This is a genomic window from Microcoleus sp. BROC3, assembly GCF_036702515.1.
Lineage (GTDB): Bacteria > Cyanobacteriota > Cyanobacteriia > Cyanobacteriales > Microcoleaceae > Microcoleus.
The window spans coordinates 1-41,267 of the sequence record NZ_JAUBTQ010000057.1 but is presented as its reverse complement, the minus strand read 5'-3'; the positions used below and the strand labels follow the sequence as shown (position 1 = coordinate 41,267).

Sequence of the window (41,267 nt, the reverse complement as noted above, 5' to 3'; positions counted from 1 at the left end):
AGGCAGCGAGCGCCCGGAGGTCGTTCCGGCTGAAGCCGGAGCGCCTTTGTTAAGAAAGATGTGAGTAAGGCATAGCTCTTAAGAAGGGGGGGACAAGAGTATTCAAAGTCCCCCTTGTTAAGGGGAATTTAGGGGGATCGAAACTTCATGTTGTCAAACAGATGCAATCCGACGCTCGATCGCATTATAGAATCGATCGCCCATATCACCCATCGAAACCTCAATTAACGCTTGATTGTCAGCACTCACAACCCGCAAAGGTGATTCAGCACAGCAAACTAAACCAATTTTCTGCCACATTTTGGTCAAATGTTCTTGCAGGTAAGACTCCCAAATTTCTTGATTTTTTGGGGCGACTGAAACTACAATGCAGTTGCCCATTTCACCAAACAAAATTTCATCCCAGCGCCCGACTTTTTCCGAATTGAAACTGAGATGGATTTCGGCACCCATTTTAGCAGAGATACAGCATTCCGCGAGGGCGATCGCAATTCCACCTTCCGCACAATCATGGGCAGAACCTACCCAACCTTGCCGAATTCCATCGCGACAAACCGATTGCACTTTTCTTTCTAGCTCAAAATCTATCCTTGGCGGTTTCCCAGCTACAATCCCGTGAATTGCCGCTAAATATTCCGAACCTCCGAGAGTAGGAGAAGTTTCGATTTTTGAGCTTTCAGATAAAAGTTCTGAGTTTTGGGATGATTCCCCCATTCCCAGCAGATAAATTAAATCACCTTTCTTTAGCCACGCTTGGCCGCAAATCTTCTTCAAATCGGGAATTAACCCCACCATTCCGATTACCGGAGTCGGATAAATTGGTTGAGGATTTCCCTCAGCATCAACAGTTTCATTGTAAAGAGAAACATTGCCGCCAGTCACAGGCGTTCCCAACTCCCGACAAGCATCAGCAATCCCGCGACAAGCTGAGGCTAACTGCCAATATCCGATAGGCTTTTCAGGACTGCCAAAATTCAAATTATCAGTAACTGCCAGAGGTTCAGCACCCACACAACTTAAATTTCTCGCTGCTTCCGCTACGACTGCTTTTGCACCTTCATAAGGATCGAGATAAACATAACGAGAATTGCAATCAACCGTTGCAGCAACTCCAGGAATCATCCCCAGGGGCGCTTCCTCCTTGCTAAGGGGGGGAGAAACTTTTGGAGTTTCCCTACCTTGTGCCTTTGTAAATAGAGGAATTACTTCTTCTTCCTGTTTGCTTTCGGAAGCTAGAGAAACAGCATTTTCTCTCTGTAGATCCCCCTTAGCAAGGGGGTGTACTTCTAGCCCGTTACCGAGAGAAGATTGGCAAGGTTCTAGCGGACGCAATCTGACAACCGCAGCATCAGCGCCGCCGGGTAAAACAACAGTATTGTTTTGCACTTGATGGTCGTATTGGCGATAAACCCAGCGTTTAGAAGCGATGGTGGGAGTATCTAAAAGCGTCAGCAAAATCTGATTCCAAGTTTGGAAATTGCCGTTAATTTCGATACCTGTAACTGTGGATTGTGGCAGGGAATCCGCCGTCCATTCCCATGCTTTTTTAGCATATTCGGGCGGTTCTGTCAACAGTTCTCGGTGATAAATTGGCGTGTTATCTGCCAAAGCAGTGGCGGTAATTTCGGCAGCGATTTCGCCTTTAAATAGAATTCGGACGATCGGCTTTTCGATAACTGTCCCCGCTACTACCGCGTGCAATCCCCAGCGGTGGAAAATATCGATTAATTCCTGTTCCCGTCCTTTTTGGGCCACAAACAACATCCGTTCTTGGGATTCCGAAAGCAGGTATTCGTAGGGAATCATGCCGCTTTCTCGAACGGGAACTTTGTCTAAATCAAACTCAATGCCGACGCCGCCTTTGGCTGCCATTTCTGATGTCGAACAGGTAATTCCGGCTGCACCCATATCTTGGGCGGCGACGACTGCACCAGTTTTGAATGCTTCTAAACAAGCTTCAATTAAGGATTTTTCTAAAAATGGATCTCCTACTTGGACTGCGGGGCGATCGTCCATTGATTTGTCGGTCAATTCTGCACTGGCAAAACTTGCTCCTCCCATGCCATCTCGCCCGGTAGTTGAACCGACGTACAGCACGGGATTTCCGATGCCCGATGCCCCGGATTTTACGATTTCTTGAGTTTCCATTAAACCCAAGGCCATAACGTTAACTAGCGGGTTGCCGGAATAGGCAGGATCGAAGTAAACTTCGCCGCCAACTGTGGGTACTCCGATGCAATTTCCATAATGAGAAATTCCCGATACTACGCCTTTGAACAATCTCTGAGTTTTAGCGTCGTCTAAGTTGCCGAAACGCAGGGAATTCAAAAGTGCGATCGGGCGTGCACCCATTGTGAAGATATCGCGGAGAATGCCGCCGACACCGGTTGCTGCACCTTGGAAAGGTTCGACTGCTGAGGGGTGGTTGTGGGATTCAATTTTGAAGGCGAGTTGCAAGCCGTCTCCCAAGTCTACGACGCCGGCATTTTCTCCAGGCCCGACGAGAATTCGATCGCCCTCTGTGGGAAACTGTTTTAATAGCGGCCGCGAATTTTTGTAACAGCAGTGTTCGCTCCACATAACGCCGAACATTCCCAATTCAGCTTTATTAGGATGGCGACCGAGACGCTGAACGATTTCTTCATATTCTTCAGGTGTGAGTCTTTCACCGGCAATTTGTTCGGGGGAAAATGGAGATTCGGAGATGGGAGACATGGAAACTCGTTATAAACCACAGGCTTTATTCTAAATGCCCTGTGCTTGGTTAATCTAAAATCTATAATCTAAAATCTATAATCCTAGGTCTTTGGGTTGCTAACCTAAAATCTAAAATCTAAAATCTAAAATCTAAAATCGAATGACTTTACCTCGAAATCTCAATTTTGCTAACCAAAACTTGCGGAACCGTTCTTTTAAAGGGCTTGACTTGTCAGGGGCGAATTTCAGCGGTTGCGACATTCGAGGCTGCAATTTCACCGGGGCGATTTTGAGGGGGGCAAATTTTCAGGGTGTCAGAACCGGACAAAGCCGCAGGCGGGTGAGAAATTTGATTGCTAGGGCTGGGGTGACAGCGGTGACAGTGACGGCGGCTGGGGCTTTGACTGGACTGATAGCCGGGGCGGATGCGGGGGCTGTGGCTGTGGCTGGAACCGCTGCGACGGCGATTGCTGCGACTCGGTGCGAGGCTGGGATTGTGGCGGGGGCTGTGGCTGGGGCTGCTGCTGCGATCGGGGCTAGCGGTATTGTGACATTTTTGGGCGGAGATACTATCAGGGGAATTGTCTTATTTTTGGTTTCTGGGGTAATTCTTGGGTTAACGGCGATCGGCTTTTTTATTGCTGTTGAAGAAATAGAAAAATTGTCGGTAACGTCGTTTAGAAAAGCTGATTTAACTGATGCTGTATTCGATCCGGGGGCGGTTCTAGATGCAGATTTTTCCGATGCGCGAGGAGTGCCCTGGTAGACAACCTGCTTCTAAAATCTAAAATCTAAAATCAGATGACTAAGTTTCCCCACGATCAGTTTGCAAAAGAATACCTGCAAGAGTTATTGTCGCCTCTTGGAGAAGTAGAAACGAGCAAAAATGTCACTGCTGAAGTTAGAGAAATTGATGTTTGGTTTCAACCAACTTCTTTTGAGGGCGAATATGTCCAAAGTTTGGGTTTGTTAGGTAAAATGGCTGCAACGGTGGCGATAATTGAACCGTTTCGCAATCCTGTGACTGCTGAGGGAATTTTTAGCTGTGTCGTTAAGTTATTAAATAGTAGGGCAGAACTGGGGCGGCGCGCTAATCGACAAGATCAACGTTTTGACGAAAGACAATTACCGATGTTGTGGATTCTCACTCCTACTGCTTCGGAAGCTTTATTAAATAGTTTTGGTTTTCGGACTCCTGAAGAGTCTGAGGGCTGGGGGAGAGGAGTTTATTTTTTATCTGAGGTTTGGAGAGTTGGCTTAATCGCTATTCACCAGCTAGCGAGGACTCCAGAGACTATGTGGTTGCGGATGTTGGGTAGGGGCCGGGTGCAGCAAGGGGCGATCGCAGAATTAACAGCATTTCCCGTCAACGATCCGCTCCGAGCTAATGCGCTACAATTACTTTACACCTTGCAAGCAAATTTGCAAGCGAATACACCAACTAATCCCACAATGGATGATGAAGATCAGGAGTTAGTTATGGCGATCGTACCCCTTTTTCAACAACATTTACAAGAAGCACGACTACAAGGTCTTGAACAAGGTCTTGAACGAGGCCTTGAACGAGGTCTTGAACGAGGAAGAGAAGAAGGAAGAGAAGAAGGAAGAGAAGAAGGAAGAGAAGAAGGACAGCGATTGATTTTAGAGAGTTTCTTGCAGGTCAGATTTGGGGAGTTAGACCCGCTAACTGTCACCTTTTTGCGCCCGGTATCGGCTCTACCTACTGCCGAGTTTACTATGTTGTTAGTCCAATTATCTATGCTGCCGATCGCACAAATCGATCGCCAACAAGTCCACAATTTGCTAGCGGAAAGTGTTTTGAACAACCGCTTCAGCGAATCAGGACAAGAAGGACGCCCGGTTAATCTCATCCCCAATTTGCTCGGCTTATCCCCAGAAAATTTATCATTACTGCTGTCAGAATTGCCTCAATTATCGCTGGAAAATCTGATAGCTAGATTACCCAATACACTTGAAAACTAACAAGGTGGCGAGAAGCCCGACTTCTTAAACAAGTCCGGGTTCTGGGTGTATAATCAGAGACTGTGGTAATTTGTCATTTGCCGATGAAATTGCGATCGTTCTTTTCTTTCCTCATTGCTGGCGTCTTGGCACTCTTAGGCTTGAGTGCCGGTGGTTTTTACTGGCTGACAACTCAAACTCCCCTGAATTTGCTCGCCGGCGGGCCGACAACTACTCCGGCTGCGGCTGTGTTTGTCTCGAAACAAGCACCTTTGTTAGCATCTATGCTGGTAAATCCCGATCGCCTCGAAGCATTGCGACAAGTTTTTGCCACTCCCGAAGAAAGAAGTCGATCGCACGCGGAATTTGAGCAAATCAAAAAGAGTTTCCTCGCCAGTACAGACCTCGATTACAGTAAAGATATCCAACCTTGGATAGGTGACGAAATTACTCTCGCCGTCACAAAGCCAGATTTCGATGGCGACAGCAGCAACGGCCAACAAGCCGGGTTTTTGCTGGCCGTTTCCTCCCAAAATGTCGATCGCAGCCAACAATTTCTCGACTCCTACTGGCGAAAACAAGCTCGTGCCGATAAAACAGTTCATTCGGAACTATATAAAGGGGTTAGAATTAATTATAAACAAGCACTAACAGCAAAGAAAAAATCTGCTTCGCTTTCGCTTTTTAACCCGTTTTCTCTGCCGAATTCAAAGTTGCCAGCCAGCTTCGCAACAGCCGCAATCGGCGGTAATTTAAATTCAGGGACTAACCAAAATTTTGTTTTATTTTCCAATAGCCCCAGTGTGATTCGAGATGCAATTAATAACGTTGAATCAGCTAACCTAAATCTCAACAATACCCCGGAATATCAAAAAGCTTTGCAGCAGCTAACTCAAGGCAGAATCGCTTTAGCATTTGTCAATCTCCCGCAATCAGCAACCGAGCAAAATCCCCAAGTTTCTCTTAATTCCCTCGCAGTTGCTGTCGGAGTCAACCGACGGGGATTGCTGGCTCAAACTGCTTTAGTGACATCGCGAGAAAACACAGCTTCTCCAACACTCTCCGAACCTGTGCAAGCCTTGCAATACATTCCCTCAGCCAGTCCTTTCGCCGTCGCCAGCACCGATTTAAGGAATTTTTGGGCTGATTTGTCATCGGCGGTTTCCACTAATGCAGAAGTCTCAAATTTAGTCGATCGCACTCTCGCAGATATTCAGCAAGTTTGGGGCGTCAACCTGCCCCAGGATATATTTGACTGGGTACAAGGAGAATACGCCTTAGCAGTGCTTCCGAATTCGTCAAATAGTGCTGACTGGATTTTCGCCGCCGAAAACTCTGCTGATTCCCAAAAGGCGATCGGCAAACTCGATGAAATTGCCCGCAGCAAAGAATACAGCATCGGCAGCTTCACTCTCAGAAACCAGAAAATTACCGCTTGGACGCAGTTGACAACGAACCCAAATTATGGAATTGAAAATAATAGAAAAAGTGCGATCGAAACTGAGGCAAAAGGAGTCCGAGCCACCGTCGGCAAATACGAAATTTTCACCACCTCAGTAGAAGCAATGGACGCAGCACTAGAAGCAGCCGCAACAGGTTCTTTAGTTGCCAATCAAGATTTTCAAACCAGCATTGAACCTCTGCCGCCATCTAACGACGGCTATTTTTATTTAGACTGGCCATCCAGCAGGGGAATTTGGGAAAAACAAATCCCGCTGTTGAGGTTAATTGAACTTTCGGCAAGACCATTGTTCGACCACTTGCGATCGCTCACCGTCACCAGTACGGGAGAAATAACAGGAATTCGCAAAGCTACAATATTTATGCGGCTGAATTAGTCATTAGGAAGAAGGAAGAAGGAAGAAGGAAGAAGGAAGAAGGAAAAACAAGAAACTATGCCCAATTCCCAATTCCCAATAACTAAGGACTAATCACTACTGACTCCTTTACCTTTTTCTGTTTCCCAAAATAAGTTTGAAACACGTCTTTGGCGATCGGGGCCGCCGCCATAGAACCATAACCGCCATTTTCCACAACCACGGCGATCGCAATTTCCGGTTTCTCAGCGGGCCCGAAGGCCACATAGAGTGAGTGATCGTTCTGTCCGATCACCTCCGAAGTCCCAGTTTTGCCCGCCGTCAGCGGAATCGTACCGTCATTCATCCCCTGTCCAGTACCCTCGGCAACCACCGCGATCAGTCCTTCCTTAATCACCTTAATCGTCGAAGGCTTCATCCCCGTATGTACCGATTTAGTCTCCGCTGTACCGGTCATAGAAGTCAAAAGATGAGGCTTCACTCGATAGCCCCCATTAGCGATCGAACTCACCATCACTGCCGCCTCCAAAGGAGTCACCAACACCAACCCCTGACCGATCGACATCGTTACCGTATCACCCGCATACCAAGGTTCTTTATAGATTTTCTCCTTCTCGGCCGGCGTCGGGATTTGACCGTGATCTCCGCCGCCGAGCCCCAAAAGCTTCAAATCCGTCTCCTTGCCAATTCCCAAGCGCCGTCCCCACTTAGCAATTTGCTCCGGCCCCACACTCATCCCCACTTGATAAAAAAACGTATTGCTGCTGAAAGCCAAAGCCTCCCGAAAACCTATGTCGCCGTAACCGCCGCTGTGTTCGTTAAAATCAATTCCCCCCACAGTAATGTAAGACGAAGTACCGAGAATTGAGTCCGGCGAAAACTTGCCCGACTCCATGCCCGCGACGGAAGTCACAATTTTAAAAGTGCTACCGGGGGGATAGCCTTGCATGGCCCGATTCAAAAATGGATTTTCCGGATCTTGAAGAGTTTCCCACTCATCCTTAGTGATTTTTCGGGTAAACAGATTGGGGTCAAAAGTCGGGTGGCTAGCCAGAACTAATACCGCGCCGGTTTTGACATCCAGGGCCACTACTGCTCCCCGCCGGTACCCCAGGGCTTTTTCGGCTGCTTTTTGCATTTCCAAGTCTATGGTTAGCTGCACCGATTCACCGGGCTTGGGCGGTGTCTCTCCCATCAGCCGCAATTCTTGATTTTGGGCATTTACCTCGATCAGCCGATCGCCCCAAACTCCCGCAATCTGCTTGTTAGAACTCGCTTCTATGCCCATCTGACCGACAATCATCCCCATCGGATATTCCGGGTGAGCTTCTAAGTCTGCTGCGGTAGCTTCGCCAATATATCCGAGAACGTGAGCCGCTAAACTGCCTTCGGGATAGTAGCGGTTCGCTTCTGGCCGCACTTCCACTCCCCGCATTTGTCCCACCTGTTCTGCTAGCGGCACAAACACCTCTGGCGGCATCGCTTGCTTGATCCGCACCGGTCTGTAGGATAGAGGATCGACCTGTTTTAATTTTTGTAAAATTTCTTTGGTCGGAATTTTAACCAGCGGACTCAATTTTTCTGCTGTCGCTTTCCACTCTTCCGGCGTTTGTTCTTTCGGCCACAAATATACCGATCGAGCTAAATTGTTTGCTGCTAGCAGCTTGCCTTTGCGATCGATAATGTGTCCGCGATTTGCCGGCATTGGCACTAGGCGAACGCGATTGTTTTCGGCTCGTTCCCGGTTTTGCTTCCCTTGTACCAGTTGCAATTCCACCAGCCGACTAGCGTGCAGGCCCAGCAAACCGGTTGCCAGCAGCATGAACACGATCGCCCGGTGTATCGGACGATCCTGTTTTTTAGGAGTTTCCCCCAGGGTTTTGTCAGAAGAGTGAAATCCTGATATCGAATAAATTTGTCGTTGCATCATTCTATAGGTAGATGTCAAATCCTAGAGTTTAGATTCCTGATTGTCAATTGTGAAGTATACATCATCAGACCGGGGGCAATCGGACATTAACCGTTGGGGGAAGGGGAATGATTGACAATTAACTTTTGACTGATAACTAATAACTCCTGACTGCTGAGTGCTGACTAATCCCCCAAGCACCAAGAAATCGCCAGCAAAATCAAGGTCAGGCTCAGCCAATTAGGGAGGTGGAACCAGCCTAATAGACCCATAGGTAACAATACCAAAACCTGTGTCAATAGAGAACAGATCCCCACCAGCAAGGCAAGCAGTATCAAATCGATCATCTTAACAGCGTATAATTTCGGATGTGAGCCGATCGCGTGTGGCAGAACTCGGAGTGGCACTCGGAGCGCGATCGTACAGGTGATTGTCCTGATAGAAATAAGGAGCAAGAGCCATGAGGTTTTGAACTAATTAAAAAAAAATTGTTCTTCCTCCAGAGTTCGGATTCTAGGGGCTGCGATGGGTAAATTCTGAGTTGTGATTTTAAGTTGTGACCGAGGAGTATTGCCATGTTGTTTAATCCGCGAGCCCATTTCAAAAACGGTGCGATCTTGGCGGCGATCGCCGCTGGCGTCGCCCTACCAGTTTTAGCAGAAACAGCCAATTTCGGCACCTTAACTTTATCGCGAGGTTTTGGCTCCCCAACAGCAGTTTTGAGAGGTTCCACAGGCGGCTCGTACTCTTTATCTGCCATTGCTAACGCCGATCGCCACAAAAACAAATGTTTGGGTTTTGCCACTCCAACTCCCGACCACATCATAGTCTTGCAGCAAGACTTTTCAAAACTCACAATCCAAGTCAACAGCGGGGGAAAAGACACAACCTTACTAATACAAGGACCCAACGGTAACACGGTGCGCTGCGGAGACGATACAGGTCAAAATAAAGATGCTGGCATTGTGGATACGGGCTGGGGAGCAGGCTCTTACAGGATTTGGGTCGGTTCTTTAGAACCCGGAGTAAAGTCAAATTATACCGTTTCAGTACAAGAGTTAGACTAAATTGCCAAATAGTTTGCTAAACTTGTCTATAATTGACCAAACAAAAAACCCTGGGTAAGCTTAATTATGTTTGCCGTCAAACGAGGGCTAAAATTGAATAACAACGAAGCGACTTTGATGGCCAAAAACGCAGAATTTCGGCGCGCGGTATTTAATAATTTCGGGTTTAGCTTGCGAACCAAAATGTAGATTGAGGGTAAACTTTCAGACTCGAAGGTGATTGATTAGGTGAAAAAAGTTCTCACCAACCACGTCAAGAAGCAACCTAAATTCGCTTGGATGGATCAGTTGTCGGGACGAGTTTACCAGAACGCCTTAATTGATCTCAAAGATGCGTTTAGTCGATATCGTTCTGGGAAAGCAGGTCATCCGACATTCGCTAGCAGTCGCCATGCTCAATCTTTTACAGTCGATTCATCCAATGGGAAATTTCTCCTAAGCGTTGGCAACACAATTAAGATTCCTACCTTGGGAACGTTTCGGCTTTACGAAGCCCGCTTAATGCGGTTTCGTGTCTCAAACTTTCACGCTCTCAAAATAAGGCAGTCGCTGGTGGGTCTCGTTTTGTGTTGATGCAGAACGCTTGCCAGTTCAGCAATCTCAATCAACTGTAGGAATTGACGCGGGCGTTAAATATGCGGCCACACTTTCAAACCAGCAAGTCTTTAATGCACCAAAACCGTTGAAGCAAAGGTTCAAAGAACCAGCGTAAAACTTACAAGCAAATCAGCCGAATTCACGCGCAAATAGCTTGTATTCGTAAAGATTTCCTCCACAAGTTAACAACTTACTTAGCCAAGACTTTAAATTTAATCAAGATTGTAGACTTGAATGTCTTGGGGATGATGGCTAATCACAAGCTGAGGGGGGCGATATCCGATCAGGGCTTTTACGAGTTCAAGCGTCCACTCGATTACAAATGCAAAATGTATGGATCAACTTTAGTGCTAGTAGACCAATGGTTGCCTAATTCTAAAACCTGTTCTAACTCTGGAAGCAAAAAAGATATGCCACGCTCGTCTTCGGACTTATGATTGTCCTGCTTCTGGTAGATATATCGATCGCGAACTCAACGCCAGTATGAATATTTTGAACTGGGAACCCTCGGCGGTCGGGGGATAGCCTGCGGATCTTGGGATTAGCCGTCTACCCAACAGCGTAGGAAGTAAACTCGGACGATCTAAAGATGGCTTTAGATAAGTTTAGATAAGTTTTACAAAGCAGAAAGAAGAAGTTATTCGTTAGTTGCCACCAATTCCCCATGGCCCATGGCCCATGCCCAATTCCCCACTCAGAAACTCTCCCCCTCTCCCACTCTCCCCCCATCCGGTAAAATTGAAAGTGGCGTGTTTAACCAAAATTGGTAACTCTGAAAGTGCTAAAGACCCTTAGAGCTGACTTCAGTATAATTTTCGATCGCGACCCTGCCGCTCGCAACTGGCTGGAAGTTTTGTTTTGCTACCCCGGTCTTCAGGCCCTAGTGCTGCACCGCCTCGCACACTGGCTTTACGTGCTGGGACTTCCCTTCATTCCCCGCTTGATTTCGCACATTGCTCGTTTTTTGACCGGAATTGAAATTCACCCGGGGGCAACGATCGGCAAAAGCGTCTTCATCGACCACGGTATGGGGGTTGTGATCGGCGAAACAGCGATTATCGGCGATTTTGCCCTAATTTACCAAGGTGTCACCCTTGGCGGAACAGGCAAGGAAAGCGGCAAGCGTCACCCTACCGTCGGCGAAAATGTAGTTGTCGGTGCCGGCGCCAAGGTACTCGGCAATCTCCTAATTGGCAACAACGTTCGCATCGGCGCAGGTTCCGTCGTGCTCCGGGACGTACCATCTGACTGTACGGTTGTAGGGATTCCCGGCCGCATCGTCTATCGGTCGGGAGTGCGGGTCAATCCCCTAGAACACGGCAGTTTGCCGGATTCGGAAGCTGTGGTAATTCGCTCTTTGCTCGATCGCATCGAGTCCCTCGAACAGCAAGTAAAAAGTTTGCTTCCTCAAGCATCTGTCTCCTTAAATTCTGTTCCCAATTCGCCTTCAGCATTCCCAACTTTAAATCAAACCAGCAATGTAGCTGTAGCTGAAAAAACCAAATTAGCAGTTGCCACCACTTGTCAGTTAAAAGATAAAGCAATTCAAGAGTTTTTTGACGGCACCGGCATCTGAGGAGTGAAAAATTAAAAGTTAAAAATCCCAATCTCTGTTTTTAATTTTTAATTTTTAATTTTTCACGGATTAACCGATCGCACAGACCAATTTCCCTCCGCGTCGCGCCGATAAAGCGACCGATTCTGCGGTTCCCCCCGCAATTCCAACAAATCGACAGTTTCCGGTTCTAACAACAGCAAGCAAAAATTAGGCAGCGGTTCGATCGCATTTGGGGAAGCAGAATCAAAAGCACCAGCCTCCGCTTTGTCTTCCCCCGGATGCGGCCAAGCAAACTGAGATCTAGCCGCCTCTGAAAGCTCCTGCCAAGCTGTGCGGCGCGACGAGCACAACTCTGCCTCTGGATAATCTGCCCCTACCAAAATCAGTTGTCCAGCAATCCGAAATTGTTCGCGAGTTTTGGGGAAATACCAGCAAATTTCCCCCCAAGGATAGAGGTTAATTTCCTCAGCCTTTTCACTGCGAATATCTGTAATAAATTTCAACTGATTAGTATCTCCTAAAAAGCCTCGAAACACCACAGTGCGGTTAGCCGGACGGCCGGTGGCGCGAACAGTTGCTAGTTGCAAGTAGCGGGCAAAAGCAAGACTGCGGTTGCGGTGGAGGGCGCGAGCTAAGGGCGATCGCCAAAGTGCTAAAGACATAATTAATAACCTATCATATGGGTAATGGGTAATTGGTAATGGGTAATTGGTAATGGGTAATTAGTGCCTTTTCCCTTCTGCCTCCTGCTTCTGTCCCCTAAACTCACAATTTACAACTCTTAAAATCTTGCTATTGGTAATTTTATGTCAAATTCACTTTCAAAACTCAAAACTATTGAAACTCCCCACAGCGGCTACCACTGGGACGGCAGTTCCAGGCGTTTTTTTGAAGGTTGGTACTATCGAATAACATTACCGATTCACGGACAATCCTTTGCATTCATGTATTCCATCGAAGACCCCAGAGGCGGTCAACCTTACAGCGGCGGTGCAACTCAAATTCTCGGTCCGAAAGATAGCTATTTGTGCCGCACCTTCCCCGATGTAAATAAGTTTTGGGCGCACCGAGAAAGCTTGGGTTTTGGACATTGGGGCAAAACAGATTTACAAATTAAACCGCAATATTTAGCTCCGCAAATATTCGACAGTCGCGTCGAAGAAGGGTATCAAGCTACTGCTACTTTGAATCAAGGTTATCTGCACGATCCGGGAAGCGGCAGCCGCTGTTTTTGGCAGTACGAAATTCAACCTATTTACGGCTGGGGTAACTCAGATGATATCCAGAAGTCTACGGCGGGAATGCTATCTTTTCTGCCCGTATTTGAACCGGGCTGGCAAATTTTAATGGCTCACGGTTTAGCCACGGGCTGGATTGATTGGAACGGCGAACGCTACCAATTTAAAGATGCTCCCGCTTACAGCGAAAAAAACTGGGGCGGTGCTTTTCCGCAAAAGTGGTTTTGGATTAATTGCAATTGTTTTCAAGGCGAAAAGGATTTAGCTTTAACCGCAGGCGGCGGGAAGCGGGGCGTGCTGTGGTGGATGGAATCGGTAGCAATGATTTGTCTGCATTACCGAGGAAAATTTTACGAATTTGTGCCGTGGAATTCGCAAGTTAGTTGGAATATTGAACCTTGGGGAAGCTGGAAAATGCAGGCTAGAAACAGCCAGTTTGAAGTTGAGTTAAGTGGCACTACAAAGAGTTCTGGTACTTATGTGCGAACTCCTACTGAAAAAGGCATGGCTTTTTGCTGCCGGGATACGACGCACGGCGAATTGCGCTTGCAACTGCGAGAATTGTTGGGGGGAAATGTTGAAAAAAATGGCAAGCAGCGTTCTAGAATTATCTTAGAGGCTCAAAGTTATTTATCTGGTTTGGAGGTTGGGGGCGGGCCTTGGGATGAAGTTTGGCGATCGAATTAAGTCATTAGTCATTAGTCAGCAATCAGTTAATAGTTAACAGTTAACAGTAGTCTGAACAGCCATGAGCAATTTACTCGGTTTGCAATTAGGTGAATTTTACCGCAGCCAGCGGTTACAACAAGCTCTCAAGGTGATTTTGGGACTAATTTTATGTTTTGGTACAATCTTGGTGCCGGCGGCAATTGCTAGTGCTGGCGGTGATTTGTCTCGCCAACCAGTCACCGAAATTACTGTTAGTTTAGGTAACGAAGCTGGGGAACTTAAGTTTTTTCCCAATCTGCTAGAATTTGAATCGGGCAAGCGCTATAAATTAGTGCTGACAAATCCCAGTTCGCAGAAACATTATTTCACTGCCAAAAACTTTGCTGATGCGAGTTGGACTCAAAAAGTTGAAGCTGGTAATGTGGAAATTAAAGGAAGTATTCACGAACTGGAACTTAAACCGGGCGCTATGGCAGAATGGGTGTTTGTTCCCATGAAATCGGGAAGTTACAACCTGCGGTGTACGGTAGCCGGACATACAGAGGCGGGGATGATTGGGAAAATTACGATCGCCTCTTAACGCCAGTCTCCCTCGCCTCACCGGACATCCTATTAAATTCCCATTAATTACCGACAAACAATCGATCGAACTTTCGGGCCTTCTACACGCTTTTCAAGTAGACTCTAGCGGAGCCATTGTCAGTCCAGCACGGCTCAATTGCATATGATAAAGTTCTGCTTGCTCTTGCGGGCCAACCCAGACGGTTGCCTGGCCTTCGTGGTGGATTTGGTTGGCGAGTTTCCAAGCTCGATCGCTCGTCATCCCTGGAATGTATTTCGTCAAACATTCCACAACGTGCTGAAATGTGTTGAAATCGTCGTTGAGGACTATTACCCGATAGTTGGGATAAGGTTTGCGGGTAACTTGACTCGATCGAACGGGTGCTATGGTTGGTGAAGAGGTCATCGCGCGAACAGCCACTAAAACTACAAAATTCGTAAAACAGTTACCGACGACACTATAACACAATTTCAGAATTTTTTAACTACTACGAAGTAGTTCGATCGGCTTCGGCGTTTATTTTCACTGCTGCGCCCTGCGTTGCACCGCGCCCGTCAAACTCAAGTTAATACTTATCTCAAAAAAGACTAAAGTCCTCACTACGAACCTATGAAGTTTGTAGTGAGGACTTTAGTCCTCAAACTCAGATGCTACTAAGCCGCAGCCAAATTTGCTGCTGCGAAATCCCAGTTAGCCAAATTATCCAAGAAATTAGTAATGTAGTCGGGACGGCGGTTTTGGAAATCCAAATAATAAGCGTGTTCCCACACATCCAAAGTCAGCAACGGAGTTTGGCCGTGTGCTACCGGGGTGTCAGCGTTAGCAGTTTTGGTAACTTTCAAAGTGCCGTTGTCTAAAACTAGCCAAGCCCAGCCGCTACCGAACTGAGTTGTCGCAGCAGTCTTGAATTCTTCTTTGAATTTGTCGAAGCTGCCGAAGTCAGCGTTAATTTTGTCAGCTAAAGCTCCTGTCGGAGTGCCGCCACCGCCCGGTGCGAGGGAATTCCAGAAAAAATTGTGGTTCCAAACTTGACCTGCATTGTTGAAAATGCCGGCTTTGGATGGGTCTTTAGCAGATTCCTTGACAATTTCTTCAAGGGATTTGCTCGCCATTTCCGTCCCTTCAATCAGTTTGTTGAGGTTGGTCACGTAAGCAGCGTGGTGCTTGTCGTGATGGAACGAAAACGTTTCGGCAGACATATGATCTGACTCTAGGGCGTCAGGGGCAAAGGGTAATGGTGCGAGTTCAAATGCCATTGTGTTCAATCCTCTCTGGATTACTTTTGGTTTTTCGGTTGACTTTCCGGCTTTTGTATGATTAAAGCCGAGAGTCGCTAGCTTGAGTTTATCAAGCTGTGGTCAATAATTCTTTACAATTTTCCTATTTTATAGCAGTTGCAGCATTTCAGCATTGAGACTTCTATTTTTTAGATATCAAAGCTACTTATTGCCGACTTCAGCTAGCATAAAGTCTCACTAAATGTCAAGCCACCTGAGATGCAAATAAAAGTGTGTGTGAAATTGTCAGCCGAGCGAAATTTTATGAGACTGATAAAGAGATTAAACCTGTAAATTGTCAAAGATTAACCTAAGTTCAATTAAGCTGTAAGAAAGTCAAACAACTTGCAGGATATGTCAATGGAAAAGCGTTTAAACAACTCGTCCAGTCACCCTCCTCAATGGTTGAATTAGCAATTACTCGTCACCGCTCTGGAAACATTCCAAGACTTAATTGTAATTTCTCTATGTATTAGTTTGTTTTGTTTCATGGTGCTAGAACTGCGAGAAATGTTCTTCTCGCTGCTACCTCATTTGAATTTCCAGGAAGTCACGGCAGGCAGATATTTTATTTCTATTAGTTTTAGTGGAATTATTTCGGTTGTTAATTATTTATTTCCCACAACAAAGAGTTTCTATCGGCGTAGCTGTGGAATTTTGTATTGTATCAGTTTTGGGAGAAGTGCTCGTGCGGGAAGTGCTGGAAACTCCCTGGGTTCAAACATTATCAACAGGTGCCTTTTTGCGGATTTTGGGACTGTTGTTGGTAGTCCGAGTTTGGTGGCCACCAACCTTCGAGGGAATTGACCCGGAACGTCGCATGGCTAGCAGAAAGATAAATTTTTCAGACCATGAATCTTCTGCCGCATCTGTTGCAGTCAATAGCAAGTTTAACTCTCATTGAATATGGCATGACAGGCGATTTTAGATTTTAAATTTACTCTGATATTGCTTGTCACATTACCAGCCATAATTTCCCGTAAAACTGAGATGTTGCACCATTGTCAAGAACGGGCTCTCCGGCCCGTTCCACAAAGAGTAGATTTTCTGGTAGCGTGGGCAGGAGAACCCACCCAAAAAAGGATTATTGAGAAGGATGCAAGATGTGAGATCAAATCAACCTGCAAACACAAGCTTCATCAGTCATTCCCAATTATTCTAATCTAAAATCTAAAATCTAAAATGGTATTACCCGTTCACCTGCAATTCCCCCAAACGAGCCAACACTTCTTTCGAGTGAATAGCCGGATTTATCTTCACAAAAGTTTCCCGCAAAACGCCTTCAGGGTCAATAATAAAACTGTGTCGCGCCGAGATAAAACTCATCCAAGAACCGTAAGCTTTACTCACTTTGCCGTCGGTATCAGCTAACAGGGGAAATTTTAAACCTTCCGAATCGCAAAATTCCGCGTGAGAGTTGACATCATCAGCGCTAATGCCGATAATTTGAGTATTCTTTGCCAAGTATTTCGGCAAGTCTTGCTGAAATCTCCGGGCTTCGATCGTACAACCCGATGTAAAGTCTTTCGGATAGAAATAGACTACCAGCCACTTACCGCGATAATCGGAGAGGGAGACTTGTCCGTCTCCGCTGTTTGTCGGCAAAGAAAACTCCGGCGCTGGTTGATTTAGCGGAGGAAGCTTGCCGCCGAGGGCAAAGGCGGGGGAGGGAAAATTAAAACTTAGAAAGGCTAGACAAACTGCCAATAAAGTGATAAAAAACTTGCGGCGAGACATCATAAATTTAGAAGTAGAACTGTACTTAACACAAGTTAACAGTTTTCTGATTAAATGGGTAAGGGCAATTCGCGGATTGCTTCTAAAACCCCAATATCACTCACTCAAATAGCAATTTACCCATGAGCGCTGCACTCCCGTTAACAGGCAAAGCTATAGTAGTCCAGATAATTAACGGTCAACCCGTTGCGATCGAAGTAGACGGCACTAATGCCCCGATTACTGGGGGAAATTTTGTTGACTTAGTTGAACGCGGCATTTACGACGGGGTGATGTTTCACCGAGTTGAGCGTCAGCCAGATCCTTTTGTGGTGCAAGGAGGCGATCCGCGCAGCAGGGATACGAGAATTCCGGCAAGTCAATTGGGAGCGGGTGATTTTATTGACCCGGATACCAATCAGGCGCGTTTTATTCCTTTGGAAATCAAGCCGCAAGGGGCCGCGCAACCTGTTTACAACCAAGTTGTCACCCAGACGCCACAGTTGCCGCACACTCGCGGGGCAGTGGCAATGGCTCGTTCTAATGCTTTGAATTCGGCTTCTTCGCAATTTTATTTTGCTTTGGATGCTTTGCCGTTTTTGGATGGTAAATATGCTGTTTTTGGCAACGTTGTTCAAGGTTTTGAAACGGTGAATGCGGTGCAGCAGGGCGATCGCATTTCGACTGCAAAAGTCGTTCAAGGAATCGTCCCCAGTCGGGTTTCTAGCATCATTACCGATGTTGAGTTCCTCAACGATTTCATTAACAGTACCAATTTGGTAAATCTGCCTTTGCGAGCCCTCAGATTGGCCAACACCCCGAACAACTATCAAGTCACTTCCCAAGACTCTCAGCAAAATCCCGGCGGTGTAGTGGGAGGTAGCGCAAACGATCGCATCCTCGGTGCACCCACGGATGAAGCAATTAACGGCAGCCAAGGTAACGATACCATCACTGGTGAAGTGGGTAACGACTTTTTGCGAGGTGGCAAAGGTAACGACTCCATTAGCGGCGGTGTTGGCAACGAGATTATCAACGGAAATCTCGGCGACGATAATCTCAATGGTGATGCTGGTGACGACTTTTTGCGGGGTGGCAGAGGAAACGATGTTTTAATCGGCGGCGATGGTAACGATGTTTTAATCGGCGATGTTGGCAGCGATACTCTCACCGGCGGTGGCGGTACTGATACGTTTGTTCTGGTTACGGGTGAAAATCTGGAGTTGGATGGGACGAGCGATATAATTCTTGATTTTAGGCCGGGAGATGGCGATCGTATTGGCTTAACCAGCGGTTTATCCAACACCTCATTCACCCAATCAGGCAGCAACACACTCATTCAATTTGGAGGAGTGACTTTGGGTGTCGTTCAAAATGCCACCCCCGCAGCCGTTCAAAATGCTGCTTTTGCAATTAACTTTTCTAATGCTGTCGTTGCCGATAACTTGCCTTCCAGAGACGCCGCCTTGAGTATTGGCTAACTTTAACAAGACTGACGCAATAATTATAGCTGTAAGGTGCGCGGTGCGCACCTTACCAATTCCCAATTCCCAATTCAACTAATACCATAGCTTTGTAATTTTAGAAACTGCATCTTGATAATAATCCATTCTCCCCTGCAGCTTAAAAAGCCCTGCTGCTTTCTGAAAATCCTCAAATGCTCCCTGAACCTCTCTCAATTTATATCTAGTCACTCCTCGGTTGAAGTAAGCTTTAGCAAAATCGCGATCGAGGCGAATTGCTGACTCAAAGTCAGCTAGTGCTGCCAGGGAATTTTGCATTTGCAGGCGGATAGCACCTCGGTTAAAATAAGCTTGGGTGAAATTGGGGTTGAGCCGCAGTGCCGAGTTGTAATCGGCGATCGCCGCAGTATAATCTTTTAAACGAGTCAGCATAAACCCTCGATTGCTGTAATACTTGGCTCGGCAAGGATTGAGTTCGATGGCGGTAGTTACATCTTCTACGGCAAACTGTTTTTCGCCTAATTTATAGCGGGCCATACCTCGATCGTTGTAAGCTGACGCGAATTGCGGATTAATGTTAATTGTGGCAGTAAAATTTTTAATCGCACCGTGCAAGTCTTGTTGTTTGAGCTTTTTTAAACCCTGAGTGTAAAACTTTCTGGTGCTAGCTTTTAAAATTGCCTCTTGTCGAGATTCAGCTTGCTCGGCCGAAAATACTTTGCCTGCAATATTAGGGAATCGCAAAGATTCGATCGAATGGAAAATAGTTGTGACAACTAATTGGCTCGGGAGAATGGGGATTGTAGGCATGAGAGGGGAAATGTTCAACTGTATGCTCTCATTTTCCTCGATATTTTACATATTGGCAGTGATATCCATACTCTCAGGAACGTGATATGTTTGATGAGATTCGGTGATGCTGGGGCTTGAGTTGTGTGAGGAGAGTTCGGCTTAGTTAGTGATGCCGATCGCAATTAAGAAAAATTAAGCCTACAACCGTTTAAATATAAGCTTTTTAGGCTAGCTGAACGGTTTCTTGATTCCCATATTCAGCAGTCCCTACCAGGATTGTTTGCAGGTATGCCCCTGCAGGAGCGATCGCAACTGCCCGCCACCAGTATTACTTTGTAGCGATATTCTGTCCGTAAATCCCGATCGAGCTTGCGGTCATCTTATACCGGGTTTTTCGGAAAAATATTAGTTTGGCAGCCAGGCATCTGTGAAGCAAGCGTGTTTCTCACTCAAAGCGCGTCTAAGACTGCCTGAGTTAAGTTTGTGCCTGCGCCCACCCTGATTAACATTTCACTAATATTTTTGAGTAATCTTGCTGAGGAAAGTTGCAGGTTATTTGTTATGCTTTGATTAGACATCAATAGTTTATGGCGCAAATTAGTGTCAATGAAAAGAGTTATGAGGTTGAAAATTTGGTTCGCAACAGTGTTGGCGATCGTCCTGTTCACTCTCAACTTAACTCCTCCTGTTATGGCAGCAAATGCGGAGGATTTGAGTCAGCTATTAAAAGATAATTGGTGCGTCAGTTTTTTGTGGAAGCAGTGCGATTTGAATGCTGTCGATTTGCGGGGAGCTAATCTCCAAGAAGCCAACTTGTCCGGCGCAAATTTGTCCGGCGCAAATTTGTCCGGTGCTAACTTAAAAAATGCTGACCTTTCAGGGGCAGACCTCAGCGGGGCTAATTTAGCAAATGCTGATATTTTAGGCACGGATCTGAGTCGAGCAAATTTGACAGAAGCTAATCTTAACTCCACAAAATTGTGGGATGCTAATCTGACCTTGGCAAATCTGAGTCGCGCCAATTTACAAGATGCTAATTTGTTAGATTCTAGACTTTGGGGAAGCAATCTCACCCAAGCTAATTTAACGAATGCGACGCTGCACGGTGCTGATTTGCAATATGCTAATTTTGCCGACAGTAATTTGACTGGTGCTGACTTGCACAGCTTCTTTTTCCGAGGTTCCAAACAAGTCACAAATTTGAGCAATGCTAATTTAGAAGGCGCTATTTTAGCAGGAGCAAATCTCAGAGGTGCGGTGCTGGCCGGGGCAATAATGCCAGACGGGTCTATTAATGAAGAAAGTGGCTTTAATTTAAAGTAAAGTTAAATTAAAGTCTGTCTGAATAATTTGCCTAACAAGCTTTCGGGCAGATTTCGCAGTCAAGGAATTATCTGGTGCAATACCCTGCGCCCGTTGCCAACAGCTTGTTGAGGATGCTGTCAAGATATCAATTTAACCAGGGTGCGATCGACCTTTCAACTCCCAAGCAGCGCCCGTTGCCAACAGCTTGTTGAGGATGCTGTCAAGATATCAATTTAAGCCAGGGTGCGATCGACCTTTTAGCTCCCAACCAGTAAATATCGCTAAAATCTTAAATCTCAAACCGAACCTGCGCGCATCTGTTACAATTTTCAACAAAGCCAGAACAGCCCCGAACCTGAAGTCACCTGCCTAGGGATACCAGCCCCCGACAGGAGTCGTGAAGAGCAAAAATATTAGATATTTAGTTTAAGCTCCCAGATTCATCTGTAGAGTCCCTCTAAAATCTAAAATCTAAAATCGATCGGCTGTGGAGTCAATCTAAAATCTAAAATCGATCGGCTGTGGAGTCAATCTAAAATCTAAAATCTAAAATCGATCGGCTGTGGAGTCAATCTAAAATCTAAAATCTAAAATCTAAAATCTAAAATCGACTGATGGAAACCCTGCAAACTCAACTTTACGAACTCGCACAATTTGCTAATAATTTAGTAAATACTCAACTGACAAACCTCAGTCTAGTCAGCGTCGGAGTCATCTTTCTGGCAGGGTTGCTAACGAGCTTAACGCCCTGTATGCTTTCAATGTTGCCGATCACGATCGGTTACATCGGCGGATACGAAGCAAAAAGCCGCCTGCAAGCCGCCGCCCAGTCGGCTTGGTTTTCCCTGGGATTGGCCACAACCCTCGCAGGTTTAGGTATTGTGGCATCATTTGCCGGACAAGTTTATGGGAAAATTGGCCTGGGTTTACCGATTCTTGTCAGCATTATTGCTATTCTAATGGGGCTGAATTTACTCGAAGCTTTACCCTTACAAATGCCGTCTTTCGACGCTGTGGGGTGGGTGCCGAAAGATTTACCGGCGGGCGTGCGATCGTACTTATTGGGATTAACTTTTGGTTTAGTAGCGTCTCCGTGCAGCACGCCGGTTTTAGCTACGCTATTAGCTTGGGTTTCCAAAACGGGAGATACCGTTTTAGGTGGTGTGTTGCTGCTGTTTTACGCTGCTGGCTACGTCGCTCCGCTGATTATAGCAGGTACTTTTACTGCTAGCATTAAAAAGTTGTTAGAATTGCGTAGGTGGTCGAGTTGGATTACGCCTGTTAGCGGCGTTTTGCTAGTAGGATTTGGCGTTTTCTCTCTGCTTTCCCGCATACTTCCTGTGTAAGCTTCGTAGTAAGGACTTCAGTCCTTATTTAAGGATATAGCAAACACTACGGAATGCGTGAATTAAGTTTTTTTGACAAACCGCGAAGACGCAAATAACACGAAGGAAGAAAGAAAGAAATAAAAGAGAAAAAATTCAAAATTGATTGAGATTTGCTCAATAAAAATAATAATATTTTGTTCATCTTTTGTTTTTCCCTCCTTTTTCTTCCTTCTTCCTTCTTCCATCCGTTACATCCGTTACAAAATCCGTTGCCGAACTTCCTGACATCCCTTACATCACTTACATAATCTGTTACCGAACTTCCTCCATAATTACCAATGACATCAAAAGAAGTATTTCTATCTAAACTATCAGAATGGGCGACTGCCCCTCAAAGATTTTTCAAGCGAGAAATCTTGCCGGTGCTAGCAGATTTGCGGCTGGCAATTATCTTGCTGCTGACGATCGCATTTTTCAGCATTTCTGGCACCGTCATCGAACAAGGCCAATCAGTACCCTTTTACCAATCTAACTATCCAGAACACCCGGCTTTGTTCGGCTTCCTAACTTGGAAAGTTGTGCTAATTGTAGGACTAGACCACGTATACCGGACTTGGTGGTTTTTGTCAATCCTAATTTTGTTCGGCAGCAGCTTAACAGCTTGTACATTTACCCGACAATTTCCCGCATTAAAAGCCGCCCGCCGCTGGAAATTTTATGAAGAACCAAAGCAGTTTGAAAAATTAGCTCTGAGTGCGGAATTAGAAACAGTTGCTTTAAGTTCATTAGAACCACTCTTGCAGCAAAAAAACTACCGCATATTTCGAGAAGGCGAAAAAGTTTATGCTCGCAAGGGCATAATTGGCAAAGTCGGCCCGATTATTGTTCACGCCAGTATGCTAATTATTTTAGCTGGGTCGATATGGGGCGCAATGACGGGATTTCTCGGTCAAGAAATTGTTCCCAGCGGCGAAACATTTCAGGTGCAGAATATCCTGGATGCGGGGCCTTGGGCCGGGCCGCAAATACCGAAGGATTGGTCGATGCGAGTTAATCGGTTTTGGATTGATTATACTCCCGAAGGCGGCATAGACCAATTTTACTCGGATCTGTCAGTTTTGGACAAAACAGGCCAAGAGGTCGATCGCAAAACCATTCACGTTAACGAGCCCCTCAGATACCGGGGAGTCACTTTTTATCAAGCAGATTGGGCAATAGCCGCCGTGCGAGTTCGCCTCAACAAAAGCCCGGTTTTACAATTGCCAATGGCCCAGTTAGACACTCAAGGTAAAGGCAGAATTTGGGGTGCTTGGATTCCGACAAAACCAGATTTGAGTGCAGGAGTTTCTCTGCTAGCAAAAGACTTGCAAGGAACGATGTTAGTGTACGGTACGGATGGCAAATTGTTAACTACAGTTCGCGCCGGCACAGCGGTGGAAGTTAACGGAGTGATGCTGGCAATTGACGAAGTTGTAGGCAGTACGGGATTGCAAATTAAAGCCGATCCGGGCATTCCTATAGTTTATACTGGCTTCGGGCTGCTGATGCTCAGCGTGCTGATGAGCTATCTGTCTCACTCGCAGATTTGGGCTTTGGAAAAGGACGGCAAACTATTCGTCGGCGGACGCACAAATCGCGCCCAGGTGACTTTTGAAAGAGAAGTTGTGGAGATTTTGGACAAGTTGGCAGAATCGAAAACAGCAGAGGAAAAAAGTGCGATTACTGAGACTTCTGTTGCAAGTCAAACCTAACCGTAGGGTGCGCAGTGCGCACCTTACACCAACTATAAATATCAAAAAGATTAGTTGAGTTTGTAGGCTGCGCCTTGCCAGATTTGTCGAGGTGATTAATGTGAACCGGAGAACAGCAGAAAACCTCTAAGCTGTTGCGGCTTTTAAATTGTATGTCAAAAAAAAATCCAAGTCTTGTGGGGTGGGCGTCCCGCCCGCGGAGAATATACAATTTAAATGCGCGACAACTTATTTCACCTTCCGATTTTTCACATTTCAAGTAATAAAAATTACTCTACGGAGTTTTGGTTTCAAAATCAAAACGCTGAAACGTCCGTCAATCGGTACTCTCCGGTGGGCGACAAACTCAACCGATGGCGAGTGTACACCCTACAAACTAGGATATTTTCAGCGTTTGAACGACTTTTTGACTACCTTGAGAGGGCTGCCCTGACGCACCCTACCATTACTTACTAATTTTATTAACAATCCTATTTCTTAAAACTATTGTGGGGTGCGCTTCGACGCCACCCCACAATTAAATCTCAATGACACACCAGCTTAATACCCGCCCTACTTCTGGTGCCGCACCTCAATCACGGTGTGGACGTTCCCCCGCGGCGAAAAATCGCCCTTAATCGTCGCTTCCAGCGGCGCGCAAGCTGCCACAAAATCGTCTAAAATTTGATTGATCGATTCTTCGTGAGAAATGTAGCGATCGCGATAACTGTTAACGTAAAGTTTCAGCGCCTTTAACTCTACCACCCGCTCGTCTGGCACGTAAGTAACGTGAATTGTCGCAAAATCTGGATAGCCAGAAAATGGGCACTTGCAAGTAAACTCCGGCAACGTAATGTTAATCGAGTAGCGCCGCCCGACTCGCGGATTGGGAAAAGTAATTAACTCGCCTTCCAAAATCTGGCGTTCGCCGTATTTCATTTCCTCGGTGCTTGACTTTTGCGACATAGTTTGTTCCGTTGCGTGGTTGTTCATAGCGATTCACTAAAAACTTGTAACATTAAATTAAATTTACGTTCAATATCTGTAACAAATATCTTGACGAATTGTGTTGCGATCGATCTAATTGCAAATACTCTCAGGCTAAACTAAAACAAGTTCACCCTCGCCATCTACAATTATGCAAAATACTACCTTATCTGACAATACTTCCCCTGAAAACTCAAATAGTTACTCTCCATCGGTACCGATTTCCCTCTATCGAGAAGTCACGGCGGAGCTGCAAGCAGCCCAAGCGATGCTCGACTCCCTCAAAACCCACAATCAGCAATTAGTCCAACAAAATCAACAACTGCGGCGAGAAGTAGAAACAGTAATTCAAGTATCCCAACAGCTACAGCAAGTAGTCAACTCGGCTCAGAGCGTCACCCAGACAGGGATGCCTCAAATGCCGTCAGTCAAATTCAATTTCAGCGTTCAACCTCCGCCTCCAGCACCTGCAACCTTGCCGACTAACTCTGCCGTACCTCAACCACCTCAGGCAGTGGCTTTCCCCTTTCCCCTACCCGAACCGGAGCCAACAGCCTCCCCGATGCCGGAGAAACTTCCAGAAAAATTATTTACAGAGGTGCCGGAAACTCCTTACCGCGTGCGCTCTCAACCCAAGAAAACCTCCGAATTAAGCGGATTGTGGTTGGCAATCGCGATTTTTCTGATTGTCATTGCCGCCTTCGGCGCAGGTTATTTAGTGGTTCGCCCTTTGTTGAAAGGGAAGTAAATTTCAACAAGAATCCCACGACTCGAAGCGTGGGATTTTAAGCAGAACCTAGCATAAAATGTTGAAAGTTACGCTAATTAGCCCTTATACTCTGGCGGCACTCGTTTCTACTGCACGAGGCGCATACTGCTCTTCACAAGCAGATTCTAGGATGCCCACCCCGGGCTCGAAACCGCGCGTAAACTCAGTGAGTTTTACCTGTTTAGCTTCCAAAGCTGTCTGTAGCACCTTCATGGCTCGGTGAGGGTCGCCGGCCCCGCAGAAAAATAAGTCTGCAGCAAAATAACCGTGTTCAGGCCAAGTATGGATCGCTATATGAGACTCTGCCAAAGTAGCAGTAGCTGTCACTCCGTGAGGACTAAACTGGTGTACGCACAAATCGATGAGAGTAGCTCCTCCGGCTTCGATCGCATCGAGTATGGCGCGGCGGATACGTTCAGGATCGTTGAGCAGGTCTCCTGGAGACTGCCAAGCATCAGCGACCAGATGGGTTCCCAATTGTTTCATTCTGCGGGGTTTTACCTCTAACTCATAATGTCTCAAACCTTTTGACGATAGCACGGTGTCCGTAAATTTTCAAGTAAATTCTAAAAATATTTCAAAAATAGCGGCCAGCGCGATCGCACCGGGTTTTTTTTGGTACTTTGGCCCTGGTCGAGTGCAGGTTGAGTTCGATTGGAGTTCGATAAGGGCGATCGATATTTCCTGCCGCAATCGGCTTTCGCTAGAATGCGGTTAAAGCCCAACCGCCTTAATTTGCTCCTGGCGATGGAGAAGCCAGAAACCAGCAAGGGCTGGCACTCTTGGCACCGCCCCTACATAAACCGGGTTTCTCTGTCTTCGGTTTTTTAAGGTTGAGCTACTTAATTATGGTTAATCAACTTATCAATCCCGGCTGTGAGTCGCTCCATTCGGCAAAATCGCCCCGCCCAAAGCTGCTTCATTCAAATTAGCAACATTCAAGCTCGCCCCAATCAAATTAGCCTCCGACAAATTAGTTCCTGTCAAATTCGCCCCGGTCAGAGAACTCAGCAGCAAACCGGCTCCCGACAAATTGGCGTGACTCAAATTAGCCCCCCGCAAATCCGCTTCCAGCAAGCTAGCACCCGACAAATTCGCACCGCTCAAATTAGCTCCCCGCAAAGAAGCTTTGTTCAAATTTGCAGCTCTCAAATCAGCATTGTGCAGAATCAAACCATTCAAATTGGTTTGACTCAAATTAGCTCCTTGCAAGTGCGCACCGCTCAAATTAGAGCCATTTAAATTAGCTCCTTTCAAGTCAGCACCACTCAGGTCAGCACCGCTCAAATTAGCAGCGCAAATACAAGCCTCCCGCAGACTTGCTTCGCTCAAATTTGCTCCAACCAAATTGACACCGCTGAGATTTCCGCGATTGAGATAAGCCCGAATTAAAGTTGCTCCGCTCAGGTTCGCCCCGTTCAAATCAACCTCGCTGAGAATCGCTCTAGTCAGATTTGCTCTGCTTAAATCAACCCCGCTCATAATTGCTCGGCTCAGCGTCGCCCCGCTCAAATTAGCCTCAGTTAGTTTCGAGCCGCTTAGCAAACAAGCTCCTACTAAGCTGGCTCCAGTCATCACAGCTTTGCTCAAGTCAGCCTGAGACAATATTGCTCCGCTGAGATTGGCTCCGCTAAAATCTGCTGCGAGCGCCACAGTTCCAGTTAAACTACAACTGCCGAGGTTAGCTTCAATTAATTTCGCCTTAGATAAATTAGCCCCGCTCAAGTCTGCACCGTTTAAATTAGCTCCAATTAGTTTGCTTCTAATTAAGTTGGCCTCTTTCAAATTAGCGCTGCTCAAATTTGTTCGACTGAGATTAGCTTCACTCAAATGAGCTGCAATGAGGTTAGCCCCTCGAAAATCTCGTTCCCCATTTCTATGTCTAGTTAAAAGTTCATCGGCACTTAAAAGCTCAGTGAAATTCATAAAAAAATTGAGTGAGTTTCCTTAATTTCTCGATGTTCTATGTTGTCTGAAAGTTTGTACTATCGTGTTTGGCAGTAAGTTTTTTCAACCAATACTGCCGAGCGTAACAGTTGTCACAACTGGTTGATTCCTAGCATCACCCTGCTAACTTAGTTATAACTTACGAGAAACCGGGTTTATCGTAAAAAATCTGGGGTTGGTCAGCGCGCAGTCATGAATAAACCGAATTTCTCGGCGCGTTAAGCCCTGTAAGTCTGATTTTGCTAGTAATTAGTCGGCGGTTGATGTTAGTGATTAGCAGTTAGTTGTATTTATACTAACTGCTAATCACTAACTATTAACTGCTAACCCTTTACCAAAATACCGAGAAGTTGTGGATCGCTGTTGTTAAGGTCGATCGTCGAATATGTGGGGTATTGCTGGCGCGCTCTGCGCCGCATTCTGACCCGAAAAATTGCTGGTACAGACGATCGAATTTATTAGTGCAATCAAGAAACAAGATATCGGAGCTTCAACCCCGAATGCCTTCTACATAAGTGCCTTCTATCTTCGATCGCCCATGAAAGCAGAGCCCGGTCAGCTCAGCTAGTTTCACCTCCCCCCACTGTGCTGCGCACAGCGTGAAATCCAACAGGAAGGCTGTTTCCCTCGGAGTGCTGAGCGAGTCGCAGGCGAAGCCAGCAATACGCTGCCAGTAGCCTGAGATTTCGCGAAAAAATGCGCCGCGAGCCATCGTGCTCCCGCGCTGCTGTGCTTGCTGTCAATCTTTACTCGATCCATGAGCGCTTGCGGTTCTAATTAACAGAACGCCCGACACCAGACGCGCTCCCGGACATAAAAGCTTTTCCTGGGCTTCTCAAATGCTTCGCTGAGGCATTCCCAGAAAAACTGTATTCCTTTAGCAGGTCTTGCCAACGGCAATTGGGTTGCTACAGCCAAGCAATGACCAGCCCAAGTCTTGCCCGAAGGCTCCGACAATATTATTATTCTAATAGTTGCCGACCACCGCAGGCCGTACTCGGCGCGCGGGACTGCCTATTTCACCTGTATAAGTTGCTGAAAGTAGCCGCCCCATAATTAAAGATAGTCGCTCTTTGACTAACCGGGCAATATCTGCTGGAATTTATGTCATCAATTTTGATAATACTGCGGGGTTTGCAATCGAGCAGTAGTGAGTGTTACACACTAAAAAAACACTGCGGGTTTAGGATGTAAAAATTAAGGGAGCCGATCGAGCCACCGGCGGAAAGCCCACCTTGCCAATCAAAATTAAACTTTTGACAGGTCGCTTTTTTTTCAGTTTCCAAAACAAAACAAAAGCCGGCTTTCAGAGAAAAAGCCGACTTTTGAGATAATTTTAGCGGCAAAGCTGACAACGCCTAGCTCGCCGGTGTTGGTTCGATCGCTTTCCACAATCCGAGTGCGCGAATGCGACTATCATGCCGGAATTAGAAACAATACCCAAACAAAGTCTGAATGAAGTATCAAACCCGACGGTTGCCGGTAAGGCCCTGATTGGGATCGTAAATAGCAGCCGTAGTATCAACCCCTGGAGTGCCAGGAGCGCCGTAATCAGCCCGAGCACTATCGACGCTGCTGGGATAGTCGTAGGTGTTCCAATGCTGAATGCCTCCGCGGCTCAGAATGGTTTCAGCTTTAGCGACTTCAGCTTCGCTGCCGTCAAGCAGTACCAAGTAATCTCCTCTCGCCACTCGATCGTTGTATGCTCTAGCTTCCTCTTCGGGAATTCCCAAACCGACTAAAGCTCCGATCAAGCTGCCTGCTGCCGCCCCCAAAGCAGTACCCGCGAGTGTAGTGGCGATCGCCGTAGCTGAAGCTCCTGCCAGCATAATCGGCCCGATTCCCGGAATGGCCACTAGGCCCAGACCTACCAACAAGCCTGTCAAACCGCCCAAAGTGCCGCCTGTGAGTGCGCCCTTAGTCGCTCCTTCATCCGCCTTGTTGTCGGCGCTGTCGTGCACGTCAATGCCTGCGATGTCGCCTTTAGAGTCAGCATCCTTGGCGATGACCGAAACCCGATTCATATCGAAACCGGCAGTTCTAAGTTCTCCCAGCGCCTGTTCCGTCTCGCGGCGGGTTGAAAATACTCCCACTGCGCGCTTCTGGTGGCCCCCAGCTCTGCGGCCGGTGTCTGCAGGCACATCGTAAATGCCCCAATCCTGAATGCCCCGCACGCTCATAATTCCTTCGGCTGTGGCAAGTTCGGCATCTGTTCCTTCTACGAATACCAAATATTCACCGCGCGAGACGCGATCGCTATAAACTTTAGCTTTTGCTTCGGGAACTCCCAAACCGACCAAACCGCCGACCAAACCACCGGCAGCAGCCCCAATCGCGCCTCCGACTACAGTATCCGCCAGCAGAGTTGCGATCGCGCCCCCCGCCATCACCGGGCCAACTCCCGGAATTGCCAGGGCCCCAATACTTCCGAGCAACCCAATCAAACCACCCGTCACTACTCCCGCTGTCGCACCTGCTTTTGCGCCGCCGCCCACTTTGTCGTCGGTACTCTTACCAGCGCTAGCGCCCGCAATTTCGCTGCTATCGAGATTTTCCCCAACTACGGAAACTTTATTCATCGGAAACCCGCTACTTTGGAGTTCCATCAGGGCTAGTTCCGTATCTCGGTAATTAGAAAATGATCCTACAGCTCGCTTGTGTTGACCTAAAGCCATTTTTTTTCTCCTGCAAATTATACTACTTTTACACAACCACAGAATTTATGCTCTGCCATCAATCACATTTAGTCATTTTTTCCCAACATTTTTCATCGGTCGCTGGGAATAACTTCCCGCTCTATCTTCAGGCTGGTTTCAAACTCTTTATCGGCATCGAAATCGGAAATTGGGAAGGGGAAGTTGCAGGTATTACGCGAGTTTTGAGTGCGTGAATTTTAAATTAAATTTAAACTCTTTAACTTAAAACCCCGATCTCCCTAGTAGAGTCACCTAAGCGTTGCGAGCCGCTGCGAAAGCAATCTTACAATGCCAAACTTTTCCCTCTTCCCTCAGACTTCTCTCCTAGATAACTAAATCCTTCTTCCTTCTTGCCCTCGGACTTCTTCCTTCTAATTTATTGATTGCTGCTAGGCGATGCGGGTGCAGCGGGGGCGACAACAGCCGTAACATTGACATCTTTAACACCCTTAATCTCTTTAGCTAGTGGCTTAATTTTAGCTAAATCAGTTTCATTGGGAACTGTGCCACCTACCGTGACCAGCCCATCTTTTGCGTCAACAGTTAGCTGACCTTTAGTGATGTTTACTTCTAACTTCGAGCGCACTTCACTTTGAAGGTCGCCATCGGCTCTTATTGCATCGCCGCCCGTCACATTGTTGCGCTGTTCTCTGGCCCTGATATCAGAATTTGCTTGTGCTTTGCGAACATCGCTAGTTGCGTCACCCTGAGTTTTTTGAACTGTCTCGGCTGGGGGCGGGCTATTGCGATTTTCTGTGGTAGAGTTAGGAGAATCAGCGCTAGTTTTAGCTCCTTCGCTGCAAGCAGCAGCTCCAAATAATAGGATGCCGCTCAGGATAATTGGTGTTAGTTTGTTCATAATATGTTAATAACCTCCGGGTAAGCTTTTGATGAGCCTGACTTCGTTGAGCCAGATTAAGCACTACAGAATCTTTGTTTTTGTTTTCTGCGTTTGTTTTTTCTTGGATTTAAAAATCCTTATCTCAAATATATAAACTTGAGGAAGCAGGTACATCGCTCCACAGGTGTAAATTTTATCTATGTCGTTAGATAGAGTACAAAAAACAAAATTATGTCTTAGCTCCTATTTAACTTAATTAGTCGGGGAGGCACTATTCCTCAGAAACCCGGTTAATTGCGAGATTTTGAGTTACTAAAGCGAATATTTTCCTCTACACCAAGTTTAAAAGCGTAAGTTATATTAATAAATTCGATCGCTACTCCTAACTAATTTTGCCCTCTTCCCTGTTCTCTCAACATCTATCCGTTTCTCGTACAGGGCTGGTTGCCGAACTTCCGGCTTCAAAACAAACGAAAAGAGTCAAGAAATTTTTGAGCATTTTCGGGTTCTGGGGTCGTAGCAACCAGCCCGTAAACGCGCGTTTCCACCAAAAAAACTTGACCTACACCTACAGATTCAGTCGGCGAAAGCTGCTGAAACTCAAACTCTTTTCCTGGATAGCCTCCGAGGGAAATATCCCGCACTTGCAACAATTTTGCATTCGCCCCCACGACAAAGAAATCAACGGCATTATTTAAAGTAATTTTAATATTATTGTTGCTTTGCCGGAAATCTAGGTCAAAGTATTGAAGTAAATAAGTTTCTTTGTTTTTTAAGATCGATCTGTATGTATGAGCGGTAACTTGAGTTGAAAAAGTTTCCGAATTAATTTTGGGAGTTCCCGGCATATCGATCGCAAACTGACCCATCGCCGAGCAAAATGGCTGCCACTCTGGCGTCTGAATTTCGGCCCGCTGCGGGGCTGGTTGAGATGCAGCGGGACGGGCAAACTTGACAGGGTATAAAAGTAATGTAGCAGTAACTAGAAGTAAATACAAAAATTTCATTTGGGTAAAAATTATATATGCCCGATCGATCTGCGCTAGCCTAGAAATATATCCGCAAAGGGGGGATTTATGCTGAATATTATATTTACTCAACGGCGAGGCAACTCTCAAGGTCGATCTAAAACCAGTAAAACCAATAAAACCAATATACTCGCTGCTGTAAATACTTGGCTGGCTGTGTGTATGCTGGCTGCTGTCACAGCTTGTGCAAACAGCCCCAACAGCAAGGCCCTCGAAGAATCATTAGCCGCCGATCCCAAATTAAAACAAAATCCCGTGGTTTTCTCTTCTGCGCCACCAGCGACAGCAATTGAGACAAACTCTACCGCCAAACTTCCTCCCGATTTCCCGACAGAGATTCCACTCTATCCTAATGCTGAGTTAATCGAAGTTGCTGGGCAAACCGATCCGTCGCAAAAAAATGTGCGGCTGCGCTGGGAAAGCACAGATCCGGTTAATTCGGTTCAGAACTTTTACTCCACAGAGTTTGGGCGTCGCAACTGGGAAATAGTCAGCCGCCCCACCGCCGAGGGACAAGGTTCTTTGGTAGCAAAACGAGATAATTTGCAGGTAACAGTGTCGCTTTCTCCTACTCAGAAAGTAGGGGGTTCTACAGAATTTGCGATCGACTACAGCAAAGAAAGCCCAGCAATTGCTGCCAGTCCCCAACCTAATAATTCCGAGTCTAGCGCATCTCCAACCGCTTCACCAACTCCATCTAATTCAGAGGGAACTACTCCAACGCCATCCGCCTCGCCAAAATCAGCAAAAGTTAGCCAACAAGACCGCCAAATTCCTCAACAGTTGCGGCAGTATGTGGCAGATTTAACTCAGTTGGAAGTGCTGAAAGTGCGAGCGACAGAAAATGCTAATTTAGAAACTGCCAGCACTTTGCCAAAACCCAACAAAATTGTCACGCGCCGCGAATACGCCCGCTGGTTAGTAGCAGCTAACAATCAAATTTATGCTAGCCGTCAAGCCAAACAAATTAGATTAGCAGTAGACTCTAGCGAAGCGGCCTTTTCTGACGTACCCAAAACTGACCCAGATTTTTCAGCAATTCAAGGTTTAGCAGAAGCCGGTGTAATTCCGAGTTCGCTTTCGGGGGAAACTAAAGATGTAAAATTTCGCCCGGATGCACCTTTAAGTCGCGAAACATTGATTCTTTGGAAAGTGCCTTTAGATACTCGTCAAGTTTTGCCGACAGCTAACATTGAGGGAGTGAAAGAAAAGTGGGGTTTTCAAGATGCTTCTAAGATTGATTCCCAGGCATCTCGGGCTGTTTTAGCTGATTTCAACAATGGAGATTTGGCGAATATTCGCCGCGTTTTTGGTTTTACTACTCTGTTTCAGCCGAAGAAATCAGTGACTCGAGCCGAAGCTGCTGCTAGTTTGTGGTATTTTGGCGTTCAAGATCAGGGATTGTCTGCTAAAGATGCCCTGGAAGCCAAATCTCAACCAGCCCCATAGAGTTGTTTGGGGTGGTTAAAAGTGTTGAACGAAGCATCTGCTTACCAATACCAAGAAACCGGGTTTTTTCTCTGTAACAAAACCCGGTTTTTGCGTCCAAGACTGACGAAATTGTACCAAGTTTTGACAAATCGGCGCGCGCTCGCCCGCCAGAAAAATTGCAGCTTGGGTTTCTAGGATTTCTGTGAATATGATATCAATTCTGGTAACACCGGAATCATATAAACGCAGGAAACGGCAGTGCCGTTTCCCTACCCTGATTAATTGTAGGGAAACGGCACTGCCGTTTCCTGATTGTGGGTAATATAATTCCGATGCTACCGGATTTGATACGACTTACCCAGAAACCGAGTTTTATAGACAAAAATGTGCAGTAAAACGGGAGGGATATCGGTTAAAAAACCCCGCTTCTTTAATCCCTATGCGCTCCTTCATTGTAAAAAATCCTTTCAAACACTATACATCGGCTTCTCTGTGGCGGTGTGCACCCTACGGGAGAGATTTTTTTGCCTTAATTCTTAATCTTAATTTCTGTATCCTTCCACACAACCGCTGCTTTTTGCGGGCAAATTTTGTACATATTTTAAGTAATACTTTGTTCAAAACTCTCAGTATGATTCCGGATGCGGTAGCGGCCTTAAGGATAAAAGAAAAAGAGTGTTTGAGTTCTGGGAGAGCGTTTTTCAATGTACAATATTAACCTATTTACCCCGCAAGACATGGCAAAATGCAGCTTAGTCCTGCGCCAGTTCGGTAGAAATACCGCTAGTATGGAAGCTAGCAGTCAGAAGATTGTTAAATATATTTACCAACATTTTTGCGATTCGGAAACGGGAGAAAATACCTGTGCCTTAGTGCGTTTGTTCAAAACTCATCCCTACGGGGAATTAGAAGACTCATTACAGCAATCCGCCCGCCGCTTGATGAAAGGCAATTCCCCCGCCGCCGACATGAAATGTTGGACTCTGCTAGCAGCAGCAGGCACAGAACCGCAGTGGAATTCTCGGCATACAGCAGCCGAAAATACCGCTATTCCGTTAGTTAGCGCCAAATTAGTGGCTCAAATGCCGGCGATTTCGGAAATAATCCGGCAGTTCGGTTTAGACATCCCTACAGTCCTCGGAATTGAGCGAGAAAGGTTCTTGCAATTAGAACCCGCAGTATTAAATATTTTTCACGTATCACAGGCAAAAGGCAGCCCCTTTATTTCCGAACAAAATTCCTTAATTATCCCCTACCAAATCAAGTCTGTGTTGGGATTTGGGGGACTTCTGCGGTCTGGAAGTTTGTTTGCTGTAGTGATGTTCCTGAAAGTTAAAATTCCCGACACCACGGCTGAAATGTTTAAATATTTAGCACTGAGTGTCAAAACAGCCTTGTCCCTTACCGACGGAAAAAATGTTTTTCACCCTTCACATAATTTCTCAAACATTATAGGTCATAAAAATATTTATGACACTCAATTCCTAGAATATCAAATAGCAAACTTGATTCAAATGTTGGATTTTTCAGAACAGGAAATGCTCAGGCAAGCAGCTCGTTTTCAAAGGACTATTGACAAATTGCAGCGCGAAATTGCCGATCGCAAAAACAAGGAACAACCTTTGCAAAAAAGCCGCGATCCATTCACCGACATCCACAATTTTGCCGAAGATGCTATTGTTAGCTTCGAGGAAAATCAAGGAATTCAGCGTTTCAATCAAGGTCAAGAAAAGATTTAACCCAAGCTATGTGTTTAGCAACCGTTTTTTTTGAAAAAACGCGTTGCTTGGTGTTGTGTTTTTTGACTGCATTGAAACCTCTCGAAAATTATATTATGCCGCTCGCGCAACCGCTATAAAATTGGTAGTGAGGACTTCAGCGGCTTCTGGATGCTAAAATCACGCCGTACCAGTTATCTATTGGTATTTGCTTTCTGATCCGAAATCCTAAGTTTTCAATAACTTGTCGGGTTTCGGCGTGAGTGTGACCCGACCACAAGTGATATTCTACAGAAAGGTGTTGCACGAGTTGCCAAGTATCTCGATCTTCAAATAACAGCCATTCTGCACCTTCGCAGTCTACTTTGGCTAAGTCCACGCTGCCGCCAATTCGCTCGATCGCCCTGCGAAATGATACCATCGGTATGTCACCGCTTTCGCTGACAGTCGATCGGGTTTTTCCCGAGACTTCCCGAATGTCGAGGACTACTTTACCATTTTCGGCTCCTACAGCTTCCAGAAAATATGTAAAGTTTGCGATTTGAGATTGATGTTTGAGGTAATTTTCCAGGTTGCGGTTAGGTTCGTAGGCATGAATCACGGCCTGGGGAAACCTGTTTCTTGCAGCAATTGGAAACAACCCGACATTGGCTCCAATATCAATAATTGTCATCAGCGATTCAGATAATTGTTCTACTCCGTAGCAGTCGTCTAAAAGCACTTCTATAAATTCTCCATCCATGCCTTTTTCTGAAGGCAAGTTTACATTTTGGCGCTTTGCCAGTACAATCAGATTGTCGGGCAAGTTAAAGTTAGCAACTCTGTTAAACTTGATGCCTAATTTGCGGGCCCGAGTTTGTCGTTGCAGAAGTCGAAAAAATTTAGCGAAAAACATAAATGAAATAACATAGTTATCTGTATATTAACCTTCGCTAGCAAACCAGAAAATCAAAAATGTTAGAATTCGATCGACTGTTCCAAACTATCGAAGAGTTAGTGATGCTCCACTCCCCCAGCGGTGCGGAGTCGGAAATTAACCAGCGGTTGATGGAAAAATTCGCCGCCCTGGGAGTGAATGCTTGGGTCGATCGCGCGGACAATGCGATCGTCCTAATTCCCGGCCGCAATCCCCAAAGGTCGATCGCCATTACCGCCCACAAAGATGAAATCGGGGCCCTAGTCAAAACAATAGGCGATCGCGGCCGCGTAGAAGTCCGTAAATTGGGCGGCGCCTTCCCTTGGGTTTACGGCGAAGGCGCGGTCGATTTATTGGGCGACAAGCAAACAATTAGCGGCATTCTCAGCTTCGGAAGCCGCCACGTATCCCACGAATCCCCGCAAAAAGCTCAGCAGGAAAAAACTCCCCTCAACTGGGAAAATGCCTGGATCGAAACTAAATGTACCGCCGAGGAATTAGCCGAGGCCGGAATTCGACCGGGCACGCGGATGGTGGTGGGAAAGCACCGCAAACGCCCGCTGCGGTTGAAAGATTGGATCGCGAGCTACACCCTCGACAACAAGGCTTCTGTGGCGATTTTGCTGGCTCTGGCGGAATGTTTGAAAGAGCCTGCGGTGAATGTTTATTTGGTGGCTTCGGCGAAGGAGGAGGTTGGGGCGATCGGCGCTTTGTATTTCTCGCAGCGGCAACAGTTGGACGCGCTGATCGCTTTGGAAATTTGCCCTCTGGCGCCAGAATACCCGATCGAAGATGGCGAAAGCCCGGTTTTGTTGGTTCAGGACGGCTACGGAGTCTACGATGAAGGGTTGAACGGGGAACTGCGCGCAGCAGCCTCCGCAGCCGGCGTAGAGGTGCAGTTGGCGGTAATTAGCGGTTTTGGGAGCGACGCTTCGATCGCCATGAAGTTCGGCCACGTGGCCCGCGCCGCTTGTTTGGCTTTCCCCACCCAGAACACCCACGGTTTTGAGATTGCTCACTTGGGGGCGATCGACAATTGTGCTCGTATCCTCAAAGCTTACTGTGAGGAGCTTTGGGACGACTAGAAAAAAAACTTTCCCAAAGTAGTTGACAAATTAGGAAAGATTAGTTAAGGTAATAAAGGTGCGGAACACAAGCAAACGCAACGCGCCCCCATCGTCTAGAGGCCTAGGACACATCCCTTTCACGGATGCGACGGGGATTCGAATTCCCCTGGGGGTATTGAAAATTTAACTCTGATATCAAAGTGATATCTAGTATGTGGGGTAGGCATCTTGCCTGCCCCTATTGCTATTAGGACTTACGCACGGGTGGCCAGAAACCGGGTTTTTGGCGAGAATACTTGGTGAGAGCCCGCAGCAACGGCAAAAACCCGGTTTCTTTAGTTTGTTTCTTTAGTTTTGATTCCTAAGTCCGGTTATTGTCTGCTATCGGCATCTCCTGTTGTCTGGTGAAACGATGGATAGGTGAGGAAATGCGATCGCATGACGGGTTAATCAAGCAAGGGGCGATCGCTATTTAACAGCTAATCAAAGGCTTTGCTGACTTGAGTAGTGACAGGAGGGATCTTGCTAAAGCTTTTCACCAAACCTTGCTCAACTAGGCTTATCCTTAGATGTTGATTCAGGTACTTGACCAGCATTACGGACGTTAATAAATTTACCTAGCAGATCGAACCAAAAGGGCGCACCCATCGCTATAGCCCCAGCACTCAACAGCCAACCAAAGATAAGTTTGATGATTCCTAATACCCAATCCCCAAGTTGAGGTTTAGCGGGATATCGGGGATTGACTTGGTTTTTAAATTGTTCCCTTGTAGACCAGCCAAGAGGCATAGTTATATTATCCAAATAGCTGTTAATTTGATTTAAACTCGGCTCCTTATTTTCAGCAACAACTTTAGCGGCAAGTTGATTGATACTAGAGCGCAAAGCAGTATCTTTGTTTAATCTTTCAAGGATGTGGAATGTATCAGCATTGAGCGCCAGTGTAACTACCAAGCCAATCAAAAAAGTAAACCCCTTAACATTCCGATTGTAGACACCAGATGCTCGCTCCATCGACTGATCGAACCAAATTCTGATCTCCTTTTCTAAAGACTTAATTCCCTTCTCACTAGCACTAGCTTTCCTTTGAGCTATTAAAGCGATAGAATAAATCCGCCGTTGTATTTCTGGGTCTAGTTTTTTATTCTCCTTGATTGATTCTACGATGTCATCAATTGTTCCTGAAGCGTTAAAATCGTAATCAGTTTGGATAATTTCCAGCAATGTTGCCGCAAACATTTTTGAAGAAATATAGGAAGGACCGACAGAACATCGAAGAATTTTTCTTTGATTCAGAGATCGAATCAGAGGATGATTCCACAGCTCATTAGCAATTTTTTGGGCTTGTTTAGCGGACGGATCATTTGCTTCATTGTCACCAAGTATAATTTGGATGGCTTCTTTCAATTGTTTAGCTCTCCATTCTAGAACTGTAGCAATTAATTCTTGAATGCCTGAAACTAAAAAACTGAGAATTAAGTAAATGAAAAACAAGCCAATAGCCACATTCAACATCGCGGGTAAGTTCATAGTTTAAAACCTGTTTACATAAGGAAAAAATTAGTATTGACAATCAAGTTGGAGAGCGATCGCACCTTGCCTTTAAAAGCAGATGCGATCGCGACTCAATATAACGGACAGACCTTTTGCCGAATTTAGTTCAGTTTTCTCTACAGCCCTGTGATAAAAGCTCTCAAGTCATTAGCACGGTTCAGCCAACCCTGCAAAAAGACATCTTGGGAAGAGTTTTCTCTAACTCTCCTGTGATGGTAAGCAATTCTGCCATCGATAATATTCAAGGCTGTTTCTTTGTTATTGTTAACTCGCAGTCCACTTTCAGTTTGCAGCCCAAAAATTCCATCAACGCCAACTCCTAATGCTTCCTGTAAAAACAAAATAGCACCCGTGACACCAAACAAGACAGCAGTATCAAAATGCACTATAGCTAGAGGCAATATCATTGAATCAGCCTGAGATGGTTTCCAATACATCTCGGAGTAGATTTCCATCACTTCGGTGTCCTCAATAAACTCCACCTCCTTGGTGCGCAGTCCTTTGTCGATCCTGTAGGTGTTATAAGTGTCCTGGGTAATTCCTTTGTTTGTCTGCCCGCCTAAATCAACTAGGTTATCGACAAAGCCTCCTTCCCATTTCAAGGTGAATTTAAGTGCGATCGCAAGTTTTTTCGGCAAAGAACCTGGCGGATCGATCGGAAAATTAGTTACAATAGGCGTACCCCGGCGATCCATAAGTTTTTGAAAGAATGTCTTCCCAAATAAGCCAGTATCCATGTTGTTGAGGAATACTGAATCGCAAAAACGAGTTAGCGCATTCTTAGTAACATTCCCAAATTTTCCATCTACATCAGACAATTTCAGCAGACCAATAGCATTAAGTCGGCTTTGGATTTCCCGAACTAATTCTTTGTCAGCAGTGAGTTCGTCCAACTTAATTACTCGGTTATTTTTCAAAATTTCCCCAATTTTTTTTGATAGCCCATCTTGTTTTCCTGATATATCGCCGGGGTTAGGGCCGCCTCCTTGCTCATGAGAAACTCTATGTAGCCACATTGTTGCAGTAGATTCGATCTTGCTACTATCCCAAGTGTCATAAAAATGCAAAGCTTGGCGCAGGCTAAAGGCATTACCAGCAGAGGAGATCAACCTGCGACTGTATAGTTTATTTTCACCTTTATTATCTGGTGAAAATCGTGAATTCATACTATACCCACCGTAGAACCATTCTCCATGTGGATCGTTCACAAAAAAGTCACCGTTGTCGTTATAACCACGAATAACCAAAATGTGACCGCTGTTTGTCCAAAAGCCATGCAATATACATATTTCACCAGAATCAAGAGATCGAGTAATGTCTGAGAGACTTCCCTTCATGGTCAAATTATCTCTTAGCCCTAAACCTTCTAATAACCTCCTGATTCCATCGGGAGCACCGTGATCTATGCCAAGTCTATCAAAACGTGCTTTAACGTCATCTTCGTACTGTGGGAAGGAACCTACATCTGGAACATTAAAATACTTTAAGCACATTGCTGCACTCGCAGGACCGCAGGTACGCAAAGGTTCAATCTCGTTATCTTCTTGATTGAAATACGGAACCTTATGATTAATAGCCATAATTTACCTCAAGTAAGTACAGCTTGTTTTAAAAGCTGGCTATTAAATTGATAACCAAAGCCCGATCGCCCTGTCGGTGAGAAAAAGTGAGTTACTTTTGTAAAGTTTTTATACAGTTTTCTGAAACGCTACTGGCAAGCGGGTGAAGAAGCCAGTAAACTAAAAATAATAAGTCAAGGTAGTGGCGATAAGCGGACAAGAAGCGCTGACAATAGTCGATCGGCTTTTACAAGCTGCCAACCACGGACAAAAACTCAACGATTTGCAATCTGCTGTATTTCTGGAAACTTAGGCGGAACATTCCTACTCGGAAATTGCCCAGTAGCTAGGTTACGAATAGGACTATAGCAATCCTAAATCATTTGCATAATTATTGTAGGGGCAATCCCCCCGTGGTTGCCCGATAGATAGGGGGTAGGCAAAGAAAGGCACTACCCCTACAAATTTATCTGAATCATTTAGGATTGCTATACATCAAACAAGTGGGTTCGCAGTTGTGGCGAACTCTCTCTCAAATATTGTGCGAACCAGTCTCCAAGGGCAATATTCAAGCTGTTTTGCGTCGCTACGAACAATCGCAACAAGCTCAGCAAGATGACGGTGAAGCGATCGACTTTTCCCGGTTTGACGATCGTCAACAGCAACTGCAAACGCTAGAAAGTTCGATGATTGAAGATCCCTATCCTTTAATTGGTATTTTTGGAGTCGGTGGCATCGGTAAAGCTTTTGGCTATATTACTTTTATAATTGTTGTCGGCAGCGATGGAGATAAATTTCAGCTACCCCATCGGCCGGATTTAAACGCACACAATCCTCAAACAGTTGTGTAGCCTCGCTGAACTTTTCCCGATTGTAGAGCATCCAGGCACTTTCAAAAACTGTTTTCGCGATCGACTTAGCCGCTCGAATTTCCGGCAGTTTGCAGTCAGGAATTTAGTCTTTTTAATGAGGACTAAAGTCCTGACCAAAAATTTCTTGATGGTACCCGCCACGTGATTTATCCGTGGAATCAATCCAAAATCGAAAATCGAAAATCCTCAAGCCCC

General features: G+C 46.0%; 35 protein-coding genes and 1 tRNA gene. 20 read left to right on the top strand and 16 right to left on the bottom strand.

The genetic code is table 11. The annotated features are described in order from the left end of the window. Nucleotides 1-153 precede the first annotated feature (153 nt). Nucleotides 154-2,715, bottom strand: coding sequence for a phosphoribosylformylglycinamidine synthase subunit PurL (purL, locus tag QUB30_RS27320; RefSeq protein ID WP_333340126.1), 2,562 nt, complete (start codon nucleotides 2,713-2,715; stop codon nucleotides 154-156). 142 nt (nucleotides 2,716-2,857) lie between these two features. Here purL and QUB30_RS27315 point away from each other — a divergent pair, with 142 nt between their 5' ends. The 3 genes from QUB30_RS27315 to QUB30_RS27305 all read left to right on the top strand — a co-directional run bounded on the left by QUB30_RS27315 (nucleotide 2,858) and on the right by QUB30_RS27305 (nucleotide 6,497). Further along, nucleotides 2,858-3,463, top strand: a complete 606-nt coding sequence (locus QUB30_RS27315; protein ID WP_333136823.1) for a pentapeptide repeat-containing protein — start codon at nucleotides 2,858-2,860, stop codon at nucleotides 3,461-3,463. Nucleotides 3,464-3,498: 35 nt separating this feature from the next. Further along, entirely contained in the window at nucleotides 3,499-4,680 is a 1,182-nt protein-coding gene (locus QUB30_RS27310; protein WP_333340122.1) for a flagellar assembly protein H, read from the top strand. A 62-nt stretch (nucleotides 4,681-4,742) separates the two neighbouring features. After that, nucleotides 4,743-6,497, top strand: coding sequence for a DUF3352 domain-containing protein (locus QUB30_RS27305; RefSeq protein ID WP_333340121.1), 1,755 nt, complete (start codon nucleotides 4,743-4,745; stop codon nucleotides 6,495-6,497). Between the two features lie 82 nt (nucleotides 6,498-6,579). Here QUB30_RS27305 and mrdA read toward each other — a convergent pair whose 3' ends face one another. Further along, entirely contained in the window at nucleotides 6,580-8,406 is a 1,827-nt protein-coding gene (gene mrdA, locus QUB30_RS27300) for a penicillin-binding protein 2 (RefSeq protein WP_333340118.1), read from the bottom strand. Nucleotides 8,407-8,960: 554 nt separating this feature from the next. On the opposite strand from mrdA, the gene QUB30_RS27295 reads away from it, so the two are divergent. The 4 genes from QUB30_RS27295 (at nucleotide 8,961) to cysE (ending at nucleotide 11,625) form a co-directional block, all read left to right on the top strand. Beyond that, the gene (locus QUB30_RS27295) at nucleotides 8,961-9,452 is read left to right on the top strand and encodes a hypothetical protein (RefSeq protein ID WP_333340115.1); all 492 of its coding nucleotides are present in this window, start codon (nucleotides 8,961-8,963) and stop codon (nucleotides 9,450-9,452) included. A 228-nt stretch (nucleotides 9,453-9,680) separates the two neighbouring features. Next, on the top strand, nucleotides 9,681-10,025 hold the full coding sequence (locus tag QUB30_RS27290; protein WP_333340112.1) for a hypothetical protein: 345 nt from the start codon (nucleotides 9,681-9,683) through the stop codon (nucleotides 10,023-10,025). Between the two features lie 152 nt (nucleotides 10,026-10,177). Next, nucleotides 10,178-10,486 (top strand): IS200/IS605 family accessory protein TnpB-related protein, encoded by a 309-nt coding sequence (locus QUB30_RS27285; RefSeq protein WP_333340131.1) that lies wholly within the window; start codon nucleotides 10,178-10,180, stop codon nucleotides 10,484-10,486. Between the two features lie 341 nt (nucleotides 10,487-10,827). Beyond that, nucleotides 10,828-11,625: a serine O-acetyltransferase gene (cysE, locus tag QUB30_RS27280; protein WP_333340109.1), complete on the top strand. Its 798-nt coding sequence runs from the start codon at nucleotides 10,828-10,830 to the stop codon at nucleotides 11,623-11,625. A gap of 62 nt (nucleotides 11,626-11,687) precedes the next feature. Here cysE and QUB30_RS27275 read toward each other — a convergent pair whose 3' ends face one another. Beyond that, on the bottom strand, nucleotides 11,688-12,269 hold the full coding sequence (locus QUB30_RS27275) for an Npun_F5749 family FMN-dependent PPOX-type flavoprotein (protein ID WP_333340107.1): 582 nt from the start codon (nucleotides 12,267-12,269) through the stop codon (nucleotides 11,688-11,690). Between the two features lie 144 nt (nucleotides 12,270-12,413). Between QUB30_RS27275 and QUB30_RS27270 the strand changes: the two genes are divergently transcribed. Both QUB30_RS27270 and QUB30_RS27265 read left to right on the top strand, forming a co-directional pair. Beyond that, complete coding sequence (locus QUB30_RS27270) at nucleotides 12,414-13,532, top strand: tocopherol cyclase family protein (protein ID WP_333340104.1); 1,119 nt, start codon at nucleotides 12,414-12,416, stop codon at nucleotides 13,530-13,532. A 61-nt stretch (nucleotides 13,533-13,593) separates the two neighbouring features. Beyond that, entirely contained in the window at nucleotides 13,594-14,094 is a 501-nt protein-coding gene (locus QUB30_RS27265; protein WP_333340101.1) for a plastocyanin/azurin family copper-binding protein, read from the top strand. Nucleotides 14,095-14,187: 93 nt separating this feature from the next. Here the strand turns inward: QUB30_RS27265 and clpS are convergent, their stop codons facing one another. Then, nucleotides 14,188-14,481, bottom strand: a complete 294-nt coding sequence (gene clpS, locus QUB30_RS27260) for an ATP-dependent Clp protease adapter ClpS (RefSeq protein ID WP_172185659.1) — start codon at nucleotides 14,479-14,481, stop codon at nucleotides 14,188-14,190. Between the two features lie 248 nt (nucleotides 14,482-14,729). Next, complete coding sequence (locus QUB30_RS27255) at nucleotides 14,730-15,332, bottom strand: superoxide dismutase (protein ID WP_333340098.1); 603 nt, start codon at nucleotides 15,330-15,332, stop codon at nucleotides 14,730-14,732. Between the two features lie 622 nt (nucleotides 15,333-15,954). Between QUB30_RS27255 and QUB30_RS27250 the strand changes: the two genes are divergently transcribed. Beyond that, on the top strand, nucleotides 15,955-16,257 hold the full coding sequence (locus QUB30_RS27250) for a hypothetical protein (RefSeq protein WP_333340095.1): 303 nt from the start codon (nucleotides 15,955-15,957) through the stop codon (nucleotides 16,255-16,257). Nucleotides 16,258-16,541: 284 nt separating this feature from the next. On the opposite strand, the gene QUB30_RS27245 is transcribed toward QUB30_RS27250, so the two are convergent. Continuing rightward, the gene (locus tag QUB30_RS27245; protein ID WP_333340093.1) at nucleotides 16,542-17,093 is read right to left on the bottom strand and encodes a peroxiredoxin; all 552 of its coding nucleotides are present in this window, start codon (nucleotides 17,091-17,093) and stop codon (nucleotides 16,542-16,544) included. Between the two features lie 119 nt (nucleotides 17,094-17,212). Here QUB30_RS27245 and QUB30_RS27240 point away from each other — a divergent pair, with 119 nt between their 5' ends. Beyond that, nucleotides 17,213-18,550 carry a peptidylprolyl isomerase gene (locus tag QUB30_RS27240; protein ID WP_333340090.1) on the top strand — a complete coding sequence of 446 codons (1,338 nt, stop codon included), beginning with the start codon at nucleotides 17,213-17,215 and terminating at the stop codon, nucleotides 18,548-18,550. Nucleotides 18,551-18,628: 78 nt separating this feature from the next. On the opposite strand, the gene QUB30_RS27235 is transcribed toward QUB30_RS27240, so the two are convergent. After that, nucleotides 18,629-19,342, bottom strand: a complete 714-nt coding sequence (locus QUB30_RS27235) for a tetratricopeptide repeat protein (protein WP_333340087.1) — start codon at nucleotides 19,340-19,342, stop codon at nucleotides 18,629-18,631. Between the two features lie 600 nt (nucleotides 19,343-19,942). Here QUB30_RS27235 and QUB30_RS27230 point away from each other — a divergent pair. The 3 genes from QUB30_RS27230 (at nucleotide 19,943) to QUB30_RS27220 (ending at nucleotide 23,708) form a co-directional block, all read left to right on the top strand. After that, entirely contained in the window at nucleotides 19,943-20,647 is a 705-nt protein-coding gene (locus QUB30_RS27230; protein ID WP_445300555.1) for a pentapeptide repeat-containing protein, read from the top strand. A gap of 596 nt (nucleotides 20,648-21,243) precedes the next feature. After that, entirely contained in the window at nucleotides 21,244-21,975 is a 732-nt protein-coding gene (locus QUB30_RS27225; RefSeq protein ID WP_445300554.1) for a cytochrome c biogenesis protein CcdA, read from the top strand. A 320-nt stretch (nucleotides 21,976-22,295) separates the two neighbouring features. Then, nucleotides 22,296-23,708, top strand: coding sequence for a cytochrome c biogenesis protein (locus QUB30_RS27220; RefSeq protein WP_333340081.1), 1,413 nt, complete (start codon nucleotides 22,296-22,298; stop codon nucleotides 23,706-23,708). 552 nt (nucleotides 23,709-24,260) lie between these two features. On the opposite strand, the gene queF is transcribed toward QUB30_RS27220, so the two are convergent. Next, the gene (queF, locus tag QUB30_RS27215) at nucleotides 24,261-24,680 is read right to left on the bottom strand and encodes a preQ(1) synthase (RefSeq protein WP_333340078.1); all 420 of its coding nucleotides are present in this window, start codon (nucleotides 24,678-24,680) and stop codon (nucleotides 24,261-24,263) included. Between the two features lie 145 nt (nucleotides 24,681-24,825). Here queF and QUB30_RS27210 point away from each other — a divergent pair, with 145 nt between their 5' ends. Further along, nucleotides 24,826-25,422: a hypothetical protein gene (locus QUB30_RS27210; protein ID WP_333340076.1), complete on the top strand. Its 597-nt coding sequence runs from the start codon at nucleotides 24,826-24,828 to the stop codon at nucleotides 25,420-25,422. 84 nt (nucleotides 25,423-25,506) lie between these two features. On the opposite strand, the gene speD is transcribed toward QUB30_RS27210, so the two are convergent. The 5 genes from speD to QUB30_RS27185 form a co-directional block, all read right to left on the bottom strand. Further along, nucleotides 25,507-25,929 (bottom strand): adenosylmethionine decarboxylase, encoded by a 423-nt coding sequence (gene speD, locus QUB30_RS27205; protein WP_333237336.1) that lies wholly within the window; start codon nucleotides 25,927-25,929, stop codon nucleotides 25,507-25,509. A 378-nt stretch (nucleotides 25,930-26,307) separates the two neighbouring features. Then, nucleotides 26,308-27,369: a pentapeptide repeat-containing protein gene (locus QUB30_RS27200; protein ID WP_333340072.1), complete on the bottom strand. Its 1,062-nt coding sequence runs from the start codon at nucleotides 27,367-27,369 to the stop codon at nucleotides 26,308-26,310. 1,484 nt (nucleotides 27,370-28,853) lie between these two features. Further along, nucleotides 28,854-30,065 (bottom strand): histidine kinase, encoded by a 1,212-nt coding sequence (locus QUB30_RS27195; RefSeq protein ID WP_333340070.1) that lies wholly within the window; start codon nucleotides 30,063-30,065, stop codon nucleotides 28,854-28,856. A 397-nt stretch (nucleotides 30,066-30,462) separates the two neighbouring features. Next, on the bottom strand, nucleotides 30,463-30,945 hold the full coding sequence (locus QUB30_RS27190) for a BON domain-containing protein (protein ID WP_333340066.1): 483 nt from the start codon (nucleotides 30,943-30,945) through the stop codon (nucleotides 30,463-30,465). 443 nt (nucleotides 30,946-31,388) lie between these two features. Beyond that, the gene (locus QUB30_RS27185) at nucleotides 31,389-31,934 is read right to left on the bottom strand and encodes a hypothetical protein (protein ID WP_333340063.1); all 546 of its coding nucleotides are present in this window, start codon (nucleotides 31,932-31,934) and stop codon (nucleotides 31,389-31,391) included. 69 nt (nucleotides 31,935-32,003) lie between these two features. Between QUB30_RS27185 and QUB30_RS27180 the strand changes: the two genes are divergently transcribed. Both QUB30_RS27180 and QUB30_RS27175 read left to right on the top strand, forming a co-directional pair. Further along, the gene (locus QUB30_RS27180; RefSeq protein WP_333340059.1) at nucleotides 32,004-33,404 is read left to right on the top strand and encodes an S-layer homology domain-containing protein; all 1,401 of its coding nucleotides are present in this window, start codon (nucleotides 32,004-32,006) and stop codon (nucleotides 33,402-33,404) included. A gap of 686 nt (nucleotides 33,405-34,090) precedes the next feature. After that, entirely contained in the window at nucleotides 34,091-35,125 is a 1,035-nt protein-coding gene (locus QUB30_RS27175; protein WP_333340056.1) for a histidine kinase, read from the top strand. A 136-nt stretch (nucleotides 35,126-35,261) separates the two neighbouring features. On the opposite strand, the gene QUB30_RS27170 is transcribed toward QUB30_RS27175, so the two are convergent. Next, nucleotides 35,262-35,999: an FkbM family methyltransferase gene (locus QUB30_RS27170; protein ID WP_333340053.1), complete on the bottom strand. Its 738-nt coding sequence runs from the start codon at nucleotides 35,997-35,999 to the stop codon at nucleotides 35,262-35,264. Nucleotides 36,000-36,058: 59 nt separating this feature from the next. On the opposite strand from QUB30_RS27170, the gene QUB30_RS27165 reads away from it, so the two are divergent. Together QUB30_RS27165 and QUB30_RS27160 are read left to right on the top strand one after the other, a co-directional pair. Continuing rightward, entirely contained in the window at nucleotides 36,059-37,105 is a 1,047-nt protein-coding gene (locus QUB30_RS27165) for a M20/M25/M40 family metallo-hydrolase (protein ID WP_333340050.1), read from the top strand. Between the two features lie 84 nt (nucleotides 37,106-37,189). Next, a tRNA-Glu gene (locus QUB30_RS27160) sits at nucleotides 37,190-37,262 on the top strand. A 374-nt stretch (nucleotides 37,263-37,636) separates the two neighbouring features. Here QUB30_RS27160 and QUB30_RS27155 read toward each other — a convergent pair. After that, a complete protein-coding gene (locus tag QUB30_RS27155) occupies nucleotides 37,637-38,617 on the bottom strand; it encodes a hypothetical protein (RefSeq protein ID WP_333340047.1) in 981 nt (326 codons plus the stop codon). 140 nt (nucleotides 38,618-38,757) lie between these two features. Further along, on the bottom strand, nucleotides 38,758-40,221 hold the full coding sequence (locus QUB30_RS27150; protein WP_333340044.1) for a glycosyl hydrolase 108 family protein: 1,464 nt from the start codon (nucleotides 40,219-40,221) through the stop codon (nucleotides 38,758-38,760). Nucleotides 40,222-40,685: 464 nt separating this feature from the next. On the opposite strand from QUB30_RS27150, the gene QUB30_RS27145 reads away from it, so the two are divergent. Then, nucleotides 40,686-41,051, top strand: coding sequence for a hypothetical protein (locus QUB30_RS27145; RefSeq protein WP_333340042.1), 366 nt, complete (start codon nucleotides 40,686-40,688; stop codon nucleotides 41,049-41,051). Nucleotides 41,052-41,267 lie beyond the last annotated feature (216 nt).

Excerpts from the sequence above, each read along its gene's own strand:
- purL (WP_333340126.1), bottom strand. The coding sequence starts at position 2,715 with ATGTCTCCCATCTCCGAATCTCCATTTTCCCCCGAACAAATTGCCGGT.
- QUB30_RS27315 (WP_333136823.1), top strand. The coding sequence starts at position 2,858 with ATGACTTTACCTCGAAATCTCAATTTTGCTAACCAAAACTTGCGGAAC.
- QUB30_RS27310 (WP_333340122.1), top strand. The coding sequence starts at position 3,499 with ATGACTAAGTTTCCCCACGATCAGTTTGCAAAAGAATACCTGCAAGAG.
- mrdA (WP_333340118.1), bottom strand. The coding sequence starts at position 8,406 with ATGATGCAACGACAAATTTATTCGATATCAGGATTTCACTCTTCTGAC.
- QUB30_RS27295 (WP_333340115.1), top strand. The coding sequence starts at position 8,961 with ATGTTGTTTAATCCGCGAGCCCATTTCAAAAACGGTGCGATCTTGGCG.
- QUB30_RS27275 (WP_333340107.1), bottom strand. The coding sequence starts at position 12,269 with ATGTCTTTAGCACTTTGGCGATCGCCCTTAGCTCGCGCCCTCCACCGC.
- QUB30_RS27270 (WP_333340104.1), top strand. The coding sequence starts at position 12,414 with ATGTCAAATTCACTTTCAAAACTCAAAACTATTGAAACTCCCCACAGC.
- QUB30_RS27265 (WP_333340101.1), top strand. The coding sequence starts at position 13,594 with ATGAGCAATTTACTCGGTTTGCAATTAGGTGAATTTTACCGCAGCCAG.
- clpS (WP_172185659.1), bottom strand. The coding sequence starts at position 14,481 with ATGACCTCTTCACCAACCATAGCACCCGTTCGATCGAGTCAAGTTACC.
- QUB30_RS27255 (WP_333340098.1), bottom strand. The coding sequence starts at position 15,332 with ATGGCATTTGAACTCGCACCATTACCCTTTGCCCCTGACGCCCTAGAG.
- QUB30_RS27245 (WP_333340093.1), bottom strand. The coding sequence starts at position 17,093 with ATGATGTCTCGCCGCAAGTTTTTTATCACTTTATTGGCAGTTTGTCTA.
- QUB30_RS27240 (WP_333340090.1), top strand. The coding sequence starts at position 17,213 with ATGAGCGCTGCACTCCCGTTAACAGGCAAAGCTATAGTAGTCCAGATA.
- QUB30_RS27235 (WP_333340087.1), bottom strand. The coding sequence starts at position 19,342 with ATGCCTACAATCCCCATTCTCCCGAGCCAATTAGTTGTCACAACTATT.
- QUB30_RS27230 (WP_445300555.1), top strand. The coding sequence starts at position 19,943 with ATGAGGTTGAAAATTTGGTTCGCAACAGTGTTGGCGATCGTCCTGTTC.
- QUB30_RS27225 (WP_445300554.1), top strand. The coding sequence starts at position 21,244 with ATGGAAACCCTGCAAACTCAACTTTACGAACTCGCACAATTTGCTAAT.
- QUB30_RS27220 (WP_333340081.1), top strand. The coding sequence starts at position 22,296 with ATGACATCAAAAGAAGTATTTCTATCTAAACTATCAGAATGGGCGACT.
- queF (WP_333340078.1), bottom strand. The coding sequence starts at position 24,680 with ATGAACAACCACGCAACGGAACAAACTATGTCGCAAAAGTCAAGCACC.
- QUB30_RS27210 (WP_333340076.1), top strand. The coding sequence starts at position 24,826 with ATGCAAAATACTACCTTATCTGACAATACTTCCCCTGAAAACTCAAAT.
- speD (WP_333237336.1), bottom strand. The coding sequence starts at position 25,929 with ATGAAACAATTGGGAACCCATCTGGTCGCTGATGCTTGGCAGTCTCCA.
- QUB30_RS27200 (WP_333340072.1), bottom strand. The coding sequence starts at position 27,369 with ATGAATTTCACTGAGCTTTTAAGTGCCGATGAACTTTTAACTAGACAT.
- QUB30_RS27195 (WP_333340070.1), bottom strand. The coding sequence starts at position 30,065 with ATGGCTTTAGGTCAACACAAGCGAGCTGTAGGATCATTTTCTAATTAC.
- QUB30_RS27190 (WP_333340066.1), bottom strand. The coding sequence starts at position 30,945 with ATGAACAAACTAACACCAATTATCCTGAGCGGCATCCTATTATTTGGA.
- QUB30_RS27185 (WP_333340063.1), bottom strand. The coding sequence starts at position 31,934 with ATGAAATTTTTGTATTTACTTCTAGTTACTGCTACATTACTTTTATAC.
- QUB30_RS27180 (WP_333340059.1), top strand. The coding sequence starts at position 32,004 with ATGCTGAATATTATATTTACTCAACGGCGAGGCAACTCTCAAGGTCGA.
- QUB30_RS27175 (WP_333340056.1), top strand. The coding sequence starts at position 34,091 with ATGTACAATATTAACCTATTTACCCCGCAAGACATGGCAAAATGCAGC.
- QUB30_RS27170 (WP_333340053.1), bottom strand. The coding sequence starts at position 35,999 with ATGTTTTTCGCTAAATTTTTTCGACTTCTGCAACGACAAACTCGGGCC.
- QUB30_RS27165 (WP_333340050.1), top strand. The coding sequence starts at position 36,059 with ATGTTAGAATTCGATCGACTGTTCCAAACTATCGAAGAGTTAGTGATG.
- QUB30_RS27155 (WP_333340047.1), bottom strand. The coding sequence starts at position 38,617 with ATGAACTTACCCGCGATGTTGAATGTGGCTATTGGCTTGTTTTTCATT.
- QUB30_RS27150 (WP_333340044.1), bottom strand. The coding sequence starts at position 40,221 with ATGGCTATTAATCATAAGGTTCCGTATTTCAATCAAGAAGATAACGAG.